At 64.6% G+C, this 56,867-nt stretch carries 47 protein-coding genes and 11 tRNA genes; 47 read left to right on the top strand and 11 right to left on the bottom strand.

Going from position 1 to position 56,867, the window contains the following annotated elements; genetic code table 11:
- Positions 1-75: 75 nt before the first annotated feature.
- The 3 genes from ACVWY1_RS16110 to fliK all read right to left on the bottom strand — a co-directional run bounded on the left by ACVWY1_RS16110 (position 76) and on the right by fliK (position 4,790).
- The gene (locus ACVWY1_RS16110; RefSeq protein WP_457378500.1) at positions 76-2,826 is read right to left on the bottom strand and encodes a dermonecrotic toxin domain-containing protein; all 2,751 of its coding nucleotides are present in this window, start codon (positions 2,824-2,826) and stop codon (positions 76-78) included.
- 66 nt (positions 2,827-2,892) lie between these two features.
- The gene (locus ACVWY1_RS16105; RefSeq protein WP_102685093.1) at positions 2,893-3,237 is read right to left on the bottom strand and encodes an EscU/YscU/HrcU family type III secretion system export apparatus switch protein; all 345 of its coding nucleotides are present in this window, start codon (positions 3,235-3,237) and stop codon (positions 2,893-2,895) included.
- Complete coding sequence (fliK, locus tag ACVWY1_RS16100; protein ID WP_457378499.1) at positions 3,234-4,790, bottom strand: flagellar hook-length control protein FliK; 1,557 nt, start codon at positions 4,788-4,790, stop codon at positions 3,234-3,236. Before fliK ends, ACVWY1_RS16105 begins: the two co-directional genes overlap by 4 nt.
- Positions 4,791-4,923: 133 nt before the next feature.
- On the opposite strand from fliK, the gene ccmA reads away from it, so the two are divergent.
- The 13 genes from ccmA to ACVWY1_RS16035 all read left to right on the top strand — a co-directional run bounded on the left by ccmA (position 4,924) and on the right by ACVWY1_RS16035 (position 14,717).
- Positions 4,924-5,556, top strand: a complete 633-nt coding sequence (ccmA, locus tag ACVWY1_RS16095; RefSeq protein WP_102685091.1) for a cytochrome c biogenesis heme-transporting ATPase CcmA — start codon at positions 4,924-4,926, stop codon at positions 5,554-5,556.
- Complete coding sequence (gene ccmB, locus ACVWY1_RS16090; RefSeq protein WP_277505196.1) at positions 5,553-6,221, top strand: heme exporter protein CcmB; 669 nt, start codon at positions 5,553-5,555, stop codon at positions 6,219-6,221. Before ccmA ends, ccmB begins: the two co-directional genes overlap by 4 nt.
- A 46-nt stretch (positions 6,222-6,267) precedes the next feature.
- Positions 6,268-7,035 carry a heme ABC transporter permease gene (locus ACVWY1_RS16085; RefSeq protein ID WP_102685090.1) on the top strand — a complete coding sequence of 256 codons (768 nt, stop codon included), beginning with the start codon at positions 6,268-6,270 and terminating at the stop codon, positions 7,033-7,035.
- Positions 7,032-7,208 (top strand): heme exporter protein CcmD, encoded by a 177-nt coding sequence (gene ccmD / locus ACVWY1_RS16080; protein WP_457378498.1) that lies wholly within the window; start codon positions 7,032-7,034, stop codon positions 7,206-7,208. The genes ACVWY1_RS16085 and ccmD overlap by 4 nt, the downstream gene beginning before the upstream one ends.
- Positions 7,205-7,660 (top strand): cytochrome c maturation protein CcmE, encoded by a 456-nt coding sequence (gene ccmE / locus ACVWY1_RS16075; RefSeq protein WP_023632021.1) that lies wholly within the window; start codon positions 7,205-7,207, stop codon positions 7,658-7,660. Before ccmD ends, ccmE begins: the two co-directional genes overlap by 4 nt.
- An 11-nt stretch (positions 7,661-7,671) precedes the next feature.
- The gene (locus ACVWY1_RS16070; RefSeq protein ID WP_457378523.1) at positions 7,672-9,645 is read left to right on the top strand and encodes a heme lyase CcmF/NrfE family subunit; all 1,974 of its coding nucleotides are present in this window, start codon (positions 7,672-7,674) and stop codon (positions 9,643-9,645) included.
- The gene (locus ACVWY1_RS16065; RefSeq protein ID WP_457378497.1) at positions 9,642-10,178 is read left to right on the top strand and encodes a DsbE family thiol:disulfide interchange protein; all 537 of its coding nucleotides are present in this window, start codon (positions 9,642-9,644) and stop codon (positions 10,176-10,178) included. Before ACVWY1_RS16070 ends, ACVWY1_RS16065 begins: the two co-directional genes overlap by 4 nt.
- On the top strand, positions 10,175-10,651 hold the full coding sequence (locus ACVWY1_RS16060) for a cytochrome c-type biogenesis protein (RefSeq protein WP_457378496.1): 477 nt from the start codon (positions 10,175-10,177) through the stop codon (positions 10,649-10,651). Before ACVWY1_RS16065 ends, ACVWY1_RS16060 begins: the two co-directional genes overlap by 4 nt.
- Positions 10,644-11,831, top strand: coding sequence for a c-type cytochrome biogenesis protein CcmI (gene ccmI, locus ACVWY1_RS16055; protein ID WP_457378495.1), 1,188 nt, complete (start codon positions 10,644-10,646; stop codon positions 11,829-11,831). The genes ACVWY1_RS16060 and ccmI overlap by 8 nt, the downstream gene beginning before the upstream one ends.
- A 13-nt stretch (positions 11,832-11,844) precedes the next feature.
- Positions 11,845-12,270, top strand: coding sequence for a hypothetical protein (locus ACVWY1_RS16050; protein WP_038706546.1), 426 nt, complete (start codon positions 11,845-11,847; stop codon positions 12,268-12,270).
- A 144-nt stretch (positions 12,271-12,414) separates the two neighbouring features.
- Positions 12,415-13,353 carry a 2-hydroxyacid dehydrogenase gene (locus tag ACVWY1_RS16045; RefSeq protein ID WP_277505191.1) on the top strand — a complete coding sequence of 313 codons (939 nt, stop codon included), beginning with the start codon at positions 12,415-12,417 and terminating at the stop codon, positions 13,351-13,353.
- Positions 13,354-13,402: 49 nt separating this feature from the next.
- Positions 13,403-14,191: a PhzF family phenazine biosynthesis protein gene (locus ACVWY1_RS16040; RefSeq protein ID WP_111532663.1), complete on the top strand. Its 789-nt coding sequence runs from the start codon at positions 13,403-13,405 to the stop codon at positions 14,189-14,191.
- A 109-nt stretch (positions 14,192-14,300) separates the two neighbouring features.
- Positions 14,301-14,717, top strand: a complete 417-nt coding sequence (locus ACVWY1_RS16035) for a cupin domain-containing protein (RefSeq protein ID WP_277505190.1) — start codon at positions 14,301-14,303, stop codon at positions 14,715-14,717.
- 54 nt (positions 14,718-14,771) lie between these two features.
- Here ACVWY1_RS16035 and ACVWY1_RS16030 read toward each other — a convergent pair.
- Positions 14,772-14,847 (bottom strand) — tRNA-Asn (locus tag ACVWY1_RS16030).
- A 61-nt stretch (positions 14,848-14,908) separates the two neighbouring features.
- Positions 14,909-16,105, bottom strand: a complete 1,197-nt coding sequence (locus ACVWY1_RS16025; protein ID WP_277505189.1) for an amino acid aminotransferase — start codon at positions 16,103-16,105, stop codon at positions 14,909-14,911.
- A gap of 288 nt (positions 16,106-16,393) precedes the next feature.
- On the opposite strand from ACVWY1_RS16025, the gene uvrB reads away from it, so the two are divergent.
- Positions 16,394-18,409: an excinuclease ABC subunit UvrB gene (gene uvrB, locus ACVWY1_RS16020; RefSeq protein ID WP_110704136.1), complete on the top strand. Its 2,016-nt coding sequence runs from the start codon at positions 16,394-16,396 to the stop codon at positions 18,407-18,409.
- 161 nt (positions 18,410-18,570) lie between these two features.
- On the opposite strand, the gene ACVWY1_RS16015 is transcribed toward uvrB, so the two are convergent.
- Together ACVWY1_RS16015 and ACVWY1_RS16010 are read right to left on the bottom strand one after the other, a co-directional pair.
- Positions 18,571-20,061 (bottom strand): MDR family MFS transporter, encoded by a 1,491-nt coding sequence (locus ACVWY1_RS16015; protein WP_173862485.1) that lies wholly within the window; start codon positions 20,059-20,061, stop codon positions 18,571-18,573.
- A gap of 49 nt (positions 20,062-20,110) precedes the next feature.
- Entirely contained in the window at positions 20,111-21,166 is a 1,056-nt protein-coding gene (locus tag ACVWY1_RS16010) for an HlyD family secretion protein (protein WP_110704140.1), read from the bottom strand.
- Between the two features lie 141 nt (positions 21,167-21,307).
- On the opposite strand from ACVWY1_RS16010, the gene gltX reads away from it, so the two are divergent.
- The 12 genes from gltX to ACVWY1_RS15950 all read left to right on the top strand — a co-directional run bounded on the left by gltX (position 21,308) and on the right by ACVWY1_RS15950 (position 27,459).
- Positions 21,308-22,789: a glutamate--tRNA ligase gene (gene gltX / locus ACVWY1_RS16005; RefSeq protein WP_046854712.1), complete on the top strand. Its 1,482-nt coding sequence runs from the start codon at positions 21,308-21,310 to the stop codon at positions 22,787-22,789.
- A gap of 292 nt (positions 22,790-23,081) precedes the next feature.
- Positions 23,082-23,157 (top strand) — tRNA-Ala (locus ACVWY1_RS16000).
- Positions 23,158-23,229: 72 nt separating this feature from the next.
- Positions 23,230-23,305: transfer RNA gene (locus tag ACVWY1_RS15995), tRNA-Glu, on the top strand.
- A 52-nt stretch (positions 23,306-23,357) separates the two neighbouring features.
- Positions 23,358-23,433 (top strand) — tRNA-Ala (locus ACVWY1_RS15990).
- Between the two features lie 42 nt (positions 23,434-23,475).
- Positions 23,476-23,551, top strand: a tRNA-Glu gene (locus ACVWY1_RS15985).
- Positions 23,552-23,618: 67 nt separating this feature from the next.
- Positions 23,619-23,694 (top strand) — tRNA-Ala (locus tag ACVWY1_RS15980).
- Positions 23,695-23,736: 42 nt separating this feature from the next.
- Positions 23,737-23,812, top strand: a tRNA-Glu gene (locus tag ACVWY1_RS15975).
- A 172-nt stretch (positions 23,813-23,984) separates the two neighbouring features.
- A complete protein-coding gene (locus ACVWY1_RS15970; RefSeq protein WP_102685389.1) occupies positions 23,985-24,524 on the top strand; it encodes a TetR/AcrR family transcriptional regulator in 540 nt (179 codons plus the stop codon).
- Positions 24,525-24,548: 24 nt separating this feature from the next.
- Positions 24,549-25,382 carry an alpha/beta fold hydrolase gene (locus ACVWY1_RS15965; protein WP_102685390.1) on the top strand — a complete coding sequence of 278 codons (834 nt, stop codon included), beginning with the start codon at positions 24,549-24,551 and terminating at the stop codon, positions 25,380-25,382.
- Between the two features lie 44 nt (positions 25,383-25,426).
- The gene (locus tag ACVWY1_RS15960; RefSeq protein WP_102685391.1) at positions 25,427-25,861 is read left to right on the top strand and encodes an acyl-CoA thioesterase; all 435 of its coding nucleotides are present in this window, start codon (positions 25,427-25,429) and stop codon (positions 25,859-25,861) included.
- Positions 25,862-25,913: 52 nt separating this feature from the next.
- On the top strand, positions 25,914-26,885 hold the full coding sequence (locus tag ACVWY1_RS15955; RefSeq protein WP_457378494.1) for a tRNA dihydrouridine synthase: 972 nt from the start codon (positions 25,914-25,916) through the stop codon (positions 26,883-26,885).
- A 130-nt stretch (positions 26,886-27,015) separates the two neighbouring features.
- Positions 27,016-27,459, top strand: coding sequence for an Hsp20 family protein (locus ACVWY1_RS15950; protein ID WP_031315058.1), 444 nt, complete (start codon positions 27,016-27,018; stop codon positions 27,457-27,459).
- A gap of 75 nt (positions 27,460-27,534) precedes the next feature.
- Here ACVWY1_RS15950 and ACVWY1_RS15945 read toward each other — a convergent pair whose 3' ends face one another.
- Complete coding sequence (locus tag ACVWY1_RS15945; RefSeq protein ID WP_102685393.1) at positions 27,535-30,831, bottom strand: PAS domain S-box protein; 3,297 nt, start codon at positions 30,829-30,831, stop codon at positions 27,535-27,537.
- A 62-nt stretch (positions 30,832-30,893) separates the two neighbouring features.
- Positions 30,894-31,772 carry a LysR family transcriptional regulator gene (locus tag ACVWY1_RS15940; RefSeq protein ID WP_102685394.1) on the bottom strand — a complete coding sequence of 293 codons (879 nt, stop codon included), beginning with the start codon at positions 31,770-31,772 and terminating at the stop codon, positions 30,894-30,896.
- Between the two features lie 130 nt (positions 31,773-31,902).
- Between ACVWY1_RS15940 and leuC the strand changes: the two genes are divergently transcribed.
- The 20 genes from leuC (at position 31,903) to ACVWY1_RS15840 (ending at position 52,035) form a co-directional block, all read left to right on the top strand.
- Positions 31,903-33,336, top strand: coding sequence for a 3-isopropylmalate dehydratase large subunit (leuC, locus tag ACVWY1_RS15935; RefSeq protein ID WP_102685395.1), 1,434 nt, complete (start codon positions 31,903-31,905; stop codon positions 33,334-33,336).
- On the top strand, positions 33,333-33,974 hold the full coding sequence (gene leuD / locus ACVWY1_RS15930) for a 3-isopropylmalate dehydratase small subunit (RefSeq protein ID WP_110704150.1): 642 nt from the start codon (positions 33,333-33,335) through the stop codon (positions 33,972-33,974). The genes leuC and leuD overlap by 4 nt, the downstream gene beginning before the upstream one ends.
- Before the next feature lie 96 nt (positions 33,975-34,070).
- Positions 34,071-35,153 carry a 3-isopropylmalate dehydrogenase gene (gene leuB / locus ACVWY1_RS15925; RefSeq protein ID WP_139669645.1) on the top strand — a complete coding sequence of 361 codons (1,083 nt, stop codon included), beginning with the start codon at positions 34,071-34,073 and terminating at the stop codon, positions 35,151-35,153.
- Between the two features lie 63 nt (positions 35,154-35,216).
- Positions 35,217-36,329 (top strand): aspartate-semialdehyde dehydrogenase, encoded by a 1,113-nt coding sequence (asd, locus tag ACVWY1_RS15920; RefSeq protein WP_023630514.1) that lies wholly within the window; start codon positions 35,217-35,219, stop codon positions 36,327-36,329.
- A 1,013-nt stretch (positions 36,330-37,342) separates the two neighbouring features.
- Positions 37,343-38,350, top strand: coding sequence for an aspartate-semialdehyde dehydrogenase (locus ACVWY1_RS15915; RefSeq protein WP_277505181.1), 1,008 nt, complete (start codon positions 37,343-37,345; stop codon positions 38,348-38,350).
- 71 nt (positions 38,351-38,421) lie between these two features.
- Complete coding sequence (locus ACVWY1_RS15910; protein ID WP_457378493.1) at positions 38,422-41,085, top strand: FimV/HubP family polar landmark protein; 2,664 nt, start codon at positions 38,422-38,424, stop codon at positions 41,083-41,085.
- Positions 41,086-41,219: 134 nt separating this feature from the next.
- Positions 41,220-42,074: a tRNA pseudouridine(38-40) synthase TruA gene (gene truA / locus ACVWY1_RS15905; protein ID WP_457378492.1), complete on the top strand. Its 855-nt coding sequence runs from the start codon at positions 41,220-41,222 to the stop codon at positions 42,072-42,074.
- A gap of 59 nt (positions 42,075-42,133) precedes the next feature.
- The gene (locus ACVWY1_RS15900; RefSeq protein ID WP_277505177.1) at positions 42,134-42,754 is read left to right on the top strand and encodes a phosphoribosylanthranilate isomerase; all 621 of its coding nucleotides are present in this window, start codon (positions 42,134-42,136) and stop codon (positions 42,752-42,754) included.
- Positions 42,755-42,962: 208 nt separating this feature from the next.
- Positions 42,963-43,856 (top strand): acetyl-CoA carboxylase, carboxyltransferase subunit beta, encoded by an 894-nt coding sequence (gene accD, locus ACVWY1_RS15895; protein WP_028690439.1) that lies wholly within the window; start codon positions 42,963-42,965, stop codon positions 43,854-43,856.
- Positions 43,856-45,163 carry a bifunctional tetrahydrofolate synthase/dihydrofolate synthase gene (gene folC, locus ACVWY1_RS15890; protein WP_277505175.1) on the top strand — a complete coding sequence of 436 codons (1,308 nt, stop codon included), beginning with the start codon at positions 43,856-43,858 and terminating at the stop codon, positions 45,161-45,163. Before accD ends, folC begins: the two co-directional genes overlap by 1 nt.
- Positions 45,147-45,827 (top strand): SPOR domain-containing protein, encoded by a 681-nt coding sequence (locus ACVWY1_RS15885; RefSeq protein WP_457378491.1) that lies wholly within the window; start codon positions 45,147-45,149, stop codon positions 45,825-45,827. Before folC ends, ACVWY1_RS15885 begins: the two co-directional genes overlap by 17 nt.
- Positions 45,828-46,005: 178 nt before the next feature.
- Positions 46,006-46,560, top strand: coding sequence for a CvpA family protein (locus ACVWY1_RS15880; RefSeq protein ID WP_038706536.1), 555 nt, complete (start codon positions 46,006-46,008; stop codon positions 46,558-46,560).
- A 42-nt stretch (positions 46,561-46,602) separates the two neighbouring features.
- Complete coding sequence (gene purF, locus ACVWY1_RS15875) at positions 46,603-48,108, top strand: amidophosphoribosyltransferase (RefSeq protein ID WP_102685386.1); 1,506 nt, start codon at positions 46,603-46,605, stop codon at positions 48,106-48,108.
- A 15-nt stretch (positions 48,109-48,123) separates the two neighbouring features.
- Positions 48,124-49,335: an O-succinylhomoserine sulfhydrylase gene (locus ACVWY1_RS15870; RefSeq protein ID WP_457378490.1), complete on the top strand. Its 1,212-nt coding sequence runs from the start codon at positions 48,124-48,126 to the stop codon at positions 49,333-49,335.
- On the top strand, positions 49,332-50,105 hold the full coding sequence (locus ACVWY1_RS15865) for an SDR family oxidoreductase (RefSeq protein ID WP_111532668.1): 774 nt from the start codon (positions 49,332-49,334) through the stop codon (positions 50,103-50,105). Before ACVWY1_RS15870 ends, ACVWY1_RS15865 begins: the two co-directional genes overlap by 4 nt.
- A 235-nt stretch (positions 50,106-50,340) precedes the next feature.
- Positions 50,341-50,416 (top strand) — tRNA-Val (locus ACVWY1_RS15860).
- Between the two features lie 81 nt (positions 50,417-50,497).
- Positions 50,498-50,574: transfer RNA gene (locus ACVWY1_RS15855), tRNA-Asp, on the top strand.
- Positions 50,575-50,657: 83 nt separating this feature from the next.
- Positions 50,658-50,734, top strand: a tRNA-Asp gene (locus tag ACVWY1_RS15850).
- 139 nt (positions 50,735-50,873) lie between these two features.
- Positions 50,874-50,950 (top strand) — tRNA-Asp (locus ACVWY1_RS15845).
- A 197-nt stretch (positions 50,951-51,147) separates the two neighbouring features.
- Positions 51,148-52,035 (top strand): DUF2242 domain-containing protein, encoded by an 888-nt coding sequence (locus ACVWY1_RS15840; RefSeq protein ID WP_110704568.1) that lies wholly within the window; start codon positions 51,148-51,150, stop codon positions 52,033-52,035.
- Positions 52,036-52,238: 203 nt separating this feature from the next.
- Here ACVWY1_RS15840 and ACVWY1_RS15835 read toward each other — a convergent pair whose 3' ends face one another.
- Both ACVWY1_RS15835 and ACVWY1_RS15830 read right to left on the bottom strand, forming a co-directional pair.
- Positions 52,239-53,279, bottom strand: coding sequence for an AraC family transcriptional regulator (locus ACVWY1_RS15835; RefSeq protein ID WP_457378489.1), 1,041 nt, complete (start codon positions 53,277-53,279; stop codon positions 52,239-52,241).
- A gap of 4 nt (positions 53,280-53,283) precedes the next feature.
- Entirely contained in the window at positions 53,284-54,402 is a 1,119-nt protein-coding gene (locus ACVWY1_RS15830; protein WP_457378488.1) for a nitrilase-related carbon-nitrogen hydrolase, read from the bottom strand.
- A 204-nt stretch (positions 54,403-54,606) separates the two neighbouring features.
- Between ACVWY1_RS15830 and ACVWY1_RS15825 the strand changes: the two genes are divergently transcribed.
- Positions 54,607-56,643 carry an NADPH-dependent 2,4-dienoyl-CoA reductase gene (locus ACVWY1_RS15825; RefSeq protein ID WP_110704574.1) on the top strand — a complete coding sequence of 679 codons (2,037 nt, stop codon included), beginning with the start codon at positions 54,607-54,609 and terminating at the stop codon, positions 56,641-56,643.
- Positions 56,644-56,867 lie beyond the last annotated feature (224 nt).

The raw sequence follows: 56,867 nt of genomic DNA, 5'->3' as shown, positions 1-56,867 counted from the left end.
ATTGTTGCGCACCCTGCTCGCGATACAGGGCCATTCAATAACTGTTTGCGGTAGTCCCCCGCACTGTACGACTGATTATTTGCTCCAGGAATGATTGCCGCCGACCTGGGCGAAACGGTTCAGCGGCAGCATCGTGCGTATGGCCTCCTTGCCACGTTGCAGGTCGATGAACTGGTAGGCGTTGATCCGCGGCATGGCGTACAGATTGATGACCTGGCGCAAGGTGCGCAGCGCCGGCAAGTGGCGGTCGACCACATCGCTGAGCAAGGCTGGGCCGGTCATGCGGCTGAGGCGGTTGGCATAGCGATAGAAGTTGGCCGGGTCATCGGCCAGGCTGGGCTTGCTGTCGTAGAAGTCCGAGTTGGTCTGGAAGCGGGCATGCATTTCTTCGGAAATCGCCTCGAGGGTGGGGTTGCCAGGGTGGCTGCCGATCAGGCTGGTGTTGTAAAGGCAGTTCATGCCCATCTTTTCGTTGGACATCGGGGGCGCCAGCAGCAAGCCATCGGGTGTAGTGCTCAATTCAACCTGGTCGATGGCTTCGTTGGGGCTCTCCGCCGGTTGCCCATTGATTAGCTGCGGACGGTCCCCTTGGCTCAGCAGGGTATCGTCCACATCCATGTACAAGCCCCCTTCGTGGTGCAGCATAGGGTAGCGCAACACGTCGGATGCCGAGGCGTAGTTGCTGGCGATACCGCCATTGCCATCCAGCGCTGCATCATATTGGGCGAAGTACTTGCTCTGGCGAAACGCTCTGAAGAAGGCTTGCTCTTCCAGCGGCAGAACCTGCAGCCCTGGTGCTTGCGCAGCGAGCAGCCACTGGTTTTCGGCGTAGACGTCGGGGTTGGCGCGCGAAAGGAACAGGCGCAGAGAATAGTCACTGTCCTTGAGCCGTGCGGCATTCTTGCCCAGGTTGGTCAGCAGTTCAGGGTTGATGACTTTGTCGCCCACCCAGAGGCAATTGATCCTCTTCGGGATGGGGTGGCTGTCCGCGGCTTGCATCGGTACTTCCACCGGCAATGGAAGATCGATCCCCAGCGCGCGCAGGCTACGGGTGCGCATGGTGTTGGTGACTGAACGGGTGGAGGGTGCCGGCACCAGGTCCTTGCTGCCTGCCTGGGCAATGTAACCGACTGGATCGATCTCGTTGAGCTCATCCTCTTGAATGAAGACATCGCGCTCGATGTCGTAGACCACACGATTGTTGTAGCCATGGATACTCACATCGAGGTTGTCGGGTTCGCCGTTGTAGAGCGGCGTTCGTACAACGGAGTCGGTGATGGCCTGATCGCCGTCCGGCAGCGGCAGGATCGAGTCGGGTGTGTGGAAATAGCGGGCACCCTCAGGCGCTGGAAAGCGGGGTGGGGTGCTCGGGCTCAATGGGTAACCGATCTGTTCGTTCAGGCGCGTTGGCGGGACGAAGCCCTCGCTTTTGAATGCGAACAGCGCCTTGGCTCCACGGGCGCCAGCGATTGCCAATGGCACGGCATTGAACAGGCCCCAGGTGATGTTCCCGACACCGGCTTCCTTCTCTTGCAGTGTCCGACCGTTGATCGCCTGGTCGAGCCCCAGGCCCAACTGTACGACGCCGCCCAGGGCCAGCAGCGGGGCAAGGCCCGGCACCACGAGACACAACGGTGCCAGCAGGTTGAGTGTGGTGGTCAGATAGCCGATCCAGCGGGCTTTGCTGACTTGGCTGTCGCGGGTGATGAGAAAGTCGGCATCGTCGTAACTGCGTTGGCGCTGACGCTCGGCCAGTGCCTGGAAAAGGTCGCCTTCAAGCCTTGGGTTGTATTTGCCGGGCCGATAGTCGACATAGGTCCGTGGCGGCCAGGTGCCGTCATCATTGAAGTAGCCGTGTTCGGGGGGCAATGGGTGACGGGCCGGGTAGTCGGCCAGGCCATCGAGGGCGGTTTCCAGGCCGCTGAAGTCGACGCCTTGCGGGCGGTCGGCCAGTCGGAAGTACTGTTTAAAGGCGTGGCGCTTTGCCGGATCCTGGCACTGGCGGCCAACCCAGTCCTTCATAAGCGTCTTGCTGTTGAACTCCAGCAATGGCGAGCTGTTACCGGGCATGTAGAGTACGGTCAGGTCGCTGGCAGGGTCGTTCAGATATAACAGGTCGGTAGCGGCGTAGCCGTAGATGTTCAGCGTACTCCTGTGCAGCTGCCTGCTGCAGGGTAGCAACCCGGCGGCTTGCCAGATGAGCGTCCTGGCCGCCTCGCTGAGGCTGCCTTCGCCGACCTGCTTGTTACAGGCCGCTATGAAATTGAGCTTGCAGGCAAGCCTGTGGTCTTGCAGATGTTCGTTCCAGTATCGGTCTAGCTGGGTCTTGAAGGGTGTATGGAAGTCCAGGTCTTCTATGAACCTTTGGAAAGCTTCTGCGGCTATCGGCAGGTGAGTCGAGGTGTCATAGCGTTGTGGCGTGGTACGGCGGAACAAACCGTTGAACACCTCGAAGGCGGCACCGTTGTGATTGAAGGCGGGGGCTGGCAGTGTTTCCACCAGGCGTAGCGGACGATCGGGCATGGTGCCGGCCCACGGGTTGCCAAACAGGCTGCCGAACAGGTTGTTGTTGGATTCACCTTGCCAGTTGCTCAGTACCGCCTGGGGCAAACTCATGCGTTGGGTAACCGCGGCAAGGTAGCGATTCGGTCCATCGGGGCGGTAGTGCAGGGTGACGACGTCGATCTGCGCAGCGGCCAGGTCATGGCCCTGTTGTGCCAGCCATTGCTGAATTGCCCGGCTGGCTTCGAGATCCGGGCGCGGCACATGGCTCAGGTGGTCGACAACGTACTGAACGCCGGCGGCGTTGATGCGGCTTGTGGGCATTTTGTTCACCTTGCTCATTTATGGGAATGGCAAGGCTGAATGGCTTATGCACGCAGGGGGCGGTAGCTAATTATCAGTGCCGCCCGGTGGCAGTAGCGCGGCTACCGGAGTCACGTCCCGTGGTGCGCTGGGCTCATCGCTGAAGCCAGGGGGTACCTTGCCACGCAGCTGCCAGGCAAAGGCGATGATCTCGGCGATGGTCAGGTACAGCGCCTCGGGGATCTGTTCGCCCAGCTCCAGGCGCGTCAGCAGCCGTACCAGCTCGGCGTTCTCGTAGATCGGCACTTCATGCTCGCGGGCCAGGGCGAGGATGGCTTCGGCCAATTCGTCGTCGCCCTTGGCGCTCAGGGTCGGGGCCTGCTGGCCGTCGTAGCTCAGGGCGATGGCCTGGCGCGGTTGCTTGTGCTTCATGCGGTCTCATCCACCCAGCGTTGTTCGAGGCGTGTGCGTGGCCCCTGAGGCGGAATACCCGGGTGGCATTCCAGGTCGCCCACATCCAGACCGCGGGCCAGCAGGCGCTCACGCAGGGCGCCAAGCTGGCTGTCGATCAGGCGCGCGGTGCGTTCCTGTTGCGCCCAGAGCTGGCCTGACAGCCGGCCCTGGAGCAGTTGCGCCTGTACCTGCAATGGGCCCAGTGGCGCGAGGTCGAAGGCCAGCTCGACACGCCACAGGGCTTCCAGCGGTTCAGACTGTTCTCGTTCCCGCTCGGCCTGCTGTTCCGGGGTTTCCTCGCGCTGTAGCTTGACCTGCAGGGGCACGAATTCCTGGCCATGGCGTACCGGTACTTCGGTTTGCCAGGTGGTCTGCTGATTGCCGTTCTCGAGCGTGCCGCTCTGTTGCAGGCTGGACAGCGAGTGGCTTTGCAATCGGGAGATGGCGGCGGCGGCCAGGCGCAGCAATTGTTGCAGATCGCCTTCGCTTTCCAGCTTCTGCAGCAGGCGTGAGGGCAGGGGGAATGCACTGGGCAGTGGTCGCGGGCTGACCTGGCCAAGCATGCCCAGGGCGCTGCGGGCCAGGCCTGGCAAGGCCTGGGCGATGGTCGCGGTGGCCAGCGGCAGGTGTCCGGGGGTACCGGGCAGTGCCTGGGCCACCAGCTTGACCAGTTGAGCCTTGAGATCGGGCGCGATACTGCTCGCCTGCCCGCCGAGAAGCTTGGACTCGAAGAACGTTCCGCTGTTGTTGAGCGCCTGCGCCAGGCCTTTGGCGTCTCCCATCTGTCGGGCATCCGGCAGGTTGGTGAGCAGGCGCTCGGCGCTGGCGCGCAACTCGGGGGGCGCATCGGGACTGCTGGCGATTCGTTGCAGGCTGGCGAGCACGCCTGGCAGCGAAGCCTGGAGACCCTGCTGGGTCGACAGGTGCTGGGTAACGGCCAACTGGTCCTGTCGGCCACTCAGGGGCACGAAACGCAGCGCCTGCTCCCCCTGCACCAGCGCGCTCAGCAGGCTGCCCACGGGGAGCTGTCGAGGGCTGTCAATGGCCAGGGTGGCACCTGCCTGACTGCTGTTGAGCAGGCTCACCAGTGAACGGAAGGTCGCGGGCAGGCCAGGGCCCTGCGACAAGGCCTGGCTGGTCAGAACCTTGGCCTGGAGCAAGGTGCCGACCGGCATCTGCCGGGTGTCGAGCTGGTTCAGGGTGGCGATGTTGCTGGCAGTGGCTTGTTGCACCATTAGCGCCAGGCGGTTGGCCTCGGGCTGGCTGACCAGGATCTGGCTGCCGGGCGGCATGGGCTGGCTGGCAGTGGTCAGTACTTGTGTCTGGTTGCCGTTGGCCTGGGCAAGCCGCAGCAGCATCTGGAATTCCTGGCCGACCTGGCGCAGGGTGATGACCTCGGCCTTGGCGGTTTCTCCAGGCGGCAGCAGGCCGGGTTGGGCCTGCAGCAGGCGCAGCATCTCGCCGGTCATCGCAACCCGTGTCGCTTGGGCGCTTACCGCGGTTTGTGTGCTGAGACTATTGATTTCAGTCATGATTGTATACAACCTGTCGAACCAGCCCTCTTGGCAGTGCGGTGACGCGTGCAATAATGCCGCTCGCTCGCCATTGCCAGTATAACGGCAAGGGTTGATGCGACTTGAGACACAGACTGCATAAGGCGATACCGTGACCCTTCACCTCCAAGCCGCGGGCCTGGCCTGCGAGCGCGACTGGCGGCTGCTATTCGAGCACCTGCACTTCGAACTGCACCCTGGCGACATGCTGCAGGTAGCCGGCCCCAATGGCAGCGGCAAGACCAGCCTGTTGCGCCTGCTGGCCGGGCTCATGCAACCCACCGCCGGGCAGATCCTGCTGGGGGGCCAGCCGTTGGCCGAACAACGCCATGCCCTGGCCAGCATCCTGCTGTGGATCGGCCATGCCGCCGGGATCAAGGACCTGCTCAGCGCCGAAGAGAACCTTGCCTGGCTCTGCGCGTTGCACCGCCCGGCCAACCGCGAGGCGATCTGGAAGGCGCTGGAGGCCGTCGGCCTGCGCGGTTTCGAGGACGTGCCCTGTCATACCTTGTCTGCCGGCCAGCAGCGCCGCGTGGCCCTGGCCCGGCTGTACCTGGACAGCCCGCCGCTGTGGATCCTCGACGAACCGTTCACTGCCCTCGACAAGCAGGGCGTGGCGCAACTGGAAGCCCACCTTGCAGCGCACTGCGAGCAGGGTGGTACCGTGGTGCTGACCACCCACCATACGCTCGAACGCAAGCCATCCGGCTATCGCGAGCTGAACCTGGGACAATGGGCGGCATGAGCGTATTCCTCCTTCTGTTGCGCCGCGAGGCGCGGCTGTTGTTCCGCCGCCCGGCGGAGCTGGCCAACCCGCTGGTGTTCTTCGCCATTGTCGTCGCCCTGTTCCCGCTGGCGGTGGGGCCCGAGACACAATTGTTGCAAACCTTGTCGCCAGGACTGGTCTGGGTAGCGGCCTTGCTGGCGGTATTGTTGTCGCTGGACGGGTTGTTTCGCAGTGATTTCGAGGACGGCTCGCTCGAGCAGTGGGTGCTTTCGCCGCATCCGCTGGCCATTCTGGTGCTGGCCAAGGTGCTGGCGCACTGGATCTTTTCCGGGTTGGCGCTGGTATTGTTGGCACCATTGCTGGCGCTGATGCTGGGCCTGCCGCCCAGTTGCCTGCCGGTGCTGCTCGCCTCCTTGCTGCTGGGCACCCCGGTGCTGAGCCTTCTGGGCGCGGTGGGCGCGGCGCTGACGGTCGGTCTCAAGCGCGGCGGCCTGCTGCTGGCGTTGCTGATTCTACCGTTGTATATCCCTGTATTGATCCTGGGCAGTGGTGCGTTGCAGGCGGCATTGCAGAATATGCCCGCCACCGGCCATCTGCTCTGGCTCGCCAGCCTGACGGCCCTGGCGGTGACACTGGCACCCTTTGCGATCGCGGCCGGCCTGAAGATCAGCGTCGGCGAATAACGAGTGCCGGGCATTGCAGCCCGGCCAATACCCTGGATGTACCCTGATGAAAATAAGCTGGACGTGGTTCCACAAGCTGGGTTCCCCCAAATGGTTCTATGCCATCAGCGGCCGCATGCTGCCATGGCTGACCGTTTGCGCCATCGTGCTAATGCTGGTCGGCATCACCTGGGGCCTGGCCTTTGCCCCCCAGGACTACCAGCAGGGCAACAGCTTCCGCATCATCTATATCCATGTGCCGACCGCCATGCTGGCGCAGTCGTGCTATGTGATGCTCGCCGTGGCAGGCGTGGTGGGGCTGGTGTGGAAGATGAAACTGGCCGATGTCGCGCTGCAGTGCGCGGCGCCCATCGGTGCCTGGATGACCGCGGTGGCGCTGGTCACCGGGGCGATCTGGGGCAAGCCCACCTGGGGCAGTTGGTGGGTCTGGGATGCGCGCCTGACCTCCATGCTTATCCTGCTGTTCCTGTACTTCGGCATCATTGCCCTGGGCCAGGCCATCAGCAACCGCGACAGCGCGGCCAAGGCCTGTGCGGTACTGGCGATCGTCGGTGTGATCAACATCCCGATCATCAAGTACTCGGTGGAGTGGTGGAATACCCTGCACCAGGGCGCCACCTTCACCCTCACCGAAAAGCCGGCAATGCCGGTGGAAATGTGGGCGCCGCTGCTGATCACCGCGTTGGGCTTCTATTGCTTCTTCGGCGCCGTGCTGTTGCTGCGCATGCGTCTGGAAGTGCTCAAGCGCGAGGCGCGGGCCAGTTGGGTCAAGGATGAGGTATTGAGCCAGCTTGGCCGGGAGGCGGCACGATGAGCTTTGCCTCCTTCAGTGATTTCCTCGCCATGGGCCACCATGGCCTGTACGTCTGGTCGGCCTACGGCATCTGCTTGGCGGTGCTGGCGCTGAATGTCGCCGCGCCCCTGCTGGCCCGCCGTCGCTACCTGCAAGAAGAGGCGCGTCGTCTGCGCCGGGAGAACAAACTGTGAATCCGCAGCGCAAGAAACGCCTGTTCATCATCCTCGGCCTGCTGGCCGGTGTCGGCGTCGCCGTGGGCTTTGCCCTGAGTGCGCTGCAGCAGAACATCAACCTGTTCTACACCCCGACGCAGATCGCCAACGGCGAGGCGCCCCTGGACACCCGCATCCGCGCTGGTGGCATGGTCGAGAAGGGCTCGGTGCAGCGCTCGGCCGATTCGCTCGACGTACGTTTCGTGGTCACCGACTACAGCAAGTCGGTACCGATCACCTACCGCGGCATCCTCCCTGACCTGTTCCGCGAAGGGCAGGGCATCGTCGCCCTTGGCAAGCTCAATGCCGATGGCGTGGTGGTGGCCGATGAGGTTTTGGCCAAGCACGATGAGAAGTACATGCCGCCGGAAGTCACCAAGGCCCTGAAAGAAAGCGGCCAGGCCGCCAGTGATGCGGGGGCCAAGCCATGAACGCAGCCCTGGTGATCCCCGAACTGGGCCAGCTGGCGATGATCCTGGCCATCTGCTTCGCCGCCGTGCAGGCCAGCGTGCCGCTGCTCGGCGCCTGGCGCGGCGACAGTCTGTGGATGGGCCTGGCACGGCCGGCGGCCTGGGGGCAGTTCGCCTTCCTGGCTTTCGCCTTCGCCTGCCTTACCCATGCCTTCATGACCGACAACTTCTCGGTCGCCTATGTGGCCAGCAACTCCAACAGCGCCTTGCCCTGGTACTACAAGTTCAGTGCCGTGTGGGGCGCGCACGAAGGCTCGCTGCTGCTGTGGGCGCTGATCCTCGGCGGCTGGACCTTCGCCGTGTCGATCTTCTCGCGCCAGCTGCCCCAGGTGATGCTGGCCCGGGTGCTGGCGGTCATGGGCATGATCAGCGTGGGCTTCCTGAGTTTCCTGATCATCACTTCCAATCCGTTCCAGCGCCTGCTGCCGCAGGTACCGGGCGACGGTCGCGACCTCAACCCGCTGCTGCAGGACTTCGGCCTGATCGTCCACCCACCGATGCTGTACATGGGTTATGTGGGCTTCTCGGTGGCCTTCGCCTTTGCCATCGCCGCCTTGCTCGGCGGGCGCCTGGACGCGGCCTGGGCGCGCTGGTCGCGGCCCTGGACTATCGTCGCCTGGGCTTTCCTGGGCGTCGGCATCACCCTAGGCTCGTGGTGGGCCTACTACGAACTGGGCTGGGGCGGCTGGTGGTTCTGGGACCCGGTCGAAAACGCCTCGTTCATGCCTTGGCTGGTGGGCACGGCGCTGATCCACTCGCTGGCGGTCACCGAGAAGCGCGGGGTGTTCAAGAGCTGGACCGTGCTGCTGGCCATCGCCGCGTTCTCCCTGAGTCTGCTGGGTACATTCCTGGTGCGCTCGGGTGTACTGACCTCGGTGCACGCGTTCGCCGCCGACCCTTCGCGCGGCATCTTCATCCTGTTCTTCCTGTTGTTCGTGGTCGGCGGCTCGCTGACCCTGTTCGCCCTGCGCGCCCCGGTAGTCAAGAGCCAGGTGGGTTTTGCGCTGTGGTCCCGTGAAACCTTGCTGCTGGCCAACAACCTGGTGCTGGTGGTGGCGGCGTCGATGATCCTGCTCGGCACGCTGTACCCGCTGGTGCTCGATGCCCTGACCGGGGCCAAGCTGTCGGTCGGCCCGCCGTACTTCGACGCCTTGTTCCTGCCGCTGATGGCGCTGCTGATGGTGGTGCTGGGTATCGGTGTGGTGGTGCGCTGGAAGGATACCCCCGGCAAGTGGCTGGCCGGCATGTTGACCCCGGTGCTGGTTGGCAGCGCGGTGCTGGCGCCGGTCGCCGGGCTGATCGTCGATGATTTCGACTGGCCAGCCCTCAGCGTGTTCGCCCTGGCCGCCTGGGTAGTCCTGAGCGGCGTGCGCGACATTCTCGACAAGACCCGTCACAAGGGCCTGGTCAAAGGCCTTGGTGGGCTCAACCGCAGCTACTGGGGCATGCACCTGGCTCACCTGGGGCTGGTGGTCTGTGCCCTGGGCGTGGTGTTGTCGAGCAATAACAGTGCCGAGCGCGACCTGCGCATGGCGCCGGGCGAGACCGTCGAGCTGGGCGGTTACCACTTCCTGTTCGAGGGTGCCAAACACTTCGAAGGGCCGAACTTCATCTCCGACAAGGGCACTGTGCGTGTTTCGCGCGATGGCCGCGAAGTGTCCGTGCTGCACCCGGAAAAACGCCTGTACACCGTGCAGCAGTCGATGATGACCGAGGCCGGCATCGATGCCGGTTTCACCCGAGACCTGTATGTCGCCTTGGGGGAGCCGCTGGAAAACGGCGCCTGGGCGGTGCGGGTGCATATCAAACCTTATGTCCGCTGGATCTGGTTGGGCGGTCTGCTGACCGGCCTGGGCGGCTTGCTGGCGGCCCTCGACCGGCGCTACCGCGTCAAGGTCAAGACCCGGGTGCGTGAGGCCCTGGGCGTGTCTGGAGCAACGGCATGAAGCGTTGGATCATGGTCGTGCCGCTGGCGGTGTTCCTGCTGGTGGCGGTCTTTCTCTACAAGGGGTTGTTCCTCAAGCCCGACGAACTGCCTTCGGCAATGATCGGCAAGCCATTCCCGGCATTCTCCCTGGCGTCGGTGCAGGATGACCGCACCCTGACCCAGGCCGACATGCTCGGGCGCCCGGCGCTGGTCAACGTGTGGGGTACCTGGTGCCCGTCCTGCAAGGTCGAGCACCCGTACCTGAACCGGCTGGCCGAACAGGGTGTGGTGATCCACGGGGTCAACTACAAGGACGACAATGCCGCCGCGCTGAAGTGGCTGGCCGAGTTCCACAACCCTTACCAGCTGAACATTGCCGACCAGCAAGGCACGCTGGGCCTGGACCTGGGGGTGTACGGCGCGCCGGAAACCTTCCTGATCGACGCCAAGGGCATCATCCGCTACAAGCATGTCGGTGTGGTCGATGCCACGGTGTGGCGTGAGCAGCTGGCGCCGCTGTATCAGGACCTGGTCGACGAGGCCAAGCCATGAGGCGCTGGCTTACCGCTGCCGTGCTTGGCCTGAGCCTGGCCGGGGTGGCCAAGGCCGCCATCGACACCTATCAGTTCCGCGACGAAGCCGAGCGTGAGCGCTACCAGCAACTGACCAAGGAGCTGCGCTGCCCCAAGTGCCAGAACCAGGACATCGCCGACTCCAACGCACCGATCGCCGCCGACCTGCGCCGCGAGATCTTCCGCATGCTGGGCGAAGGCAAGAACAACCAGCAGATCGTCGATTTCATGGTCGATCGCTATGGCGACTTCGTGCGCTACAAGCCGGCGCTCAGCGGGCGCACCTGGTTGCTGTGGTTCGGCCCGGGTATCCTCCTGGCCAGTGGTTTCGTGGTGTTGGCGGTGATCGTCCGCCGTCGCCGCGGGCAGGCTGTGGCCGGCAACACCGAACTGTCCGCCGACGAACGCGAGCGTCTGGCCAAACTGCTGGATAAAGAACGTACCCATGACTGAATTCTGGCTTAGCGCGGGCCTGCTGCTGCTCGCCGCCCTGGCTTTCCTGCTGTTGCCGATCCTGCGTGGCCACCGCCGCCAGCAGGCCGAACAAGACCGTACCGCACTCAATGTGGCGCTCTACGAGGAGCGGGTCGCCGAGCTGGCTGCCCAGCAGGCGGCCGGGGTGCTCGATGATCGACAGCTGGCCACGGGACGTGACGAAGCCGCCCGCGAGCTGCTGGCCGATACCGAACGCGACGAGGCCGTGCGCCTGGGCCGCCTGGGCAAGGCCATCCCGCTGCTGGCGGCGGTGCTGGTGCCGGCGATGGCCCTGGGGCTCTACCTGCACTTCGGCGCAGCCGACAAGGTCGAGCTGACCCAGGAGTTCGCCAGCGCGCCGCAGTCGATGAGCGAAATGACCACACGCCTGGAGCGCGCGGTGCAGGCCCAGCCGGATTCGGCCGAAGGTCTGTATTTCCTTGGCCGGGCCTATATGGCCGAGCAACGGCCGGCCGACGCGGCCAAGGCCTTCGAGCGTGCCGTGGCCCTTGCCGGGCGCCAACCCGAGCTGCTCGGGCAATGGGCCCAGGCGCTGTACTTCGCCGCCGACAAACAATGGTCGGCGCAACTGCAAGCGCTCACCGATGAAGCGCTGAAAGCGGACCCACGGGAAGTCACCAGCCTTGGCCTGCGTGGCATCGCTGCATTCGAGGGCGAACGCTTCCAGGAAGCCATCGACTTCTGGCAGCGCCTGTTGGCGCAACTGCCGGAGGGCGATGCCTCCCGTGCCGCGTTGCAGGGTGGCATCGATCGTGCCGCCGACAAGCTCAAGGCCGGCGGCGGCAAGGTCGCCGAGGCTGCGCGCCTGAAAGTACGGGTCGAGCTGGGCGCGGCGCTCAAGGACAAGGTGCGCCCGGATGACACCGTGTTCATCTTCGCCCGCGCCAGCAATGGCCCGCCCATGCCGCTGGCGGCCAAGCGGGTGACGGTGGCGCAGTTGCCGATCGAAGTGGAGCTGTCGGATGCCGACGCGATGATGCCGCAGATGAAACTGTCGGACTTCACCGAAGTCCAACTGGTTGCCCGAGTCTCGCGCGCAGGCGTGCCGACCCGCGGCGAGTGGAAGGGCCAGAGTGCGCCACTGGCCACCACCACCCAGGCCACCCAGCACCTGACCATCGACAGCCCCGATCCGTAAGAGAGCAACCGTCATGAACAGCACCGTCCGCCTGACCCTGATCACCCTGGCCCTGGGTCTTTCCGCGTGTACGGTGCACCAGCCGGGGGAGCGTGAACCGCTGCCGCCTATCGAGACCACGCCGCCACCGCACCAGGGGCCGGTGGTCAAGCCACTGCCAGGTGGCCAGCCGGGTACCCAGCCGAGCAAGCCGGCGGCGATTCCCAAGCCCATGCCACGCACTTCTGCCAGCTTCGCGCCGCCGCCCGGTGGCGCCAGCCATTGGGACCCGAAGCTGGGGGTCTATGTACTGGAGAAGCAACCCAACACCTTCTACCGTCAGCGCACCTATTATCGCTGGAACAATGGCTGGAGCTGGTCGCTCAGTCCTAGCGGGCCTTGGCAGGAAACCGACAGCAGTGGCGTGCCGGGCGGCCTGGGCAGGGCGTTCGCGCAATAATTGCCGTTGGCCTGATCGCGGGGCAAGCTCGCTCCCACGGGAGGCCATCGTTTGGGGCTGGCGTGGGAGCGGGCTTGCCCCGCGACAGGGCCGGCGGCGCCAACAGCTGGCATAATCCCCCTTCGCATACAACCGGAGGGTGGCATGAGCAAGACAGTCCTGGTGCTGGTGGAAACCGTCGATGACTACCTGCCGCTACTGGAACAGGCCGGCTACCGGCTGATCCGCGCACCGTCGCCGCAGATGCGCGCCGACGCCATCGCCCGCCATGCCGACGAGATCGACGCCGTGCTCACCCGCGGTCCGCTGGGCCTCACGGCCGACGAAATTGCCACGTTGACCCAACTCAAGATCATCTGCGTGATCGGTGCCGGCTACGAGCAGGTCGACCTCGAGGCCGCCGCAGCGCGCGGTATTACCGTTACCAATGGCGCTGGGGCAAACGCCGGTCCCGTCGCCGACCACGCCATGGCGCTGCTACTGGCGCTGTTGCGCGATATCCCGCGTGCCGATGCCAGTACCCGGCGCGGCGAGTGGAACCGGGTGATCAGCCCCTCGGTCAGCGGCAAGCGCCTGGGCATCATCGGCCTGGGCGCGGTCGGCCAGGCCATCGCCCGCCGTGCGAGCCAGGGCTTCGACATGAATGTCAGCTACCACAGCCGCACATCCCGCCAGGACCAACCGTACACCTGGTACGACAGCCCGTTGCACCTGGCCGATGCCGTGGACATCCTGGTGGTCGCCACGCCCGGCGGCGCTGCTACCCGGCATCTGGTCGATGCCCCGGTGCTGGCGGCCCTGGGCGCCGAGGGCTACCTGGTCAATATCGCCCGGGCCAGCGTCGTGGATACCACGGCGTTGGTCACGGCCCTTGAACAGGGCGTGATCGCGGGGGCCGCGCTGGATGTGTTCGACGACGAGCCGGCAGTGCCCGCTGCGCTGAAGGCGCTGGGCAACACGGTGCTGACCCCGCATGTGGCCGGGCAGTCGCCGGAAGCGGCGCGCGACACCGTGACCCTGGTGCTGCGCAACCTGCAGGCGTTCTTTGCCGGCGAGCCGGTGCTGACCCCGGTTCGCGGTTGAATCCTTTTCGAGTCCGCCCGGCACTGCGCCGGGCTTGAGGAGCCTTTGCATGCAACTAGAGATCTTCCAGGTCGATGCCTTTTCGTCCACGCCTTTCGGCGGCAACCCTGCGGCGGTGATTCCCCTGCAGCAGTGGTTGGCCGACGACGTTCTGCAGCGCATCGCCGAAGAGAACAACCTGTCCGAAACGGCTTACTTCGTGCGAAATGGCGAAGCGTTCGACCTGCGCTGGTTCACCCCGGCGGTGGAAGTCGATCTGTGCGGTCATGCGACATTGGCCGCGGCCTGGGTGCTGTTCGAGCAACTGGGGGAGCAGGCCGAGGTGCTGCGCTTCAATACCCGCAGCGGGGAGTTGCGGGTGAGCCGCAATGCCGATGGTCTGCTGGCGATGGATTTCCCGGCCAAGCAGCCGGTTGCCGTCGAGATTGCGCCGGGGTTGCTCGAGGCGTTGGGGTTGAGCGAGGCCCGGGCGTTGTATCGGACGGACGATTATGTGTTGGTGATTGACGATGCTTCGCTGATCGAAGGGCTCAAGCCGGATTTCGTGGCGTTGTCGTCATTCGATGTGCGGGGGATTGCAGTGACGGCGGCGGGGCGTGGGTTCGATTTCGTCACGCGGTGGTTCGGGCCGAGGGTGGGCGTCAATGAAGATCCGGTAACCGGGTCGGCCCACACTTCCCTGGCGCCTTATTGGGCTGAGCGGCTGGGCAAAAACAGCTTGCGCTGTGAGCAGGGTGGGGCGCGCAAGGGGCAGTTGCAGTGTGATGTGCCGGGCAATGGGCGAGTGATCATCAGTGGGCGGGGGGCGCTGTATCTGCGGGGTGTGATTTTTATTTGAGTGCCGCTGGCGGGCGGCCAATCGGCCTCCCGCTTTTTCCGCGAATTGGCCGTTTGCCCCTGGTGATGCCGGGCTTAACCTGCAGGCAGATCCCTACAGGAGAAGCCCCATGCGATCTGTCCATTTCCCCGCAGCCCTGCTGACGCTCGGCCTGCTCGCCCCACTGTCCCTGGCCTGGGCACATGGCGAAAAGCCCGATCAGGTCAGCATCCTCCAGGAACAGCTCCCCACCAATGCCCCCGGCAACAAAGCCGTGATGCTCACGGTGAGCTATGCCCCTGGCGAGGCATCGCCCGGCCACTGGCATCCGGCTGCGGTCATGGCCTATGTGCTGGAAGGGGCGGTGACATCCAAGCTCAATGACGAACCGGAGAAGACCTACAAGGCCGGCGAATTCTGGTACGAGGCCCCGGGGACGGTGCACAGCGTCTCACGCAATGCCAGTAAAAGCGCGCCAGCCAAGCTTCTGGTATGGAGCCTGGTGGAGGAGGGCAAGCCGGTGACCGAGCCGTTGCCAAAGCGCTGAACCGCAGGCAATAAAAAACCTCCAGTGCTTGCGCATCTGGAGGTTTTCAGTGTTTGGCTCCGCGACCTGGACTCGAACCAGGGACCCAATGATTAACAGTCATTTGCTCTACCGACTGAGCTATCGCGGAATCTGCGCGTATCTTACTGCGTGTCTCGGGGAAGTCAAGCTTCCCCAAGACAATCAAGCAGTTACAGCACTTCTACGATGGCCTTGGTGACCACGTGGATGTTGCTCTGGTTCAGCGCGGCGACTGCGATGCGGCCAGTGTCCAGCGCGTAGATGCCGAACTCGTTCTTCAGGCGTGCCACTTGTTCAACGGTCAGGCCCGAGTAGGAGAACATGCCGCACTGGCGGCCGACAAAGCTGAAGTCACGCTTGGCGCCGTACTCGGCCAGCAGCTCGACCATCTGCTTGCGCATGCCGTGGATACGCTCGCGCATCTCGGCCAGCTCGGTCTCCCACATCTGGCGCAACTCGGGGCTGTTGAGCACCGCGGCGACGATGCTGGCGCCGTGGGTCGGCGGGTTGGAGTAGGTGGTGCGGATAACCCGCTTGACCTGCGACAGCACGCGGGTGCTCTCGTCCTTCGAGGCGGTGACGATCGACAGTGCACCAACACGCTCGCCGTACAGCGAGAACGACTTGGAGAATGAGCTGGAGACAAAGAACTCCAGGCCCGATTCGGCGAACAGGCGCACGGCGAAGGCGTCTTCGTCGATGCCGGCACCGAAGCCTTGGTAGGCCATGTCGAGGAACGGGATGTGGCCTTTGGCCTTGACCACTTCCAGCACGTTCTTCCAGTCGTCCAGCGACAGGTCGACGCCGGTCGGGTTGTGGCAGCAGGCGTGCAGCACGATGACCGAGCCCGATGGCAGGCTGTTCAGGTCTTCGAGCATGCCGGCGCGGTTGACGTCCTGGCTGGCGGCATCGTAGTAGCGGTAGGTCTGTACCGGGAAGCCGGCGCTCTCGAACAGGGCGCGGTGGTTTTCCCAGCTCGGGTCGCTGATGGCGACCACGGCACCCGGCTGCAGGCGCTTGAGGAAATCGGCGCCGATCTTCAGCGCGCCGGTACCGCCGACAGCCTGCACGGTGACCACGCGGCCTGCGGCCAGCAACGGCGATTCGGCGCCGAAGATCAGCTTCTGCACGGCCTGGTCGTACTGGGCGATGCCGTCGATCGGCAGATAGCCGCGGGAGGCGTGCTGGGCGGCACGGGCGGTCTCGGCTGCGATCACCGCGCGCAGCAGCGGGATGCGGCCTTCCTCATTGCAGTAGACGCCCACGCCCAGGTTCACCTTGTCGGTGCGTGAATCGGCGTTGAATGCTTCGTTGAGGCCCAGGATAGGGTCGCGGGGTGCCAGCTCGACAGCGGAAAACAGGCTCATTGTTACCTTGGCTCTGATAGGAGAGTGATAGGGTCGCCACGCTCCAGCCGAAGGCACTGAAGCGGTGCGCAAACGGGGAGTCAGTATAGTGATACCCACCGGTCACTGCGACAGTCTGGCGCAGCTTTTCCGGCTGTTTGCGCAAATATTTTTCGACCATTGGTCGAATTGCCCGGTCCATTGCCTTGAAGGGGCGAGGGTCGCGCTTGAATCTGGCGCCCCGGGGGCGCATTTGGGTATAGACTACTGGCTAAATTTACAGTTGCCGCGACATCCACGAGGTCCGTCATGTCCGAGTTTCAGCTCGTCACCCGCTTCCAGCCGGCCGGCGATCAGCCCGAGGCCATCCGCCAGATGGTCGAGGGCATCGACGCCGGCCTTTCGCACCAGACCCTGCTCGGGGTGACCGGCTCGGGCAAGACCTTCAGTATCGCCAACGTCATCCAGCAGGTGCAGCGCCCGACCATGGTGCTGGCGCCGAACAAGACCCTGGCCGCCCAGCTCTACGGCGAGTTCAAGGCATTCTTCCCGAACAACGCCGTCGAATACTTCGTCTCCTATTACGACTACTACCAGCCGGAAGCCTATGTGCCGTCGTCGGACACCTTCATCGAGAAGGACGCCTCGATCAACGACCATATCGAACAGATGCGCCTGTCGGCGACCAAGGCGCTGCTGGAGCGGCGCGACGCGATCATCGTCACCACCGTATCGTGCATCTACGGCCTGGGCAGCCCCGAGACGTACCTGAAGATGGTCCTGCACGTCGACCGTGGCGACAAGCTCGACCAGCGCGCTCTGCTGCGGCGCCTGGCCGATCTGCAATACACCCGCAACGAGATGGATTTCGCCCGCGCCACCTTCCGCGTGCGCGGCGACGTGATCGACATCTTCCCGGCCGAATCGGACCTGGAGGCCATCCGCATCGAGTTGTTCGATGACGAAGTGGAGAACATCGCCGCCTTCGACCCGCTCACCGGCGAGGTCATCCGCAAGCTGCCGCGGTTCACCTTCTACCCCAAGAGCCACTACGTGACCCCGCGGGAAACCCTGGTCGAGGCGGTGGACGGCATCAAGGAAGAACTCAAGCAGCGCCTTGAGTACTTGAACTCGAGCAACAAGCTGGTCGAGGCGCAGCGCCTGGAGCAGCGCACCCGCTTCGACCTGGAGATGATCCTCGAGCTGGGCTACTGCAACGGCATCGAGAACTACTCGCGCTACCTCTCCGGCCGCCCGGCCGGCGCGCCGCCGCCCACGCTCTACGACTACCTGCCGGATGACGCGCTGCTGGTGATCGACGAATCCCACGTCAGCGTTCCGCAGGTCGGCGCCATGTACAAGGGCGACCGTTCGCGCAAGGAAACCCTGGTGGAGTACGGCTTCCGCCTGCCGTCGGCACTGGACAACCGGCCCATGCGTTTCGATGAGTGGGAGGCGGTCAGCCCGCAGACCATCTTCGTCTCGGCTACCCCCGGACCCTACGAGGCCGAGCACGCCGGGCGGGTGGTGGAGCAGGTGGTGCGGCCGACCGGCCTGGTCGACCCGCAGGTCGAGGTGCGCCCGGCCCTGACCCAGGTCGACGACCTGCTGTCGGAGATCGGCAAGCGCGTCGCCCTGGGCGAGCGGGTGCTGGCCACCACGCTGACCAAGCGCATGGCCGAGGACCTCACCGACTACCTGGCCGACCACGATGTGCGGGTGCGCTACCTGCACTCGGACATCGACACCGTCGAACGGGTCGAGATCATCCGCGACCTGCGCCTGGGGACTTTCGACGTGCTGGTGGGGATCAACCTGCTGCGCGAGGGCCTGGACATGCCCGAGGTGTCGCTGGTGGCGATCCTCGACGCCGACAAGGAAGGTTTCCTGCGCTCGGAGCGCTCGCTGATCCAGACCATCGGCCGCGCTGCGCGTAACCTCAACGGCAGGGCGATTCTCTACGCCGACAACATCACCGGCTCCATGCAGCGCGCCATCGACGAGACCGAGCGACGCCGCGAGAAGCAGGTCGCCTTCAACCAGGCCAACGGCATCGTGCCCAAGGGCGTGGTCAAGGACATCACCGACATCCTTGAAGGCGCCACCGTGCCCGGAGCCCGCAGTAAGAAGCGCAAGGGCATGGCCAAGGCGGCGGAAGAGGCCGGGCGCTACGAGGTCGAGCTGCAGACCCCGGCACAGATCACCAAGCGCATCAAGCAACTGGAAGAGAAGATGTTCCAGTTTGCCCGCGACCTGGAGTTCGAGGCGGCGGCGCAATTGCGCGACGAGATCGGACAGTTGCGCGAACGCTTGCTGGCCAGTTGATGGATCAGGGTGTTATCTCTGTGGGAGACAGGGGCCGCTTCGCAGCCCATTCGCCGGCAAGCCGGCTCCCACAGGGTTTGCGCAAGTTTGGGTAAATACCTTGAAATCGACGCGGTCGGTGTGGGAGCCGGCTTGCCGGCGATGGGGAGGGTAGCGCCCCCTCAATGTGCTTCCCCGGCCTTCAACCCCTGTGGCAGCTTGCGCGTCAACAGCACCGCCAGCATGCTCACCACCAGGCCGACGCCGACAAAGTGGAAGGCATCGTTGTAGGCCATGATCAAGGCCTGCTGATGGGTGATCTCGGACAGTTTGCCCAGTGCCGCATTGTCGCTGCCCAGGCGTTCGGCCAGTTGCGCCAGGCGTTCGGCGACCTGCGGATTGTTCGGCACCACCGCCTCGCGCAAATAGTCGAAGTACACCTTGGTCCGCGCATCCAGTAGCGTCGCCAGCAGGGCGATGCCGATGGCGCCTCCCAGGTTGCGCAGGATATTGAACAGGCTCGAAGCCGACCCCGCGTCCTGCGGCTGGATGTAGGCGGTGGCGATCAGCGAGATGGTCACCATGATCATCGGCTGGCCGAGGGCGCGGATCACCTGGATCTGGTTGAACTGCGGGCCGGCAAAATCCGGGTTGAGCACGCCGGAGCCGAAACTGGCCGCGCCGAATAGGCAGAAGCCCAGGGCGCACAGCACCTTGGGCGGGATCACCTTCATCAGTTGCGGTACCAGCGGGATCAGGAACAGCTGCGGTACGCCCATCCACATGATCACCTTGCCGATCTGCAGGGCGTTATAGCCCTGCACCTGCGCCAGGTAGAGCGGCAGCAGGTAGATCGAGCCATACAGGCCGACACCCATGCCCAGGCTGGCGATGCTCGACAGGCCGAAGTTGCGGTTGCCGAGGATGCGCAGGTTGATCAACGGGTGCGGCCGGGAGAACTGCAGGATCACGAACAGGATCAGGGCGAGCAGGGCGACGGTGCCCAGGCTGACGATCAGGCCCGACTCCAGCCAGTCCTTGCGATGGCCTTCCTCGAGAAACACCTGCAGGCAACCCAGGCCCAGGCCGAGGGTGACGATGCCGGCGTAGTCGGTGCTCTTGAGCAGTTCCCAGTGGGCTTCCTTCTTCTCCAGCCCGTAGAGCAGCCCGGCGATCATCAGCAGCCCCGGCGGGATGTTGATGTAGAAGATGTATTCCCAGCCCCAGTTCTCGGTCAGCCAGCCGCCCAGGGCCGGGCCGATGGACGGGGCGAAGGTGGCGGTCATGGCGAACATGGCCATGCCCTTGGCGCGGTGGTGCTCGGGTAGTTTGATGAGCGTCAGGGTGAAGGCCAGCGGGATCAGCGCGCCGCCGGTGAAGCCCTGCAGGGCGCGGAACACGATCATGCTCTCTAGGTTCCAGGCCATCGAGCACAGCAGCGACGACAGCAGAAAGCCCAGCGACACCCACACCGCCAGGCGTCGGGCCGAGAGCAGCTGCACCAGCCAGGCGGTCAGCGGGATCATGATGATCTCGGCCACCAGGTAGGAGGTGGAGATCCACGAGCCTTCCTCCAGGGTCGCCGACAGCGCGCCCTGGATGTCCTTGAGCGAGGAGTTGGTGATCTGGATGTCCAGCACCGCCATGAAGGCGCCGAGCATCACGCTCATCACCGCGATCCAGTCGCGCCGGGTCGGCTCGGCGGTGGGGCGCAGCAGCGCGTCACCGGCCATGCTGGTCGTCGTCTTCGCCACGCAGGTCGACGGTGACGGTAACCGACATGCCTGGACGGATGCGACCGTGCAGGGGGTTGTCCGCGGCGAAGGTCAGCTTGACCGGAAGGCGCTGTACGACCTTGGTGAAGTTGCCGGTGGCGTTGTCCGGCGGCAGCAGGCTGAACTGCGCGCCGGAGGCGGCGAACAGGCTGTCGACACGGCCTTCGACCGGTGTATCGGGGTAGCTGTCGAACACCAGCTCGGCGCGTTGGCCGGGGTGCATCCTGCCGATCTGGGTTTCCTTGAAGTTGGCCTGTACCCAGATGTCTTCGTCGGGGACGATAGACAGCAGGTAGGCGCCGGCCTGCACCACCTGGCCGTTGCGTGCGTTGCGCTGGCCGATGGTGCCGCTGATCGGCGCGTGGATCGCGCAGCGGGTCAGGTTCAGCTCGGCCTGGGCCAGGTCGGCGTGGGCATTGGCGATCTGCGCGTCGAGGCGCTTGAGTTCGGCGGCCAGGGCGTCGACCTGTTGGCGCTGGCCCTTGAGGTCGGCCTGGGCCTTGTCCACCTGGGAGCGGGCGACATGGCTTTCGGCCGATAGGGTTGTCACTCGCTCTTCGGAGACGAACCCAGGTTTGCGCAGGGCCTGGGCGCGGTTGAGGTCCAGTTGCGAGCGGTCGAGGGTGGCCTGGTTGGCGGCAACCTGGGCCTGGCCCGCCGCGATCAGGCTGCCTTGCTGGGTCAGGCGGCTGCGCGCCTGGGCGAGTTCGGCTTCCCGGCTGGCCAGGGCGGCGCGAGCACGCTCGACGGCCAGCTCGAAGTCAGCGGCCTCCAGGCGCACCAGCACGTCGCCTTTGCTCACGTGCTGGTTGTCCTCGACGCGCACCTCGTCGATACGCGCCCCCAGCTGGCTGGAGATACGCGTGATCTCGCCCTGCACATAGGCGTTGTCGGTGCTCTCGTAGAAGCGTCCCTTGAAGTACCAGTGGGCCAGGAAGGCGAGGCCGACCAGCAGCACCAGGGTGATGAAGACCAGCAAGCGACGTTTGAGTGGGCTAGGCATGGGGGCATTAATTGCAAAAGTGTAAGTAAATTTAACAGCGGCCGATGGCAAGGTCACAAGTGACGATAGCGCCATTGCTGGAGCCCGATGCCCGCTCCCTGCTAACATCGCGCCTTTGTTTCTCTTCGTTCGAGACTCTCAATGACCACCGTTCGCACGCGTATTGCGCCATCGCCCACCGGCGACCCCCATGTCGGCACCGCCTACATCGCCCTGTTCAACTACTGCTTCGCCAAGCAGCATGGCGGTGAGTTCATCCTGCGTATCGAAGACACCGACCAGTTGCGCTCCACCCGTGAGTCGGAGCAGCAGATCTTCGACGCACTGCGCTGGCTCGGCATCGAATGGAACGAAGGCCCGGACGTCGGCGGCCCGCATGGCCCGTACCGGCAGAGCGAGCGCGGCGAGATCTACGCCAGATATGCCAAGGAGCTGGTCGATGCAGGCCATGCCTTCTACTGCTTCTGCACCGCCGAAGAGCTGGAGCAGATGCGTGCCGAGCAGATGGCTCGCGGCGAAACCCCGCGCTATGACGGCCGCGCGCTGCTGCTGAGCGACGAGGAAGTGCAGCGCCGCCTGGCCGCTGGCGAGCCCCACGTGATTCGCATGAAGGTGCCGAGCGAAGGCATCTGCGTGGTCCCGGACATGCTGCGTGGCGATGTCGAGATTCCATGGGATCGCATGGACATGCAGGTGCTGATGAAGAACGACGGCCTGCCGACGTACTTCCTGGCCAACGTGGTCGACGACCACCTGATGGGCATCACCCATGTGCTGCGTGGTGAAGAGTGGCTGCCATCGGCGCCCAAGCTGATCAAGCTGTACGAGTACTTCGGCTGGGAGCAGCCCAAGCTGTGCTACATGCCGCTGCTGCGCAACCCGGACAAGAGCAAGCTGTCCAAGCGCAAGAACCCGACCTCGGTGACCTTCTACGAGCGCATGGGCTTCATGCCCGAAGCCATGCTCAACTACCTGGGGCGCATGGGCTGGTCGATGCCGGACGAGCGCGAGAAGTTCTCGCTGGCCGAGATGGTCGAGCACTTCGACCTGTCGCGCATCTCCCTGGGCGGGCCGATTTTCGATATCGAGAAACTGTCGTGGCTCAACGGCCAATGGCTGCGTGAACTGCCGGTGGAAGAGTTCGCCGCGCGCGTGCAGAAGTGGGCGTTCAACAGCGACTACATGATGAAGATCGCCCCGCATGTTCAGGGCCGGGTCGAAACCTTCAGCCAGGTTGCCCCGCTGGGCGGCTTCTTCTTTGAAGGCGCGCTGAAGCTCGATGCCAAGCTGTTCGAGAGCAAGAAACTGTCGGCCGACCAGGTACGCCAGGTGATGCAGCTGATCCTGTGGAAGCTGGAAAGCCTGCGCCAGTGGGAAAAGGACCGCATCACCGCCTGCATCCAGGCCGTGGTCGAGTCGCTGGAGCTCAAGTTGCGCGACGCCATGCCGCTGATGTTCGCCGCCATCACCGGCCAGGCCAGCTCGGTGTCGGTGCTCGACGCCATGGAAATCCTCGGCCCCGACCTGACCCGCTACCGTCTGCGCCAGGCCATCGACCTGCTCGGCGGCGTGTCGAAGAAGGAAAACAAGGAGTGGGAAAAGCTGCTGGCGAACATCGCCTGATTGCTTTCCAGCCACGTGGGAGCGGCGATGCGGCGACCCGATTTGCCCCGCGATTGCGATGTCGGATTCATGACCGCCATCGCGGGTCAAGCCCGCTCCCACGGGCCGCACTCCTCGCAGAGGGGCAGGGCAGGGCGGTAAGTGATTGTTATCTGTGAAAAAATTTTTGAATATTTTCGAAAATTCGTTTGACAGCCTTGCAATCCGATCTTAATATGCGCCCCGTCCACAGCGATGAACGAAAACGAAACGCCAGGCACCCAGCCAGCGCTTCGGTTCAAAGCGACATTGTGGGGCTATAGCTCAGCTGGGAGAGCGCCTGCATGGCATGCAGGAGGTCAGCGGTTCGATCCCGCTTAGCTCCACCAAATTCCGCTTGATGGCCAAGGCCGTCAGGCAAGACCGGTTCCAGCGAACGGGTCTTGAAGGTAAGAAGGTTCGTCCCCTTCGTCTAGTGGCCTAGGACACCGCCCTTTCACGGCGGTAACAGGGGTTCGAGTCCCCTAGGGGACGCCAGTTTTGCACAAGCGATGTTGCAGATGTCGCTGGGCCGAGAGGCTAGAAATCCGGGGCTATAGCTCAGCTGGGAGAGCGCCTGCATGGCATGCAGGAGGTCAGCGGTTCGATCCCGCTTAGCTCCACCAATTTTGCCGCGATTCGCGAGAGCGGATCGGCACGAAGGTTACGTCCCCTTCGTCTAGTGGCCTAGGACACCGCCCTTTCACGGCGGTAACAGGGGTTCGAGTCCCCTAGGGGACGCCACTTTTACCCGCGTTTTGCGGGAGTTGAAAGGCTCATCATCCAGATCGATGAGTCTTTTGTTTTACTCGGGGCTATAGCTCAGCTGGGAGAGCGCCTGCATGGCATGCAGGAGGTCAGCGGTTCGATCCCGCTTAGCTCCACCAATTCGCCACGATTCGCAACAGCGGGTCGGCACGAAGGTTAAAGTCCCCTTCGTCTAGTGGCCTAGGACACCGCCCTTTCACGGCGGTAACAGGGGTTCGAGTCCCCTAGGGGACGCCAATTTTTTACCTGCGTTTTGCAGGACTTATAAGGCTCATTCGCTTATTGAATGGGCCTTTTGTTTTTTCCGCTCTCCGAAAAAGTCCAGCTGTGCCGATCAACGGCCACAGATTCCGCTTGCCAGAAAATATTATGAGCATAATATGTTAATCATAATATTTAGAGGTGAGCCATGAGCGACAAGAAGAGCAAGACCCGCCAACGCATCCTCGATGCGGCGCGCAGCGCACTGGTCCAGCAGGGACCGGCCGATCCGAGCGTCAGCCAGGTCATGGGCGCCGCGGGGCTGACGGTCGGCGGCTTCTATGCCCACTTCGACAGCAAGGACGAGCTCATGCTCGAAGCCTTCAGCCAGCTGCTAGCCGAACGCCGTGCCTTGCTCGCCCAGCTTGATCCAGCCCTTGACGGTACTGAGCGGCGTGCCTTGGTCGCGGCCTTCTACCTGTCGCGCAAGCACCGCGATGCCGAGGTGCAGGCCTGCCCGATTCCCAATGCGCTGAGCGAAATGCAGCGCCTGCCGGACGCCTTCCGTGACGTGCTGGCCGAACACATCGAGCTGATGACCGCGCAAATGGTCGATCGCCCCGAGGACATCGACAAGGCTCTCGCCGATTTCGCCCTGATGGTTGGCGGCCTCGCCGTGGCCCGCGCCCTGGGCGATGGCGAGCTGTCCGACCGGATACTGCGTGCCGCCAAGTCGGCGGTGATTTGAGCAACCTGACCCTGGAGCAAGGCGATGACTACCCTGAGCTGGATTCGTGGCGTCAATGGCACCCTCGGCCACCTGGCCCCTGAACATGTTGCCGGCAAGATGCGCCGCGCCTTCATGACCCCGCGCAACCTGCCGCCCAAACCATGGGAACTGCCGCTGCTGGCCAGGGCCGAGCGCATCACCTTGCGCTTCGGGTTGTCGGCATTGCGCTGGGGGCAGGGGCCGACGGTATTGCTGATGCATGGCTGGGAAGGTCGCCCCACCCAGTTCGCGGCACTGATCGAGCGGCTGGTGGACAGCGGCCATACCGTGGTGTCGCTGGAAGGGCCGGCACACGGGCGCTCGCCGGGCGAGCAAGCGCATGTGGTGGCGTTTGCCCGCGCGTTGCTCGAGGCCGCCGCCGAACTGCCGCCACTGCGCGCGGTGATCGGACACTCGATGGGGGGCGCAAGCCTGTTGCTGGCGCTGCAGTGGGGGCTGCGCACCGATGCGGCGGTGAGTATTGCCGCCCCGGCCCGCTTGCTCGGCGTGCTGCGGGGCTTTGCCCGGCGGCTTGGGTTGCCGGCCCGTGCCCGAGCGGCGTTTATCCGCCAGGTGGAGCGCGATGTCGGCGTCCAGGTGGCGCGCCTGGATGTCAGTGCCTATCAACTGGATGTGCCGGGCCTGGTGGTGCATGCCGAGGACGATCCCGTAGTGCTCGCCAGCGAGGCACCGCTGATTCACCAGGCTTGGTTCGACAGCCGCCTGCTGCTGCTCGAGGAGGGCGGCCATCAGCGGGTGCTAGCCGATCCGCGCCTGGGCCAGGCGGTGATCGAGCTGCTCGCGCGCTCCACCGAGCGGGCGCGGCAAAGCGCCTGAGCATCCGGTACACTCTGCCCGTTCACTGAAAACCAGGAGCAGGCATGAGCTGGGATCTGGCGGCACCATTCATCATCGACCTTCGCGTTGGCAACGAGGATATCGACGGCCTCGGCCACGCCAACAACGCCGTCTACGTCACCTGGCTGGAGCGCTGCGCCTGGCGCCACTCCCAGCGCCTGGGGCTGGACCTGGCCGAGTATCGCCGGCTGGACCGGGCGATGGCGGTGGTCCGCCATGAGATCGACTACCTCGCCGCCGCCTATGAGGACGACGAGCTGCAACTGGCCACCTGGATCATCGACTGGGACCAGCGCCTGCGCATGACCCGGCGCTTCCAGCTCAAGCGCCCGAGCGACGGCGTGACCTTGCTGCGGGCGCAGACCACCTTTGCCTGCATCGAGCTGTCCAGCGGCAAGCCCAGGCGCATGCCGGCGGAATTCATCGACGGCTACGGCCCGGCGCTGACCGGCAGCTGACGGCTGGCGGAAGTTTGCTAGACTGCCGCCTTTTTCATGGCGAGGCCCTGAAATGCAAATTGCCCTGGCCCCCATGGAGGGGCTGGTCGACAACATCCTGCGCGACGTCCTGACCCGTGTGGGGGGTATCGATTGGTGCGTCACCGAGTTCATTCGTGTCTGCGACCGCCTGTTGCCGGCCTCTTCGTTCGAAAAGCTGGCGCCGGAGCTGCGCCAGGGTGCCCGCACCGCCGCCGGGGTGCCGATGCGTGTGCAATTGCTCGGCTCCGACCCGGTATGTCTGGCCGAGAACGCGGCGCTGGCCTGCGAGCTTGGCGCGCCGGTGATCGACCTGAACTTCGGCTGCCCGGCCAAGACCGTCAACAAGTCGCGGGGCGGGGCGGTGCTGCTCAAGGAGCCGGAGCTGTTGCATGCCATCGTCCGCGAAGTACACCGAGCGGTGCCGGCGCATATCCCGGTGACCTCGAAGATGCGCCTGGGCTACGACAGCCCCGACGGCGCGCTGGACTGCGCCACGGCACTGGCCGAGGGCGGCTCGGCACACCTGGTGGTGCATGCGCGGACCAAGGTAGAGGGCTACAAGCCGCCGGCCCACTGGGAATGGGTGGCGCGGGTGCAGGATGTGGTCAAGGTGCCAGTGTTCGCCAATGGCGAGATCTGGACCGTCGATGACTGGCGGCGTTGCCGCGAGGTCAGCGGTGCGAAAGACATCATGCTGGGGCGTGGGTTGGTGTCGCGCCCGGACCTGGCCCTGCAGATCGCTGCGGCCCGCGATGGCGTCGAGTACCAGCCGATGAGCTGGGAAGAACTCCTGCCGCTGCTGCGCGAGTTCTGGCGCCAGGCCCAGGACAAGCTGTCGCCACGCTACGCCCCGGGGCGGATGAAGCAGTGGCTGGCGATGCTGACCCGCGGCTACCCCGAAGCGGTGGCGCTGTTTGCCGAGCTGCGTCGTGAGGATGACTGTCAGCGGATCAGCGGGTTGCTGGGGATGGAAATCCACGCTGTCGAGGCTTGTGTTGCCTGAGCCGGCTTGATCGCAAATTTTTTCATGCCAGCCCTTGAAAGCTCTTCGCCAGGACATATCTCTTGAGTACGCGATGCCGAAGTCGGGTCGCGTAGTGACTTAACTTGCTGAATCTCAGGAGTTCATGACCATGACTACCGCTTTCTCTCTCGCACCACTTTTCCGCAACTCCGTCGGTTTCGACCGCTTCAACGACCTGTTCGAAGCCGCCGCCCGTAACGAGGCGGGTAGCAGCTACCCACCCTACAACGTGGAAAAGCATGGCGATGACCACTACCGCATCGTGGTCGCCGCCGCCGGCTTCCAAGAGCAGGACCTCGACCTGCAGGTCGAAAAAGGCGTTCTCACCGTGACCGGCGGCAAGCGCGACGGCAGCAGCGAAGGCGTCACCTTCCTGCACCAGGGCATCGCCCAGCGCGCCTTCAAGCTGTCGTTCCGCCTGGCCGACCACATCGAGGTCAAGGGCGCGGGCCTGGCCAATGGCCTGCTCAGCATCGAACTGCTGCGCATCGTGCCGGAAGAAGCCAAGGCCAAGCGTATCCCGATCAACGGCGACAAACCGGCGTTGAACTGATTTCAGCGCAGTGAAGAAAGGGCACCTTCGGGTGCCCTTTTTGCATTCTGCGGCGCCTCCAGCCGGGTTTACGCCTCAGTAATCCGCCGGTGCCTCCAGCAGTATCTGGCGAAACTCCGGTAACGGCAGTGGTCGGCTGTGCAGATAGCCCTGGTACAGATGGCAACCCAGCCGCTCGAGGAACTCCAGTTGCTCGGTCAGTTCCACGCCCTCGGCAATCACCGCCAGCTCCAGGCTGCGGGCCATGGCGACAATGGCGCGGACGATCTCGGCGTCGTTGGGGTCGACCGGTGCGTCGCGTACGAAGGTCTGGTCGATCTTCAACGCATCCACCGGCAGACGCTTTAGGTACGTGAGCGACGAATAGCCCGTGCCGAAGTCGTCCATGGCGAAGCTGACGCCGTGGTGCTTGAGTTCGCGCATCTTGCTGATGGTGTCCTCGAGGTTCTGGATGACGATGCCTTCGGTGATCTCCAGTGTGAGCATGCGCCGGGGCAGGCGGTAGTCGTCGAGGCTGCGCAGCACCCGCTCGACGAAGTCGTTCTGGCGGAACTGCCGTGGGCTGATGTTGACGCACAGGCTGAAGTCGTCGGCGTCGATCAGCCCGTCTGCGAGCATGCGCGCGCAGGCGTCGCAGGCTTCGTCGAGGATCCAGCTGCCGACCTCGAGGATCAGGCCACTTTCTTCCAGAACCTGGATGAACTGCGCCGGAGGCTGCTGGCCCAGTTGCGGGTGGTGCCAGCGCAGCAGGACTTCGGCGCCGACGATACGGTTGTCGCGGGCGTCGACCTGGGGTTGGAAGTGCAGGGCCAGTTCACCGCGGGCCAGGGCCAGGCGCAGGTCGCTCTCCATGCGCAGGCGCTCGCTGGCGGCCTTCTGCATGGTGGTGTGGAACAACTGCGTGGTGTTGCGCCCGGAGTCCTTGGCGCGGTACAGGGCGATGTCGGCACGCTTGAGCAGGTCGGCGGGGGTGGCGCCATGGTCGGGTATCAACGCCACGCCGATGCTCGGCGTGACCTGCAGGCGCTGGCCGTCCAGCGACATCGGTTCGGCCAGCAGCTCGCGCAGGGTGTCGGCCAGTTCGCGAACCTTGTTTTCCACCTGCTCGCGGCTGCCTTCCAGGCCGCTGAGCAGCACCACGAACTCGTCGCCGCCCAAGCGCGCCACAGTGTCCTCCAGCCGCACGCTGGCCTCGAGACGGGCAGTAATGATCTTCAGTACCGTGTCGCCCACCGGGTGCCCGAGCGAGTCGTTGATGTGCTTGAAGTGGTCCAGGTCGAGGAACAGCAGGGCGCCGCGCAGGTTGTGGCGCTTGAGCAGGGCGATCTGCTGGCTCAGGCGGTCCATCAGCAGGGCGCGGTTGGGCAGGTTGGTCAGCGGGTCGTGGTACGCCAGGTGGCGGATCTGCGCCTGGGCGTTCTTCAGCAGGCTGACATCGCGAGCGGTAAGCAGCAGGCAGTCGGTTTCGTTGAGGCTGATCGGCTCCACCGACACTTCCACGGTAAGGATGTCGCCGCGCTTGTTGCGGCCCAGCATCTCCCGGTGATGCACCCGGCCGCGCTCGCGCAGCTCGTTGAGCAGGGCGGCGCGCTGCTTCTCGTCGGCCCAGATGCCGATTTCGTAGACCGTGCGGCCGACCACCTCTTCGGGGCTGTAGCCGGTCAACCGGCTGAAACCGTCGTTGACCTCCACGTAGCGCCCGCTGTGGCGCTCGGTGATGGTGATGGCGTCGGGGCTGGAATGGAACGCCTTGGCGAATTTCTCCTCGCTGGCCTTGAGCGCTGCCTCGGCGCGCTGCTGCTGGGTGATGTCGCGCAGGGTGGTGACGCTGCATGGCTGGCTGTCGACGCTGATCAGGCGGCTGGAGATCACGCAGGTCAGCGGCGTGCCGTTGCGGTGGTTGACCACCACCGCCACATTGCTCAAGGCCTGGTCGCGGATCACCCGTTCGATGCGTTGGGCGCGTTCGGCCGACTCGGCCCACAGGCCGATTTCCTCGGCGGTGTGGCCGAGGATCTGCTCCGGGGCCCAGCCGAAGGTCTGGCTGAACGCCGGGTTGATCTCGATGAACTGGCCACTGTCCTGCCGGGTCACGCAGATCGGGTCGGGGCTGACCTGGAACAGGCTGGCGAACTTTTCCTCCGAGGCCGTCAGGCGCTGCTCGCGCTCCACCTGGTCGGTGATGTCGAGCAGGGTGCCGGCCATACGCAGCGGGTTGCCCTGGTCGTCGCGGTACAGGCGGGCGCGGCTTTCGATGTAGCGCGAGGCGCCGTTGTCGAGTTGCACCCGGTAGGTGATCTGGTAGTTGCCGGCCGGCCCTTCGCGCAGGCTGCGGTAGGCCTGGCGCATGACGCTGCGCTCATGCTCGGGCACACCTTCGAAAAAGGCCTCGAACGATTCGTGGAAGGGCACCGGGTCCAGCCCGTGCAGTTGCGCGGCGCGGGCCGAGCCGTAGAGCATGCCGCTGGGGATGTGCCAGTCCCAGGTACCCAGCTGGGCCGAGTCCAGGGCCAGGTCGAGGCGCTCCTGACTGTCCTTGAGCGCCTGTTCGGCGCGTTTGCGCTCGGTGGTGTCGACGAAGGTGCTGATCAGGTAGGTGACGCCTTCGAGCTCGATGCCCTGGGTGCAGAGAATGCCATCGTGGATCTTGCCGTTGGTAGCGCGGAACTGCACCTCGAGGGTCAACGGGCCGCTACCTGCGCGGGTGGCGTCCAGTACCTGGTGACGTTGCTCGGGGTTGACCCACAGGCCCAGTTCCACGCTGGTCTTGCCAACCACTTGAGCGCCTGGCCAGCCAAACATGTGCTCGAAGTGCTGGTTGACCTCGATGATCAGGCCGTCGTGGCGGCGGGTCAGGAGAATGGCATTGGGGCTGAGATGGAACAGGGTGGCGAAGCGCTTCTCCGAATTGATCAGTGCGGTTTCCCGCTCGCGCTGGCGGGTGATCTCGCGGATCACCCCGATCATCTGCGGGCGGCCATGGGGGTCGTGGGTCAGGCTGCCGTTGATCTCCAGCCAGTGCACGCTGCCATCGGGCCAGCGGATGCGATGGCGCATGGCCTGCTCGACCGGTTCGCCGTTGACCACGGCCTGGAACGCCTGGCGTGTGCGCGCGCGGTCCTCCTCGGGCAGCAGGTCGAGGTAGTCGACGTCGTTGGGCAGCGGGCGTTGCGGGTCGAAGCCGAACAGCGCCTGGGTACCCCGCGACCAGCTCACCCGGCCACTCTCGATGTCCCACAGCCAGGCGCCCAGGCGTGCGGCGTTGAGCGCGGCCAGCAACTGGGGAGCGTTCTGCCAGGCCTGTTCCGACTCCTGGGGGTCGGCCGCGGGAATACGGGGCAGGCGCGGAAAGCGGTTTGCTGATTTGGGCATCGATACCAGACCTTTGGCGGAAAACGCGTCCTTGTGGAGAGAAATGCCGTGCCTGCGACCGGTCAGGCAGCCCCGGCGTGGCTGTCGAGCAGCGCCATGAAGGCCCTGGCCGCATTCGATAGCGTGCGCTCCGTGTGCAATATGTAGCCTAGCTGGCGTGACAGCTGTATGCCGGGCAGGGCGATGGGCGCAACCTGCTCATCGAGCATAGTACGTGGCAGCACACTCCAGGCCAGGCCGATCGACACCATCATCTTGATGGTTTCCAGGTAGTTGGTGCTCATGGCGATGTTCGGCACCAGGCCCTGGCTTTCGAACAGGCGCTGGACGATGTGGTGGGTGAAGGTATTGCCGCCGGGAAACACCGCTGGGTGGCGCGCAACGTCGGCCAGGCTGACCCGCTGGTTGCTGGCCAGCGGGTGTTCGGGGGCGGCGACGAAATCCAGGGCGTCGTCCCACACCGCCACGGCCTTGACCAGGTGATGGGGCTCGGGCGCGAGGGTGATGACGGCAATTTCGGCGCGGCCATGGAGGATTTCATCGTAGGCCGCTTCCGAATCGAGGAACTGAATATCCAACGCCACCAAGGGGTACTGTCGAGTAAAAGCCCGTAATAGTGGGGGCAAACGGTGCAAACCGATGTGATGGCTGGTGGCCAGCGTCAGGCGACCCGCCACCTCTCCGGTCAAATTGGTCAATGCGCGACGAGTATCATCGAGGACGTTGAGGATCTGATAGGCGCGCGGCAACAGGGCCCGGCCAGCTTCGGTCAGGGTCACTTCGCGGCCCAGGCGATCGAACAGGCGTACATCCAGTTGCTGCTCCAGCCCGGCGATGCGTTTGCTGATGGCGGGCTGGGTCAGGAACAGGCGTTCGCCGGCTCCGGAAAAGCTCCCGGTTTCGGCAATGGCGATAAAGGCGCTGAGGTTGGCCAGGTCCACGGTTAGAATTCCTGCTGGTTATCCAAAGCATGAAAATTATGAATTTGAGTTATTCAATCTATCGCCATAGCATCGTCCGTACAAGCCAAGGGGTCTTTGGCATAGAAAGACGCTGATGAGGAACAGTCTGATGGCTGGCAAAACGCTCTACGACAAACTCTGGGAAGCTCATGAGGTCAAGCGCCGCGATGACGGCTCGTCCTTGATCTACATCGATCGCCACATCATTCACGAAGTGACTTCGCCCCAGGCTTTCGAAGGCCTGCGTCTGGCCAGCCGCAAGCCCTGGCGTATCGATGCCAACATCGCCACTCCTGACCACAACGTACCGACCACGCCGGAGCGCAAGGGCGGTATCGAGGCCATCGCCGACCAGGTGTCGCGCCTGCAGGTGCAGACCCTCGATGAGAACTGTGACGAATATGGCATCGTCGAATTCAAGATGAATGACGAGCGTCAGGGTATCGTGCACGTCATCAGTCCGGAGCAGGGCGCGACCCTGCCCGGCATGACCGTGGTCTGCGGCGACTCGCACACTTCCACCCATGGCGCGTTTGGTGCCCTGGCCCATGGCATCGGCACTTCCGAGGTCGAGCATGTGCTCGCCACCCAGTGCCTGGTGGCCAAGAAAATGAAAAACATGCTGGTGCGCGTCGAGGGTCAATTGCCCGCTGGCGTCACCGCCAAGGACATCGTCCTGGCCGTGATCGGCAAGATCGGCACCGCCGGCGGCAATGGCCATGCCATGGAGTTCGCCGGCAGCGCGATCCGCGATTTGTCGATGGAGGGCCGCATGACCATCTGCAACATGTCCATCGAGGCCGGTGCTCGTGTGGGATTGGTCGCGGTCGACGAGACGACCGTCAACTACGTCGAGGGTCGTCCCTATGCGCCGAAGGGCGAGCAGTGGACGCAGGCCATCGAGGCCTGGAAAGGATTGGTCTCCGATGGCGACGCCGTGTTCGACACCGTGGTCGAGCTCGACGCAGCACAGATCAAGCCACAAGTCAGCTGGGGCACTTCGCCGGAGATGGTCCTGGCCGTCGACCAGCGCGTGCCGGACCCGGCCGCCGAGCCCGACCTGATCAAGCGCGGCTCGATCGAGCGCGCCCTCAAGTACATGGGCCTGGCCGCCAACCAGGCGATCACCGACATCCAGCTCGACCGCGTGTTCATCGGTTCATGCACCAACTCGCGCATCGAAGACCTGCGCGCCGCCGCTGAGATCGCCAAGGGCCGCAAGGTCGCCGCCAACGTCAAGCAGGCGCTGGTGGTGCCGGGTTCGGGTCTGGTCAAGGCCCAGGCCGAGCGCGAAGGGCTGGACAAGATTTTCCTCGAGGCCGGCTTCGAGTGGCGTGAACCGGGCTGCTCGATGTGCCTGGCGATGAACCCGGACCGCCTGGAAAGCGGCGAGCACTGCGCGTCCACCTCCAACCGCAACTTCGAAGGCCGCCAGGGCGCCGGTGGCCGTACCCACCTGGTCAGCCCGGCCATGGCCGCCGCCGCCGCGGTGACCGGCCACTTCATCGATGTCCGCGAGTTGATCCAAGGGAGCGCAGCATGAAAGCCTTTACCCAGCACACTGGCCTCGTCGCGCCTTTGGACCGTGCCAACGTCGACACCGACCAGATCATCCCCAAGCAGTTCCTCAAGTCGATCAAGCGCACCGGCTTTGGCCCCAACCTGTTCGACGAGTGGCGCTACCTGGACGTCGGCCAGCCCTACCAGGACAACAGCAAGCGCCCGCTGAACCAGGAGTTCGTGCTCAACCACGCGCGCTACCAGGGGGCCAGCGTGCTGCTGGCGCGGGAGAACTTCGGTTGCGGCTCGAGCCGCGAGCACGCCCCATGGGCGCTCGACGAGTACGGCTTCCGCAGCGTGATCGCGCCGAGCTTCGCCGATATTTTCTTCAACAACAGCTTCAAGAATGGCCTGTTGCCGATCATTCTCGACGCCGCCGAAGTCGACGAGCTGTTCAGGCAAGTCGAGGCCAACCCGGGCTACCAGTTGACCATCGACCTCGACGCCCAGGCCGTGACTCGCCCGGACGGCAAAGTGCTGAAGTTCGAAATCGACGCTTTCCGCAAGCACTGCCTGCTCAATGGCCTGGACGACATCGGCCTGACCCTGCAGGACCGCGACGCGATCAAGGCGTTCGAGGGCAAGCACCGCGCCAGCCAGCCGTGGTTGTTCCGCGATTGATGTGGCAGCGGGCTTGCTCCGCGATCAGCGCCACCGGACACTGAGTTTTATCCGGCGCGCCCGCAAGGCGCGCCGCTCGATTGGATAGAGGAAAGCATGAGCAAGCAGATTCTGATTCTCCCAGGTGATGGTATTGGTCCGGAAATCATGGCCGAAGCGGTCAAGGTGCTGGAGCTGGCCAACGACAAGTTCCAGCTCGGCTTCAGCCTCACCCACGACGTGATCGGTGGCGCGGCCATCGACAAGCACGGCGTGCCGCTGGCCGACGAGACCCTGGCGCGCGCGCGCCAGGCGGACGCCGTGCTGCTGGGCGCCGTGGGTGGCCCGAAGTGGGACAAGATCGAGCGTGACATCCGCCCGGAGCGTGGCTTGCTGAAGATCCGCTCGCAACTGGGCCTGTTCGCCAACCTGCGCCCGGCCATCCTCTATCCGCAACTGGCCGACGCCTCGTCGCTCAAGCCCGAGATCGTCGCCGGCCTGGACATCCTCATCGTCCGCGAGTTGACCGGTGGCATCTACTTCGGTGCACCACGCGGCCAGCGCGAGCTGCAGGGCGGCGAGCGCCAGGCGTACGACACCCTGCCCTATAGCGAAAGCGAAGTACGCCGTATTGCCCGCGTCGGCTTCGACATGGCCCGCGTGCGCGGCAAGAAGCTGTGCTCGGTGGACAAGGCCAACGTCCTGGCTTCCAGCCAGCTGTGGCGTGAAGTGGTCGAGGATGTGGCCAAGGACTACCCGGACGTCGAGCTGAGCCACATGTACGTCGACAACGCCGCCATGCAGTTGGTGCGCGCGCCCAAGCAGTTCGACGTGGTGGTGACCGACAACATGTTCGGCGACATCCTGTCGGATGAGGCTTCCATGCTCACCGGTTCCATCGGCATGCTGCCCTCGGCGTCGCTGGATGCCGACAACAAAGGCATGTACGAGCCGTGCCATGGCTCGGCGCCGGACATCGCCGGGCAGGGCATCGCCAACCCATTGGCAACCATTCTTTCGGTATCGATGATGCTGCGCTACAGCTTCAACCAGTCGGCCGCCGCCGAGGCGATCGAGCAGGCGGTGAGCCTGGTGCTGGACCAGGGCCTGCGCACAGGTGACATCTTCTCCGAAGGTTGCCGCAAGGTCGGTACGCAGGAAATGGGCGACGCAGTAGTCGCAGCGCTGCGGAATCTGTAATCTCTCTGGCCCGCCACCCAAAACTCCCGGTGGCGGCCCACTTTTAGCAAAGGTGTAGTTGCGATGAAACGTGTAGGTCTGATCGGTTGGCGTGGAATGGTCGGTTCCGTGCTCATGCAGCGGATGCTCGAAGAGCAGGACTTCGACCTGATCGAGCCGGTGTTCTTCACCACCTCCAATGTGGGTGGCCAGGGCCCGGCCGTGGGCAAGGACATTGCGCCGCTCAAGGATGCCTACAACATCGAAGAGCTCAAGACCCTCGACGTCATCCTGACCTGCCAGGGCGGCGACTACACCAACGAAGTGTTCCCCAAGCTGCGTGAAGCTGGCTGGCAGGGCTACTGGATCGACGCGGCCTCGTCCCTGCGCATGCAGGATGACGCGGTGATCATCCTCGACCCGGTCAACCGCAAGGTCATCGACCAGCAGCTGGATGCGGGCACCAAGAACTACATCGGCGGCAACTGCACCGTCAGCCTGATGCTGATGGGCCTGGGCGGCCTGTTCGAAGCCGGCCTGGTCGAGTGGATGAGCGCCATGACCTATCAGGCGGCCTCCGGCGCCGGCGCGCAGAACATGCGTGAGTTGATCAAGCAGATGGGCGGTATTCACGCGGCGGTCGCCGATGACCTGGCCAACCCGGCCAGCGCCATCCTCGACATCGACCGCAAGGTGGCCGAGGCCATGCGCGGCGAGGGCTTCCCGACTGACAACTTCGGCGTGCCGCTGGCCGGCAGCCTGATCCCGTGGATCGACAAGGAGCTGCCGAACGGCCAGAGCCGCGAAGAGTGGAAGGCCCAGGCCGAGACCAACAAGATCCTCGGCCGCTTCAAGAGCCCGATTCCGGTCGACGGTATCTGCGTGCGGATTGGCGCCATGCGTTGCCACAGCCAGGCGCTGACCATCAAGCTGAACAAGGACGTGCCGCTGGCGGATATCGAAGGCATGATCAGCCAGCACAACCCTTGGGTGAAGCTGGTGCCGAACCAGCGTGAGATCAGCATGCAGGAGTTGAGCCCTACCCAGGTGACCGGGACCCTGAACGTGCCTGTCGGGCGTTTGCGCAAGCTGAACATGGGGTCGCAGTACCTCGGGGCCTTCACTGTTGGCGACCAGTTGCTGTGGGGGGCTGCGGAGCCGCTGCGGCGGATGTTGCGGATTCTGCTGGAGCGGTGATCCGGGTGGTTTGAGTTTGGATTTTGAAGGACCCGTGTTGCGAGAGTGATGCGGGTTTTTTTATTGGTGCTAGATTGGTTGTTGGTTGTTGGTTGTTGGTTGTTGGTTGTTGGTTGTTTTTTTTATTCGCATTCATTTGCGATGTCGACGCATAGTCACCTTTCCGCCCTTACGGCGGCTTACTTTGGTCGTGGCCAAAGTAAGCAAAGCCGTGGCGCTCCATTCATCCGGCCCTCCGCTTCGCTCCGGGTTCCCTCACTCCGGCCTTGCTCCCGGGAGGACCGCGCTGAACGCCCCATCCTGGGGCGCAGCGCTTGACGGGCATCCATGCCCGTCACCTCCCTCCGCAAGACCTGCGTTCGGCCTCCTGAAGTCGCGAAGTTACGGGCGGCGCCTGCACTAACGCAGCTAGTCGCTAGTTGCCATCGTGGGAACTCTAGATCAACATCGCGGGGCAAGCCCGCTCCCACCATAGTTTGACTACGTGATTCAACGTGAGAGCGGGCTTGCCCCGCGATAGCGTAATGAAGAACAACATAACAGCCACTAATAAAACCAACATATCTGCTCTTGATCTGCTCTTGATCTGCTCTTGATCTTGCTTCTAAGCGCGCGATAGTTCAGGCGCCACCAATTGCGACTTCAGGAGGCCGAGTGGAGTTCTTGCGTAGTGGGGCGACGGCCATGGATGGCCGTCGAGCGCTGCGCCCCAGGATGGGGCGTACAGCGCGGTACCCACGGGAGCAAGAACGGAGCGAGGGAACCCCGGAGCGAAGCGCAGGGGCCGTATGAACGGAGCCGAACGGTTTTGCCTACTTTTCCCACGAGAAAAGTAGGCCGCCGTAATGGCGGAAGGGTGATAATGCGTCGACATCGCCAATGAATGCGCATAAATAAATCAAAACCCACACTCTTGAACCCGAACCCGAACCCGAACCCGCCCCTACCTCCCACCCCACAATCCAAGTAAAGTGCCGCTCCCCGCCGTACCCCCTGGAAAAGGAACCGATCTCATGACCCCCAACGCCCTGGACATAGCCGTAATCGGCGCCACCGGCACAGTAGGTGAATCCCTCGTCCAGATCCTCGAGGAAGTGGCCTTCCCGGTCTCCACCCTGCACCTGCTGGCCAGCATGGAATCCGCCGGCAGCAGCGTCATGTTCGCGGGCAAGAAACTGAAGGTCCGCGAAGTGGACAGCTTCGATTTCTCCCAGGTCAGGCTGGTCTTCTTCGCCGCCAGCCCTGCCGTAAGCCGCAGCTTCGTGCCCAAGGCCATCGCCGCCGGTTGCGCGGTGATCGACCTGTCCGGCGCCTTGGACGACGCCATCGCGGTGGTCCCGGAAGCCAACGCCGAGCGCATAGCCGAACTGTCGCAGCCCGCACTGATCACCAGCCCGAGCGCCGGCGCGGTAGCCTTGGCGGTGGCGCTGGCGCCGCTCAAGGGTTTGCTCGATATCGAGCGCGTTCAGGTCAATGCCTGCCTGGCAGTTTCGGAGCAGGGCAGGGAGGCCGTCAGCGAGCTCGCCCGGCAGACCGCCGAACTGCTCAACGCACGCCCTCTGGAGCCGCGCTTCTTCGATCGCCAGGTCGCCTTCAACCTGCTCCCCCAGGTCGGTACACCCGATGAACAGGGCCACACCAATGTAGAACGCCGTCTAGTCAATGAACTGCGTCAGGTATTGGACCTGCCGCAACTGAAGATTTCCGTGACCTGCATTCAAGTCCCGGTGTTTTTCGGCGATAGCTTCAGTGTCGCCGTGCAAAGCCGTAATCCGGTCGACCTGGTGGCCGTTAACGCCGCGCTGGAGGCTGCCGACGGCATCGAGCTGGTCGAGCCGGGTGATTATCCGACGCCTGTGGGTGACGCGGTGGGCCAGGACGTGGTCTATGTTGGACGTGTACGCCACGGTGTCGATGAAGACCAGCAGCTCAATCTCTGGCTGACCACCGACAATGTGCGCAAGGGCGCGGCGCTGAACGCCGTGCAGGCGGCACAATTGTTGATAAAACACATGGCGTAAAAGATACTGCGAGCTATTTTGTCCTGCACCGCCCAAGGGTTTTCGGGACGTTTCATACAAGGGAAGAGTTCATGCTTCGAATTCGCAAACTGGTTCTGGCCATCGCGGCAGCCTCGGCGCTGTCGTCCGGGGTGGCGAACGCTCTGGGGTTGGGTGAGCTGACCCTCAAGTCGGCGCAGAACCAGCCGCTGGATGCCGAGATCGAACTGCTCGACGTGCGCGACCTCTCCGCGGCGGAAATGGCGCCAAGCCTGGCGTCGCCGGAAGAGTTCGCCAAGGCCGGGGTGGCCTTCCCGCCTTACCTCGAAGACCTCACCTTCACGCCGGTGATCAACCCCAACGGCAAGAGCGTGCTGCGGGTTACCTCCAGCAAGGCGCTGCCGGAGCCGGTGGTCAAGTTCCTGGTCCAGGTCATGTGGCCCCAGGGCCGCCTGCTGCGCGACTACAGCGTGCTGCTCGACCAGGCCCAGGCCCAGGGCAGCCAACCGGCCCCGGCGGGCATCAACCCGGCTGTCAGTGCGGGCAGCTATACCACCAAGCGCCGTGACACCCTCTGGCAGATCGCCGCGCGCAACACCAACGGCGGCTCGATCCAGCAGACCATGCTGGCCATCCAGGCGCTGAACCCGGATGCCTTCATCGGCAACAACATCAACCAGCTCAAGACTGGCCAGGTGCTGCGCCTGCCCGATCAGCAGCAGGTGCAGAGCATTCCCCAGGCCCAGGCCAACCGCGAAGTCGCCGAGCAGTACGCAGCCTGGCGCGAAGGCCGCCGCCTCGGCCCGCGTGCACGGCAGCTGGATGCCACCCGCCGTGGCGAGGCTGGCGCGGCCCCCGCGCGCATCGCCCAGGGCGACAACCTGCGCCTGGTGGCGCCGGGCGGCAAGGGCGCGGCCGGCGAGGCCAAGGCGCTGGGCGACAAGCTGGCCATGGCCCAGGAAAGCCTCGACACCAGCCGCCGTGACAACGATGAACTCAAGAGCCGCATGGTCGACCTGCAGAGCCAGCTGGACAAGCTGCAGCGCCTGATCGAGCTGAAGAACGACCAGCTGGCGCGTCTGGAGGCCCAGGGCGCCGCGGCGCCACAGCCACCGGCAGCGGCGCTGCCGGGCGAGCCGGCTCCGGCGCTGCCGGGCGAGCCGGCTCCGGCGCAACCTGCGGTGAACGCGCAACTGACCCCTGCCGAACCGGTGGTCGCCCCGGCGCCTGCCGCGGCCGACACCGCACCACAGGATGCGGCAGCCGAGGCACCGGCCAGCGAAGAGCCCGGCATGCTCGACCAACTGCTGGGCAATCCGCTGTTGCTGGGCTTGATTGCCGGGTCCGCATTCCTGGTGCTGCTGTTGTTGCTGCTGCTTCTGGCCCGCAAGCGCAAGGCCCAGCAGGAAGCTGAGAAACACCTGCGCATGGCCCGTGCCCTGGCCGAGGATGGCGAGCGTGGCCCGGACCTGGACTTGCCTCCGAGCAGTTTTGAAGGCCTGGATGTGTCGGCGCCAAGCGTGACTCTGTCGCCTGCGGTAGTGGCTGCCTCGGCTGCTGCAGCCGTTGCGGCGGAAAAGCCTGCGGCGCCTGCCGACGTCGTCGCCCCGGCGGCTGATCCGCGCGCGGCGTTGCTGGCCGAGGTGGATGAAAGCCTGGCCCGTGGTCGCCTCAACCATGCCGCCGACCTGCTGGAAGCCGCGGTGGCCTCCGAGCCACAGCGCAGCGATCTGCGCCTCAAATTGATGGAAGTCTACGCACGTCAGGGCGACCAGGACGCGTTCGCTGGCCAGGAGCGCAAGCTGGTGGTCAACGACGCGAACCAGGCCGAGGTCGCCGCGCTCAAGGAGCGCTTCCCGGCCATGCTGGGTGTCGCGGCGGTTGCGGCAGGCGCTGCCGGGGCCGCGGCCCTGGCCGCCGAGCTGGATGAGCAGTATGTCCAGGACCTGCTGCAGGACAAGGAGCTGGAGCTGGGTGAAAGCGCGCCGGAAGTCGTCGTGGAGCCGGTCGTGGCGGCCGAACCAGAGCCTGAGCCAGAGCCTGTGGTCGAAGAGGCCGACCTGGACAGCGCCTTCGACCTGAGTCTGGGGGATGACCTGCCGGCAGATGACCACCTCGACATGGCCGGTCTCGAGGACCTGGTCGTCGAGGCGCCCGAAGCCGAGGCTGCACCCGCCGTTGCCGAAACCGATGCCGACGACGATTTCGAGGCATTGCTCGCCCAGGCGCAGGCGACACCGCAAAATGTCGACGACTTGGCTGAATTCGATCTGGATGTCGCCGAAGAGCCGGCGGCTCCGACCGGCAGCGAGGAAGCCCCGGTGGACGTGGCGGCCGAGCTGGCGGCCTTCGAGGCGATTCCGGAGTTTGATCCGATCTCCGAGCTGGAGCTGCCCGAGGACTTCGACCTGTCGCTGTCGCTGGACGACGACTCGCCGGCGGCGAAGAACTTCGCCTCGGAGCTGGACGACGTCAATGCCGAGCTCGACAAGCTGTCGCAGAACCTCGAGACCCCATCGGTTGCACAACCATCGTTCACCGCCGAGGACGCGGCGCTGGAGCCCGAGCCGCTGGACGACCTGGACTTCGACTTCTTCTCCGGCGCCGACGAGGTAGCCACCAAGCTCGACCTGGCCCGCGCCTACATCGACATGGGCGACCATCAGGGCGCCCGTGACATCCTCGACGAAGTGGTCAAGGACGGCGACGACAGCCAACGCGAGGAAGCCAACGAGATGCTCTCGCGCCTGGTCTGACGCAAAGCTGTACATCGCGGGGCAAGCCTGCTTTCACGCAAGACGTGGGGCGGGCTTGCCCCGCGATCATTTCGGCCCCTGCATGGTTTGCCGGTATACTTCCGCCTTTCGTTTCATCATCAGGTTTGCCGCTCTTGGACATCATCGACACCGCCGCCGCCGAATCGGCTGCCGAAGGCTACACCCGCATCGCTTTGGGCGTGGAATACAAAGGTTCGCGCTATCGCGGCTGGCAACGCCAGGCCAGCGGCGTGCCGAGTGTCCAGCAGGCCCTGGAACAGGCGCTGTCGACGGTGGCCAACGAACCAATCTCGGTGATCTGCGCCGGGCGCACCGATGCCGGCGTTCATGGCTGCGGGCAGATCGTGCATTTCGACACCCGCGCCGTGCGCGACGAGCGCGCCTGGACCCTGGGCACCAACTTCAACCTGCCCCACGATATCAGCGTGGTCTGGTCGGCGCCCATGCCTGCACACTTCCATGCCCGCTTCAAGGCCACCGCGCGGCGCTACCGCTACGTGATCTACAACGACCCGATCCGCCCGGCGCACCTGGCCGAGGAAGTCACCTGGAACCACCGCCCGCTGGACGTCGAGCGCATGGCCGAGGCCGCGCAGTACCTGCTGGGTACCCATGACTTCAGTGCCTTTCGCGCCAGCCAGTGCCAGGCCAAGTCGCCGATCAAGCACATCCACCACCTGCGTGTGACCCGGCATGGGCGGATGATCGTGCTGGATGTGCGTGCCACCGCGTTCCTGCACCACATGGTGCGCAACATCGCCGGCGTGCTGATGACCATCGGCGCCGGTGAGCGTCCGGTGGAGTGGGCCCGCGAGGTGCTGGAGGGGCGCAACCGCCGTGACGGCGGGGTAACCGCGCACCCTTACGGTCTTTACCTGGTGCAGGTGGAGTACCCGGAAGAATACGCGCTGCCGCAGCGTTACATCGGCCCACACTTTCTTACTGGCTACGAGGCGCTGACGGACTGACGGAGCACAGGTCATTTGCTACCATCGGCGCTTTCCCGATCACTCAAGGTTCGCTGTCCATGAGCAATGTTCGCAGCAAGATCTGCGGGATTACCCGCATCGAGGATGCCCTGGCTGCGGTCGAGGCCGGCGCCGACGCCCTCGGTTTCGTCTTCTATGCGAAAAGCCCGCGGGCGGTGGACGTGCGTCAGGCGCGGGCGATCATCGACGCGCTGCCGCCGTTCGTGACCACCGTGGGGCTGTTCGTCAACGCCTCGCGCTGCGAGCTCAACGAGATCCTCGAAGTGGTTTCCCTGGACCTGCTACAGTTCCACGGCGATGAAACCCCCGCCGATTGCGAGGGCTATCACCGCCCCTGGATCAAGGCCCTGCGGGTGCGCCCGGGGGATGACCTGGAGGCCGCCTGCCGGCACTACGCTGGCGCTCGCGGCATCCTGCTGGATGCCTATGTACCAGGCGTGCCGGGAGGAACCGGCGAGGCGTTCGACTGGTCACTGATTCCGCAACACCTGAGCAAGCCGATCATCCTTGCCGGTGGCCTGTCGGCTGACAACGTCGCCGAGGCCATTCGCCGGGTGCGCCCGTACGCGGTGGATGTCAGCGGCGGCGTGGAGCAGGCCAAGGGCATCAAGGATGTGGCAAGGATCGAAGCCTTCATGCAGGCGGTCAAACACGCGTGAACGCGGATGTGACGGCTGGCCGCGCGCCATCGTCCATAGCTTTCGCAGCCCGGTGCTGTCAGGTCGCGCCAGAGCGCGGGGCATGCCGGGGAAGAATTGGAGGTGGGGCGGCCCAAGGTCGGCCCATCGTCGCTTTACAGAAGAATTTGAGCTCAAGGGCAGGGCGGGGCCGCAAAGGTCTCCCCGGCCAATACTGGAGAAAGCAAGCATGAGCAACTGGTTGGTAGACAAACTGATCCCTTCGATCATGCGTTCCGAGGTGAAGAAGAGCTCGGTACCGGAAGGGCTGTGGCACAAGTGTCCGTCCTGCGAAGCCGTGCTGTATCGCCCGGAGCTGGAAAAGACCCTCGACGTCTGCCCTAAGTGCAACCACCACATGCGTATCGGCGCGCGCGCGCGCATCGATATCTTCCTCGATCCAGAAGGTCGTGCAGAACTGGGCGCCGACCTGGAGCCGGTCGATCGCCTGAAGTTCCGTGACGGCAAGAAGTACAAGGACCGCCTGACCGCTGCGCAGAAGCAGACCGGTGAGAAGGACGCGCTGATCTCCATGAGCGGCACCCTGATGGGCATGCCGATCGTGGTCAGCGCCTTCGAGTTCTCCTTCATGGGCGGCTCGATGGGCGCCATCGTCGGCGAGCGTTTCGTGCGTGCTGCCAACTACGCCCTGGAAAATCGCTGCCCGATGGTCTGTTTCTCCGCTTCCGGCGGTGCGCGCATGCAGGAAGCACTAATCTCGCTGATGCAGATGGCCAAGACTTCCGCCGTGCTGGCGCGCCTGCGCGAAGAAGGCATTCCGTTCATCTCGGTGCTGACCGACCCGGTCTACGGCGGCGTTTCCGCCAGCCTGGCGATGCTTGGCGACGTGATCGTCGGCGAGCCGAAGGCGCTGATCGGCTTTGCCGGCCCGCGGGTAATCGAGCAGACCGTGCGCGAGAAGCTGCCGGAAGGCTTCCAGCGCAGCGAGTTCCTGCTGGAGCACGGTGCCATCGACCTGATCATTTCCCGTGACGAGCTGCGTCCGCGCCTGGCCCGCCTGCTGGCGCAGATGACTGGCCAGCCGACCCCGGAAGCGGCCAAAGAGGTCGCCGCCGTCGCGTGATGAACCAGCGCAGCCTGGGCGACTGGCTCGCCTACCTCGAACAGTTGCACCCCTCGGCCATCGACATGGGCCTGGAGCGCTCGCAACAGGTGCTTGCGCGCCTGGGTCTGGGCGCGCTGGCGCCCCGTGTGGTCACGGTGACCGGCACCAACGGCAAGGGCTCGACCTGCGCCTTCATGGCCGCGTTGCTGCGCTCGCAGGGGCTAAGGGTCGGGGTGTACAGTTCGCCGCATCTGCTGCGTTACAACGAACGGGTGCTGATCGACGGCCAGGAGGCCAGCGATGAGCGCCTGTGCGAAGCGTTCGCCGCCGTGGAAGCGGCGCGGGGCGAGATCTCGCTGACCTATTTCGAAATGGGCACCCTGGCGGCGTTCTGGCTGTTCAGGCAAGCCGCACTGGATGCCGTGGTGCTCGAGGTCGGTTTGGGTGGCCGGCTGGATGCGGTCAACCTGGTGGATGCCGACATCGCGCTGGTCACCAGCATTGGCGTCGACCACGTCGATTACCTGGGCGATAGCCGCGAGTCGGTAGCCTACGAGAAGGCGGGAATCTTCCGCCAGGGCAAGCCTGCGCTGTGCGGTGACCTTGATCCGCCGCAGCCTTTGTTGGACAAGGTGCGCGAGCTGGATTGCCTGTTCTTCCTGCGTGGACGTGATTTCGACCTGGATAGCAGCGTTGACCACTGGCATTGGCGTGGTCGCCAGCTCGACGGTTCGCCCGTTGAACTGCATGACCTGCCGTTGCTCGACCTGCCCATGGAGAATGCCGCCCTGGCCTTGCAGGCCTTCCTGCTGATGGGGCTGCCGTGGGATGCCGACAAGGTTCGTCAGGCTTTGCTCGATACCCGTATCACCGGTCGCCTTGACCGGCGTGGTCTGTCATTCCAGGGTAAGCGTGTCGAGCTGTTGCTGGATGTCGGTCACAATCCGCACGCCGCCGAGTATCTGGCCCGCCGCCTGGCGGCACGCCCGGTGAGGGGGCGACGCCTGGCGGTCTTCGGCCTGTTGGCAGACAAGGACCTGCCCGGCGTGCTTGCGCCGCTGCGCGGTCAGGTCTCCGACTGGGCGGTGGCGCCGCTGGACACGCCGCGCAGCCGCCCGGCCGCGGAACTGGCGGATGCCTTGACGAACCTCGGTGCGACGGTGAAGTCTTACGCCAGTGTTGCGGCTGCCCTCGAAGGGCAGTGCGCCCGGGCGACGGCGGATGACCAGATCCTGCTGTTCGGTTCGTTTTTCTGCGTCGGCGAGGCCCTGGCCTGGCTTGAGCGGCAGGTTTCCGAGGATGGAGTAGATGGCAGTGCTGGATAAAGGGATGAAGCAGCGCATGGTCGGTGCGCTGGTGCTGGTGGCGCTGGCGGTGATCTTCCTGCCGATGTTGTTCACCCGCGAGGACGAGATGCGCCAGGTGCGTGTCGAGGCGCCGGAAGCGCCGGCCATGCCCAATCTGCCCCAGGTGCAGGTGGAGCCTGTGCAGGTGCCGGAGCCACAACCGCTGCCGGAGCAGAGCGAGCAGCCTGTAGTGGTGGTTGACGAGTCCACGGCGCCGGTGGCTACGCCGAGCCAGCCGATCACTCCGGCGCCGACTGCGGCGCAACCTCAGCCCAAACCGCAGACCCCGGTGCCCGCTCCGGCGGTAGCCAAGGTCGAGCCCCGTCCGGCGCCTGCACCGAGCGCGGCGCCTACCGCGCCCGCGGCCAAGCCCGCTACGCCGTCGAAGATCGACGTCAACGGCCTGCCGGTGAGCTGGTCGATCCAGTTGGCCAGCCTGTCCAATCGGGCCGGTGCCGACAATCTGCAGAAGACCCTGCGCAGCCAGGGCTACAACGCCTATATTCGTTCGGCGGACGGCATGAACCGGGTATTCGTCGGACCGTTGATCGAGCGAGCGGAAGCCGAGCGCCTGCGTGATGTGATTAATCGCCAGCAGAACCTAAAGGGCATCGTGGTACGTTTCCAGCCGGAACGTGGTTAGCATCTATCGCGGGGCAAGTCGCATCGGCGCACCGAAGCGACTTGCCCCGCGATGGTTTTCAAACCTGTAAAGCTGTCCCCGGAGTCAGCCTGCAGCCCTTCAAACTCCTGACATTCCGCTTACCCCCAGCCCCTCGCTCTGGTAAAATGCGCCGCCTCAAACGTCGGCAGGCAACACCGTGGCATTTACCTGGGTTGATTGGGCGATCATCGCGATCATCGCCATTTCCTCACTGATCAGTCTCAAGCGCGGCTTCGTCAAGGAAGCCTTGTCCCTGCTCATCTGGATTGTCGCCGGCGCGGTGGCCTGGATGTTCGGCGGCTCGCTTGCGCAGTATCTTGAAAGCTATATCCAGATGCCGTCCGCACGAGTCATTGCCGGCTGCGCCATTCTTTTCGTCGCCACGCTGCTGGTCGGGGCGATGCTCAATTTCCTCATCGGCGAGCTGATCCGCGTGACCGGGCTGTCCGGCACCGATCGCTTCCTCGGCATGGCCTTCGGCGCCGCGCGCGGGGGCCTGCTGGTGGTGGTGGCGGTCGGGCTGCTGAGCCTGGGGCCGGTGCAACAGGATCCGTGGTGGCAGGAATCGCGCCTGATACCACAATTTCTATTGGTAGCCGACTGGTCGAAGAACCTCATACTCGGGTTCAGCGGCCAGTGGATGTCCAGTGGGGTCAGCGCACCCGTTGACCTTCCGTTCAAGGAGCAGTTGCTCGGGCCGACCAAGCCCTGAGCGCGCTTCACTCAAGTTTCATCAAAGTAGGGGTTGCGTCGCATGTGTGGCATCGTCGGTATCGTCGGTAAGTCGAACGTCAATCAGGCGCTGTATGACGCGCTAACCGTGCTTCAGCACCGCGGCCAGGACGCTGCCGGTATCGTGACCAGCCACGACGGCCGGTTGTTCCTGCGCAAGGATAACGGCCTGGTGCGCGACGTCTTCCAGCAGCGCCACATGCAGCGCCTGGTGGGCAGCATCGGCATCGGTCATGTGCGCTACCCGACCGCCGGCAGCTCCACCTCGGCCGAGGCCCAGCCGTTCTACGTCAACTCGCCGTACGGCATCACCCTGGCGCACAACGGCAACCTGACCAACGTCGAGCAGTTGGCCAAGGAGATCTACGAGTCCGACCTGCGCCACGTCAACACCAACTCCGACTCCGAAGTGCTGCTGAACGTGTTCGCTCACGAGCTGGCCGTGCGCGGCAAGCTGCAGCCGACCGAAGAAGACGTGTTCGCCGCCGTGTCCCACGTGCATAGCCGCTGCGTCGGTGGCTACGCGGTGGTGGCGATGATCACCGGCTACGGCATCGTCGGCTTCCGTGACCCCAACGGCATCCGTCCGGTGGTGTTTGGCCAGCGTCACACCGACGAAGGCGTCGAGTACATGATCGCCTCGGAAAGTGTCGCCCTGGACGTGCTCGGCTTCACCCTGATTCGCGACCTGGCGCCGGGCGAGGCGGTGTACATCACTGAAGGCGGCCAGCTGTTCACCAAACAGTGCGCCAAGAGCCCGAAACTGCAGCCGTGCATCTTCGAGCACGTGTACCTTGCCCGTCCGGATTCGATCATGGACGGCGTTTCGGTATACAAGGCGCGCCTGCGCATGGGCGAAAAGCTGGCCGAGAAGATCCAGCGCGAACGCCCCGAGCACGACATCGACGTGGTCATCCCGATCCCGGACACCAGCCGCACCGCGGCGCTGGAACTGGCCAACCACCTGGGCGTCAAGTTCCGCGAAGGCTTCGTCAAGAACCGCTACATCGGCCGTACCTTCATCATGCCCGGCCAGGCCGCGCGCAAGAAGTCGGTGCGCCAGAAGCTCAACGCCATCGAGCTGGAGTTCCGCGGCAAGAACGTGATGCTGGTGGACGACTCGATCGTGCGCGGCACCACCTGCAAGCAGATCATCCAGATGGCCCGCGAAGCCGGCGCCAAGAACGTCTATTTCTGCTCTGCGGCCCCAGCGGTACGCTACCCCAACGTCTACGGCATCGACATGCCGAGCGCTCACGAACTGATCGCCCACAACCGTACCACCGAACAGGTGGCCGAGTTGATCGGCGCCGACTGGCTGATCTATCAGGACCTTCCGGACCTGATCGAATCGGTCGGTGGCGGCAAGATCAAGATCGAGCATTTCGATTGCGCGGTGTTCAACGGTGAGTATGTCACCGGCGATATCGACGAAGCCTACCTCGACCGCATCGAGCAGGCCCGTAATGACCTGGCCAAGGTGAAGAACCAGGCGGTCAGCGCGATCATCGACCTGTACAACAACTGATTTGGGAGCGACGGCATGACCGAACAATGGGATGCCGGTCGACTGGACAGTGACCTCGAGGGTGTCGGTTTCGACACCCTTGCGGTGCGCGCCGGTCAGAACCGTACACCGGAGGCCGAGCACAGCGAAGCGCTGTTCCTGACCTCCAGCTATGTCTTCCGCACGGCTGCCGACGCTGCCGCGCGCTTTGCCGGCGAAACGCCGGGCAATGTCTATTCGCGCTACACCAACCCCACCGTGCGCGCCTTCGAGGAGCGCCTGGCGGCCATGGAAAGCGCCGAGCAGGCCGTGGCCACCTCCACCGGCATGGCGGCGATCCTCGCCGTGGTCATGTCGCTGTGCAGTGCCGGCGACCATGTGCTGGTGTCGCAGAGTGTGTTCGGCTCGACCATCAGCCTGTTCGAGAAGTATTTCAAGCGGTTCGGCGTGCAGGTGGACTACGTGCCGCTGGTCGACCTGGGCGGTTGGGAAAAAGCCATCAGGGCCAATACCAAGCTGCTGGTCGTCGAGTCGCCGTCCAACCCGCTGGCTGAGCTGGTGGACATCACTGCCCTGGCCGAAATCGCCCACGCCCGCGGCGCGCTGCTGGTGGTGGATAACTGCTTCAGCACCCCGGCCTTGCAGCAACCGCTCAAGCTCGGTGCCGATATCGTGTTCCACTCGGCGACCAAGTTCATCGACGGTCAGGGACGTTGCATGGGCGGCGTGGTGGCCGGGCGCAGCGAACAGATGAAGGAGGTCGTGGGCTTCCTGCGGACCGCCGGCCCAACCCTCAGCCCGTTCAACGCCTGGGTCTTCACCAAGGGGCTGGAAACCCTCAAGCTGCGCATGCGCGCCCACTGCGAGAGCGCCCAGGCGCTGGCCGAGTGGCTCGAGCGCCAGGACGGTATCGAGAAGGTCCACTACGCCGGCCTGTCGAGCCATCCGCAGCATGAACTGGCCAAGCGCCAGATGAGCGGCTTCGGCGCGGTGGTCAGCTTCGAGGTGAAGGGTGGCAAGGAAGGTGCCTGGCGCTTCATCGACGCCACCCGGGTGATCTCCATCACCACCAACCTCGGTGACAGCAAGACCACTATCGCCCACCCGGCCACCACCTCCCACGGGCGTCTGACGCCGCAGGAGCGTGAAGCGGCGGGTATCCGTGACAGCCTGGTGCGCGTGGCGGTTGGTCTGGAAGACGTGGCCGACCTGCAAGCCGATCTGGCTCGTGGCCTGGCGGCGCTGTGATCGACTGGAAGGGTGGCGAGCCCGGCCATAATGGTCGGGTGGCTTTGGTGACCGGTGCCGCCCGCGGCATCGGCCTGGGCATCGCCGCCTGGTTGATCTGCGAGGGCTGGCAGGTGGTGCTCAGCGACCTGGACCGCCCGCGTGGCGCCAAGGTCGCCAAGGCGCTGGGCGACAACGCCTGGTTCATCACCATGGATGTGGCCGACGAGGCCCAGGTCAGTGCCGGGGTGTCCGAGGTACTCGGGCAGTTTGGCCGACTGGACGCGCTGGTGTGCAACGCGGCGATCGCCAACCCGCACAACCAGACCTTGGAGAGTCTGTCCCTGGCCCAATGGAACCGGGTGCTGGCGGTCAACCTCAATGGCCCGATGCTGCTGGCCAAGCATTGCGCACCTTACCTGCGCGCCCATGGTGGTGCGATCGTCAACCTGGCTTCCACCCGTGCCCGGCAATCCGAGCCGGACACCGAGGCCTATGCCGCCAGCAAGGGCGGGCTGGTTGCCTTGACCCACGCCCTGGCCATGAGCCTGGCGCCGGAGATTCGCGTCAATGCCGTGAGCCCGGGCTGGATCGATGCCCGTGACCCCTCGCAGCGGCGCGCCGAGCCTCTGAGCGACGCCGACCATGCCCAGCATCCGGCTGGCCGGGTGGGGACGGTAGAGGACGTCGCGGCGCTGGTGGCGTGGCTGCTGTCGCGCCAGGCGGGGTTCGTCACCGGCCAGGAGTTCGTGGTCGATGGCGGGATGACCCGCAAGATGATCTATACCTGAGCGGCAAGCTATAAGCTCCAAGCTGCAAGAGGGGACCGTAAGGTCCCCTTTGTCTTTCTCCGGGTCGAATACGGTAGTGAGGGAGAGGAGAGCTTTTTCTTGTCGCTTGCAGCTTCAAGCTTGCAGCTGTTTTTGCCCTTTTTGAAAAAAACTTCAATGGGGGTATTGACTTAGCATCGGTACCTGCGTAAATTTCGCGGCCTCAGCGAAGCAAACGCAACAAGCAACATCGCGGGGGTGATTAGCTCAGCCGGGAGAGCATCTGCCTTACAAGCAGAGGGTCGGCGGTTCGATCCCGTCATCACCCACCACTTCCTGAGGAGGTTTCTGGTCCAAGGTGCTTTGCAAGAAGCGCTCTGGCAGAGAGAAACAGGACGCAAGTCCAACACTGCGCGGCGGTAGTTCAGTCGGTTAGAATACCGGCCTGTCACGCCGGGGGTCGCGGGTTCGAGTCCCGTCCGCCGCGCCATTTTATCCCAGATGGGTGCTTGCACCGGTCTGAGGCCGCAAGGCCAGGTCCCAGTTTCAATCAGGCGCAAGCCTGAACGATACGCAGCGGTAGTTCAGTCGGTTAGAATACCGGCCTGTCACGCCGGGGGTCGCGGGTTCGAGTCCCGTCCGCTGCGCCATCTTTCGCCGAGAGCCCCATGAACGCTCAAAGCAAGCAGAAAAGGCGATGATAGGTCGCCTTTTTTGTTCCTGGCTTTCGCGCTGTAGCGCTTGAAAGCTCAGATCCCAGTTTCAATCGGGTGCAAGCCCGAACGATACGCAGCGGTAGTTCAGTCGGTTAGAATACCGGCCTGTCACGCCGGGGGTCGCGGGTTCGAGTCCCGTCCGCTGCGCCATCTTCGCCTCGAGGCCCTTTGAACACCTCGAAGCAACGGAAAAGCGACCTTAGGGTCGCTTTTTTCGTTTCAGCAGCTTGTCCGGCCATGGGCAGGGATTTCCAATAATGCTGACAGACTCTTCACCGATCAAAGGTTTCAGCCGCTGATCGATGTGATGCACAATACGCCCCATTCGTTTCTTCCCGGAATTGGCAATGTCTAGATCAACCGTCTATGGCGCGCTCGGGCTGGCCCTCGTGCTGGCGGGCGTGTCCGGCTGTTCCTCGAAAAAGGCCGCCGTCTACGAGCACGAGAACTTCGATGACTCGGGCACCTTTTCCCGCACCTTCGCCAGCAGTGAGGCCGGCTCCTGCGAGGCGGCGCGGCGTGCGCTGCTCAGCCAGGGCTACATCATCACCAGCAGCGATGCCAACCAGGTCGCCGGCAACAAGAGCTTCCAGCAGAACGCCGAGAATCACCTGCAGATCAGCTTCAACATCACCTGCGTGCCGGACATGAGCGACAAGCAGCGCTCGACCATGTTCGCCAATGCCCTGCAGGATCGCTACGCCCTGAAGAAGTCCAACACTTCCGCCAGCCTTGGCGTTGGCGTGCTGGGTTCGGTGTCGATGCCGATCGGCTCCACCGACGACTCCATGGTCAAGGTGGCCAGCGAGACGGTCACCGCCGCGCAGTTCTACGATCGTTACTTCGCCCTGGTGGAAAGCTACCTGCCGAAACCGAAGAAGCCGGAGAAGTCCGAACCCGCCGCCGAGCCGAAGGTGGAGAAACCTGCCGCCGACCTGGGCCTGCCGGAGCCTGCGCCCGCTGCCCTGGCGCCCGTACCGCAGCCCGTCACCCCGGTAGCCGAAAGCGTGGCAGAGACACCGGCCCCGGTATCGACACCGGTTGCTGCCGCCCCTGCCGCAGCGCCTGCGCCCGTTGCCACTCCAGCGCCTCCCGTGCCGTCGAGCGAGGCCCCGGCCGCGCCGGTGGTGGATGACAGCAAGGGTTCGCAACCCATCGCGCCGCCTGTCGAGCCAGCGCCGATCCAGGTTCAGCAGGAAGCTCCGGCGGCAGAGCAGGCGCCGGCGCCACTCTGACTCGTCGATAACTTCCTGGGTGCCTGCTACGTTTATCGTTCATAGGGCTGTAATCATTCTGTCATTACGCTGGCTTAGGTTGGCGCAATGACAGAAGAACGACGAATGAGGGGCGTGAAGATGGACGATTACCAGGAAGAACTGCTCGAGTTCCAGGCCTATGAGCTGGACCTGCCGGAGCCGGCCGACGACGCCACCGAGCTCTAACCGACTTGCCGCTGATGGCGGCGAAACTCCCCCGGGGTCAGCCCCGTCCAGCGCTTGAACGCGCGCTGGAACGCCTCTGCCGAGGCGAATCCCAGCAGATAGGCGATCTCGCCGAAGGCCAGTTCCGTATCGCGAATATAGGTCTCGGCCAGGTCACGCCGTGTGTCGTTGAGCAGGTTGCGAAAGCGCGTGCCTTCCTCGGCCAGCTTGCGGCGCAACGTCCAGGTCGGCAGCTGCAGGTGCCGCGCCACTTCCTCCAGGTCCGGTTCGTGCCCGCCATTGAGCAGTGGGCCCAGCAGATGGGTGATGCGCTCGCCCAGGCTGCGCACACGGGTGCGCTGGGCCAGTTCCGCTTCGCACAGCTGCAGCAAGTGCTGCCAGGTACTGGGGCAGTGCTGCAGGTTCGGCAGGTCCAGGGTGGCCCGGCTCAGGCGCAGTTGGTTGGCGGTGCCGCCGAAATGCACGGTGCCCGTACACAGGCCTTGGTATTGCGCGGCGTAGACGGGAGTGTCGAATTCGATCTCAAGACGTTCGGCTTGCACCGGCCTGGCGGTGAGGGCGCCGAGCTGCGCCAGCCAGCCCGCGAGCATCGAGTCGACCACGAAGTGGTTGTAGCTGTTGTAGGGGCTGATGGAATAGAACCTCAGCCAGGCGCCCTGGGCGTCTTCGTGGAAACTCGAACGGCCCCGGTAGTTGGCGGCATACAACGGTTCGAAGCGCAGCAGGGTGCGGGCGGCTTCGCCGAGGGTGGGGGCCTGCGCGGCAGTCACCCCGGCCAGCCCTGCCTGGGCCAGGCGGCTCAGGCGCCCCATGTGCAGGCCCAGGGCCGGTTCGGCGGACAAGGCGATCGCCGCATGGCCCAGGTGCATGTAGCGCGGAATCGATAGGCGCGCGCCTGGCTCGGCCAGGCGCCTGGCGTCGAGGCCGTAGCGCAGCAGCAGCGGCTGCGGGTCGTGGCCGAGCATGGCCAGTGCTTCGGCCAGGGGCTGGACGAAACCTACTGACAGATCACCCAGGCGTACGCGGGGGCGGGGCATGGCGTCACAGCCACAGGTTGAGCAGGCGCGCACCGTGGCTGTCGTTGCCGACCCACAGTGTGCCGCTTTGGCTGGCAAAGCCCTGGCCGTCGCTACCCAGCTCCCAGAACTGGCCACGCATGAACACGCTCATGCTCGGGGTGCTGTCATTGGCGGCCAGCGGTAGTTGCTGCCAGGCGCGTTGCTCACTGACCTCGCCGCGTCGCAGCGGCAGGTCGGCGGCCTGCGCCTGGTGGCGATTGCCACGCCAGGGTGCTTGCCAGCTGTGCTTGCCGCTCAGGAAAACCGGGTTGGCGATCACTTGCACCGATTGCGCGGCCAGTTGCTGATGGTTGGCCGGGTACCAGCTGTCGCTGCCGATCAGCACGCCCAGACGCCCGGCGGGGGTCTCCAGCACTTGCAGGGGGTGTTGCTGGCCACCTTGGATGTAGCGTCGGCTTTCGCTGTCGGGGTACTGCTGGTGCTGAGGCTGGCCGAGCACCGAGCCGTCGCTGGCGAACACCAGGCTGCTGTTGTAAAGCGGGCCGTTGCCGGTGCGCAGCACGCCACTTTCGACGTAGGGCGCGGGCAGGACGATAGAGCCCGCCACCAGGGTGACACCGAACTCGCGGGCCAGGTTGCCGAACAGCTGCTGGTAGTCGGCGGCCATCTGCGCGGCCTTCATGCGCAGGTGGGCGTCCGAACGGCGGTCGTCGCCGCTGGCGGCGAGCATCGCCAGGCCGTAGCGCAGCGGGTTGCTCAACTCCAGCCACTGCCAGGCCTCGCTGCGCTGGGTAACCTGGTACAGCTCGCGCTTTTCGCCACGAGCCCACAGCCAGGTGCCGATATGCTCGGGCAGGACCACCACGGTGCGCGGGTTGACCAGCCCCTGGGCACGGGCCTGCTCCAGATAGGCCGAGAGTTTGCGGTGCAGACGCGTCAGGTTCTGGTAGTCGCCCGGATATAGCAACGGTTCGACCCCCAGCAGGTTGCCGTGCTCGCCTGGCACGCCCTGGTTGAGGGCCAGCTCGATGCGCAGGTCGGACAGGTAATGGCCTTCCGGACGCTGCAGGGTCCAGAAGCCATAGCCACAGAGGGCAGCGAGGGTGACCAGCGCCAGGGCGCCGGCTAGCAGTTTGCGCATGGAACGGTCCAGCGTTGTGCGGTAGAGGTGCCTTAGGGTAGACCTGCTGTGCAGCAGGATCAATAAGTTGTCAGTTTCGATCATTGAGCGTGTTCAAACGCCTGTTTAATGTCGGCCTCAGACAACCGACGGGCCCCGCGAGCTGGTGTAGACAGCGGCAGAGGCGCCCGCATTCCGTGATCCTGCCAACTGTGGAGTCCATCCATGGCGACCGACCGTTACCCGCACCTGCTGGCCCCCCTCGACCTGGGTTTCACCACCTTGCGCAACCGCACCCTGATGGGGTCGATGCACACAGGCCTTGAAGAGCGCCCCGGCGGCTTCGAACGCATGGCCGCGTACTTCGCCGAGCGTGCCCGTGGTGGTGTCGGCCTGATGGTCACCGGCGGCATCGCGCCCAACGATGAAGGCGGCGTGTACTCCGGCGCGGCCAAGCTCAGCACCGAGGAAGAGGCTGCCAAGCACCGGGTCGTCACCGAGGCCGTGCATGCCGCCGGTGGCAAGATCTGCCTGCAGATCCTCCACGCCGGGCGCTATGCCTACAGTCCGAAACAGGTGGCGCCCAGCGCCATCCAGGCACCGATCAACCCGTTCAAGCCCAAGGAGCTGGACGAGGAGGGTATCGAGAAGCAGATCCGCGATTTCGTCACCTGCGCAAGCCTGGCCCAGCGCGCCGGCTACGACGGCGTCGAGATCATGGGTTCGGAAGGCTACTTCATCAACCAGTTCCTCGCCGCCCACACCAACCACCGCACCGACCGCTGGGGCGGCAGCTATGAGAACCGCATGCGCCTGGCCGTGGAAATCGTGCAGCGGGTGCGCGAGGCGGTGGGGCCGAACTTCATCATCATCTTCCGCCTGTCGATGCTCGACCTGGTCGAGGGGGGCAGCAACTGGGAGGAGATCGAACTGCTGGCCAAGGCCATCGAGCAGGCCGGCGCCACGCTGATCAACACAGGTATCGGCTGGCACGAGGCGCGCATCCCGACCATCGCCACCAAGGTGCCACGCGCGGCGTTCAGCAAGGTCACCGCCAAGCTGCGCGGCGTGGTGAAGATCCCGTTGATCACCACCAACCGCATCAATACCCCGGAAGTGGCCGAGGCGGTGCTGGCCGAGGGCGATGCCGACATGGTCTCCATGGCCCGGCCGTTCCTGGCCGACCCCGATTTCGTCAACAAGGCCGCCGAAGGCCGTGGCGACGAGATCAACACCTGCATCGGCTGCAACCAGGCGTGCCTGGACCACACTTTCGGCGGCAAGCTGACCAGCTGCCTGGTCAACCCGCGTGCCTGCCATGAGACGGAGCTCAACTACCTGCCGGTACGGGCGGTGAAGCGCATTGCTGTGGTCGGCGCGGGTCCTGCGGGCCTGGCAGCGGCCACCGTGGCCGCCGAGCGCGGTCATGCCGTAACGCTGTTCGATGCTGCCGACGAGATCGGTGGGCAATTCAACGTGGCCAAACGCGTGCCGGGCAAGGAGGAGTTCTACGAGACCCTGCGTTACTTCCGCAACAAGGTGAAGTCCACTGGTGTCGAGCTGCGCCTGAACACTCGTGTTGATGTAGCTGCGCTGGTGGCCGGCGAGTTCGACGAGGTCATTCTGGCCACCGGCATCGCCCCGCGCACGCCGGCCATTCCCGGCATCGACAATGCCAAGGTGCTGAACTACCTGGACGTGCTGCTCGAGCGCAAGCCGGTGGGCGAGCGGGTGGCGGTGATCGGTGCTGGTGGTATCGGTTTCGATGTGTCCGAGTACCTGGTGCACAAGGGCGTGGCCACCAGCCAGGACCGTGAGGCGTTCTGGAAGGAATGGGGCATTGATACGCAGCTGGAGGCCCGTGGTGGTGTGGCCGGGGTGAAGGCAGAGCCTCATGCGCCGGCGCGCCAGGTCTATCTGCTGCAACGCAAGAAGACCAAGGTTGGCGACGGCCTGGGCAAGACCACCGGCTGGATCCACCGCACGGGGCTGAAGAACAAGCAGGTGCAGATGCTCAACAGCGTCGAGTACCTGGGCGTCGACGATGCCGGCCTGCATGTGCGCATCGGCGAGGGCGAGCCGCAGGTGCTGGCGGTGGACAACATCGTCGTCTGCGCGGGGCAGGAGCCGCTGCGCGAGTTGCATGACGGCCTTGTGGCGGCCGGGCAATCGGTGCACTTGATCGGTGGCGCTGATGTGGCGGCTGAGCTTGATGCCAAGCGGGCGATTAACCAAGGGTCGAGATTGGCGGCCGAGTTGTAATTGTTTGAACAGGTGATGAGCCAACTTTCACAGGTGAGGTGGTAATGCACTTTTCCTTTGGGAGTTGGTTTGTCAGCGAGTAGTTGTAACTGAAGAAGCACTGCGAGTAGTCTTCATATACTCCATGTATCTTGCTCTTGCTCTTGCTCTTGCTCTTGCTCTTGCTCTTGCTCTTGCTCTTGCTCTTGCTCTTGCTCTTGCTCTTGCTCTTGCTCTTGCTCTTG

The organism is Pseudomonas sp. TE6288, from assembly GCF_054062095.1.
The sequence above is the reverse complement of the archived record's forward strand: the minus strand, read 5'-3'. Positions and strand labels throughout refer to the sequence as shown.

Bases quoted from the DNA above. Each gene is read 5' to 3' on its own strand.
- ACVWY1_RS15840 (WP_110704568.1), top strand. From the start codon at position 51,148: ATGTCTAGATCAACCGTCTATGGCGCGCTCGGGCTGGCCCTCGTGCTG.
- leuB (WP_139669645.1), top strand. From the start codon at position 34,071: ATGAGCAAGCAGATTCTGATTCTCCCAGGTGATGGTATTGGTCCGGAA.
- asd (WP_023630514.1), top strand. From the start codon at position 35,217: ATGAAACGTGTAGGTCTGATCGGTTGGCGTGGAATGGTCGGTTCCGTG.
- ACVWY1_RS15915 (WP_277505181.1), top strand. From the start codon at position 37,343: ATGACCCCCAACGCCCTGGACATAGCCGTAATCGGCGCCACCGGCACA.
- ACVWY1_RS15825 (WP_110704574.1), top strand. From the start codon at position 54,607: ATGGCGACCGACCGTTACCCGCACCTGCTGGCCCCCCTCGACCTGGGT.
- ACVWY1_RS15960 (WP_102685391.1), top strand. From the start codon at position 25,427: ATGAGCTGGGATCTGGCGGCACCATTCATCATCGACCTTCGCGTTGGC.
- ACVWY1_RS16025 (WP_277505189.1), bottom strand. From the start codon at position 16,105: ATGAGCCTGTTTTCCGCTGTCGAGCTGGCACCCCGCGACCCTATCCTG.
- uvrB (WP_110704136.1), top strand. From the start codon at position 16,394: ATGTCCGAGTTTCAGCTCGTCACCCGCTTCCAGCCGGCCGGCGATCAG.
- ACVWY1_RS15955 (WP_457378494.1), top strand. From the start codon at position 25,914: ATGCAAATTGCCCTGGCCCCCATGGAGGGGCTGGTCGACAACATCCTG.
- ACVWY1_RS15870 (WP_457378490.1), top strand. From the start codon at position 48,124: ATGACCGAACAATGGGATGCCGGTCGACTGGACAGTGACCTCGAGGGT.
- ACVWY1_RS16065 (WP_457378497.1), top strand. From the start codon at position 9,642: ATGAAGCGTTGGATCATGGTCGTGCCGCTGGCGGTGTTCCTGCTGGTG.
- ACVWY1_RS15900 (WP_277505177.1), top strand. From the start codon at position 42,134: ATGAGCAATGTTCGCAGCAAGATCTGCGGGATTACCCGCATCGAGGAT.
- leuC (WP_102685395.1), top strand. From the start codon at position 31,903: ATGGCTGGCAAAACGCTCTACGACAAACTCTGGGAAGCTCATGAGGTC.
- ACVWY1_RS15885 (WP_457378491.1), top strand. From the start codon at position 45,147: ATGGCAGTGCTGGATAAAGGGATGAAGCAGCGCATGGTCGGTGCGCTG.
- ccmB (WP_277505196.1), top strand. From the start codon at position 5,553: ATGAGCGTATTCCTCCTTCTGTTGCGCCGCGAGGCGCGGCTGTTGTTC.
- ACVWY1_RS15835 (WP_457378489.1), bottom strand. From the start codon at position 53,279: ATGCCCCGCCCCCGCGTACGCCTGGGTGATCTGTCAGTAGGTTTCGTC.
- ACVWY1_RS15910 (WP_457378493.1), top strand. From the start codon at position 38,422: ATGCTTCGAATTCGCAAACTGGTTCTGGCCATCGCGGCAGCCTCGGCG.
- ACVWY1_RS16105 (WP_102685093.1), bottom strand. From the start codon at position 3,237: ATGAAGCACAAGCAACCGCGCCAGGCCATCGCCCTGAGCTACGACGGC.
- fliK (WP_457378499.1), bottom strand. From the start codon at position 4,790: ATGACTGAAATCAATAGTCTCAGCACACAAACCGCGGTAAGCGCCCAA.
- ACVWY1_RS15830 (WP_457378488.1), bottom strand. From the start codon at position 54,402: ATGCGCAAACTGCTAGCCGGCGCCCTGGCGCTGGTCACCCTCGCTGCC.
- accD (WP_028690439.1), top strand. From the start codon at position 42,963: ATGAGCAACTGGTTGGTAGACAAACTGATCCCTTCGATCATGCGTTCC.
- folC (WP_277505175.1), top strand. From the start codon at position 43,856: ATGAACCAGCGCAGCCTGGGCGACTGGCTCGCCTACCTCGAACAGTTG.
- ACVWY1_RS15965 (WP_102685390.1), top strand. From the start codon at position 24,549: ATGACTACCCTGAGCTGGATTCGTGGCGTCAATGGCACCCTCGGCCAC.
- leuD (WP_110704150.1), top strand. From the start codon at position 33,333: ATGAAAGCCTTTACCCAGCACACTGGCCTCGTCGCGCCTTTGGACCGT.
- ACVWY1_RS15945 (WP_102685393.1), bottom strand. From the start codon at position 30,831: ATGCCCAAATCAGCAAACCGCTTTCCGCGCCTGCCCCGTATTCCCGCG.
- ACVWY1_RS16060 (WP_457378496.1), top strand. From the start codon at position 10,175: ATGAGGCGCTGGCTTACCGCTGCCGTGCTTGGCCTGAGCCTGGCCGGG.
- ccmD (WP_457378498.1), top strand. From the start codon at position 7,032: ATGAGCTTTGCCTCCTTCAGTGATTTCCTCGCCATGGGCCACCATGGC.
- ACVWY1_RS15970 (WP_102685389.1), top strand. From the start codon at position 23,985: ATGAGCGACAAGAAGAGCAAGACCCGCCAACGCATCCTCGATGCGGCG.
- ccmI (WP_457378495.1), top strand. From the start codon at position 10,644: ATGACTGAATTCTGGCTTAGCGCGGGCCTGCTGCTGCTCGCCGCCCTG.
- gltX (WP_046854712.1), top strand. From the start codon at position 21,308: ATGACCACCGTTCGCACGCGTATTGCGCCATCGCCCACCGGCGACCCC.
- ACVWY1_RS16110 (WP_457378500.1), bottom strand. From the start codon at position 2,826: ATGCCCACAAGCCGCATCAACGCCGCCGGCGTTCAGTACGTTGTCGAC.
- purF (WP_102685386.1), top strand. From the start codon at position 46,603: ATGTGTGGCATCGTCGGTATCGTCGGTAAGTCGAACGTCAATCAGGCG.
- ACVWY1_RS16085 (WP_102685090.1), top strand. From the start codon at position 6,268: ATGAAAATAAGCTGGACGTGGTTCCACAAGCTGGGTTCCCCCAAATGG.
- ACVWY1_RS15950 (WP_031315058.1), top strand. From the start codon at position 27,016: ATGACTACCGCTTTCTCTCTCGCACCACTTTTCCGCAACTCCGTCGGT.
- ACVWY1_RS16045 (WP_277505191.1), top strand. From the start codon at position 12,415: ATGAGCAAGACAGTCCTGGTGCTGGTGGAAACCGTCGATGACTACCTG.
- ACVWY1_RS16040 (WP_111532663.1), top strand. From the start codon at position 13,403: ATGCAACTAGAGATCTTCCAGGTCGATGCCTTTTCGTCCACGCCTTTC.
- ACVWY1_RS16010 (WP_110704140.1), bottom strand. From the start codon at position 21,166: ATGCCTAGCCCACTCAAACGTCGCTTGCTGGTCTTCATCACCCTGGTG.
- ACVWY1_RS16050 (WP_038706546.1), top strand. From the start codon at position 11,845: ATGAACAGCACCGTCCGCCTGACCCTGATCACCCTGGCCCTGGGTCTT.
- ACVWY1_RS16035 (WP_277505190.1), top strand. From the start codon at position 14,301: ATGCGATCTGTCCATTTCCCCGCAGCCCTGCTGACGCTCGGCCTGCTC.